This is a genomic window from Helicobacter sp. (genome assembly GCF_022770205.1).
Lineage (GTDB): Bacteria > Campylobacterota > Campylobacteria > Campylobacterales > Helicobacteraceae > Helicobacter_D.
The window spans coordinates 57,672-114,137 of the sequence record NZ_JALEIK010000038.1; the positions used below are offsets into that span (position 1 = coordinate 57,672).

Below are 56,466 nucleotides of genomic sequence, written 5' to 3' on the forward strand. Positions count from 1 at the left end.
GTTTTTGGGATTCCTGCTTTGATTGCATTATTTTGGTTATATAAAAGAATCTTTAAGGGAAATGTTTTGAGTGTGTAATGTGTTATTTAAACCTGCGCTTGCCATTGTCATTTTCTATGTCTTCAAAGTGATTAAGATAGTCTAAATAAGCAATGAGATATTTGCGGCTTAGATTTAAATGGGATTTCAAATTATTTAAATCTAAATAGCCTTCTTTTTTGATGATTGTACGCATAAGCTCTAAAAGCTTGGTTAAATGCTCTGTGCAAACAAAAAGCTTATGGCTTAGGCGTAGAATCTTTTTTTCATTTGTTAAGCGTTTAAAGATTGCATCACCACTTTTTCTATCAATATCTAGGCTATCATAGAGATTATAGGGTGCAAGGGGTGCGTAGCCTTGATGATGCAATGCGTTGTAAAGGGTTGTATAAAGATAGTCTTCAACGCTTTTTGTGTCTTGTAAGGAATTTTTAGGCGATACAAAAAAGGATTCCAACTTCCGTAGCATTTTTTGCGCTAAAAGTTCATTGAGAACATCAAAGGCAAATTCTTCTGCAATAAAGTTTTGTTTTTGATGGAGAAGGGTTGCGCTTAAGAGTGCATTGGGGTTTTTAGCTAAAATCTTTGCAATCATTTCTTTTACAAGTGCTCTAGTATGCTTTGGATATGCGATGAGTGCTTTTTCACACACGAAGCAATGCGGAATCTCTTTTGCAATTGCTAGGGCTTTGCTTTGTGGAATTCTAAAGCGTTGCATTGTGCCAATTAAACCCACTCCTTTTTTATGTGCTTGGAGTAAAATGCTAAATGCGCCTTTAAAATCACCATTGCTTAGAAATTTTAGATATTCTAGTTTTTGGGATTTTTTCATAGGATCTATAATGGGGCTTAAAACCTTTCCACCGCCTAGTGTTTGAGTATCATCGCGCAAAATAAAGCGTTCATTAAAAATGCTAAAGAGTGGAATTTTAGTTTTTAGTGTGGCAAATTTTTTATTGGAATCCAAAAATAACACGCGACAAGTTGTGCGTAATGCTCCTAAATAAAGCATTGTTTCACTATTGTGTTGCACATCACTAAAGCTTTCTAGTTCCACTTCAATTCTATCAAATCCGCGCAAATAGCCCTTTTTGGTGAGCAAATAGCCCCGTTTAAGCTGATGGTGAGAGATTCCTTGGAGATTGATTGCCACGCGCACACCATTATAGGCAATTTTTGTGTTTTTATTATGGCTTTGGATGTCTTTGATATTAAGATTACACTCTAAATTACAACACCATATTTTATCTTGTGTGCTTAAATCCCCATCCATTAGCGTGCCACTTACCACGCATCCTAAACCTTTAATGCTAAAGGAGCGATCTATGTAATAGCGGAAAAACCCTAAGTTTTCACGCTTAAGTTTTGGGAGTGAAAAAAGCGTGCTTTTAAGTGTTTCAATGCTAGTTTTATCATAAATAGAAGCATTTAAAAGGCGATATTTTAAGCCTTGAAAATTAGAAAAAAGCATTGCAATTTCTGCTTCGCGCTTTTTTAATGTAGTATTTTTTACCAAATCGCATTTGCTTAACACGACAATAAAATCCCTAATCCCAAGCAAATACGCAATTCTTAAATGCTCTAAAGTCTGGGGCATTACCCCTTCATTTGCGGCAATAACAAGCAAGGCATAATCTATCCCAAACGCTCCTGCAATCATATTTTTCACTAATTTTTCGTGTCCGGGAGCATCAATAAAAGCGATGTTTTTATCCCTTTGTGTGAGATTTGAAAAGCTTAAATCAAGTGTGATTCCACGCTCTTTTTCACTTGGTGTGCCATCACCCCAAAATCCATTAAGTGCGGCAATTAAGCTTGTCTTTCCGTGGTCAATATGCCCCATTGTGCCAAGGATTAAATGTGTTTGCATTGTAGTTCTTTGTGTAATGCGCAAAAGGATTCCACAATTTGCACTAAATCTCCTTCTAAAAGTGTGCGCACATCTAAAATCAAAGCGGAATTTTCTAAGCGAGCAATGATTCTATGGTTGCGTAAATGTTGTTCTAATTTTGTTGCATCAAGCTTTAAGAAATTTAAGTCTTTTGCATAAAATGCCACACCAAAGGATTCTAAAGAATGGTTTGGCATTGCTCCACCACCGCTATAACTTTTAGTTGGAATCACTTTAGGCTTAAAGCAAGGCGGAATCCCTTTTGCTAATTCTTGTGCTAAAGTGTGTAAGAAATCCTTATCCCTTAAGAGCATTTGTAGAGTTGGAATCGCTTTAACATTGCCTTGTAAATACGCATTGAGTGTCGCTTCAAGGGCTGCAATGGTGAATTTATCTGCGCGCAACATTCTTAAAAGTTGGTTTTGCTTAAGCTTATTGATGTGTGCTTTTTTGCCAAGGATAATCCCTGCTTGCGCTGTGCCTAAAAGTTTATCTCCACTAAAGCTTATAAGACTTGGATTAAGCGTGCAAATGCTTTGCAATGAAGGCTCAAATCCTTTAAATATGGAATCTAAAATGTCAAAATATCCGCTTCCTAAATCATAATAATCTATCAAATCACACTCTTTTGCAAGGGCTATAAGCTCTTTAAGCTCCACCTCCTTGCTAAAACCTGTAATGGTATAGTTAGACTTGTGCACCTTAAAGAGCATCGCACTATCTGTGTTAATGGCGTCTTTGTAATCTTTTAAATGGGTTTTATTTGTTGTGCCAACTTCGCGCAAAATTGCCCCAGAATCCTCCATAACGCACGGAATCCTAAAGCCTCCACCAATTTCTATTAGCTCCCCGCGTGAGATAATCACTTCCTTGCCTTTTGCAAAAGTGTTTAGGATTAAAAACACAGCAGCGGCATTGTTATTCACAACTAGCACATCTTCAGCATTTAAAAGCGTTTTAAAAAGCCTTTGTAGATGCAGATAACGCTCACTTCTTTTGCCGGTTTGTAAGTGATATTCTAAGTTGTTGTATTGCGTTAAAAGAGGCTTGATTTCTTCTAGGATTTCTTCTGAAAAGACACTTCGCCCTAAGTTTGTATGCACCACAATCCCCGTAGCGTTAATGAGTGGCTTTAGGGATTTTTGTGTAGCGTTTTGATACAGCATTATAATGCGCTTTATACAACTCTCAAAGTCTAGTAATTCCCCGCCCTTTAATAATTCTTGGCGATAGCTGTCTAAAAACTCTAAAGTTAGCCTTTTTAAAAGGTTTTGGTTTGGTGTTTGTAATTTTGCATTGAGTGCATTTAGGAGTTTATCTGTTTTTGGAATCTGTTGTAAAAGTGTTTGCATTTTTAGAGTTTTGTAATTTTCTTCGCTATCACACTCCCAATACGCTCGCAATTGCACACTTCTTTTGCGCCATAATCTGCAATGTCTTTTGTGCGGAATCCTTCTTGTAGCACTTCTTCAATTGCCTTTTCAATCGCTTCTGCTGCTTGCATTTGTCCTAAAGAGTAGCGTAGCATCATAGCGGCACTTGCAATAGCTGCAATTGGATTTGCAATGCCTGTTCCTGCAATATCTGGCGCACTTCCGTGGATGGGTTCATAAATTGCTGCTTTTGCGCCAATAGACGCACTAGGGAGCAAGCCAATAGAGCCACTTAGCATACTTGCTTCATCGCTTAAAATATCTCCAAAAAGATTGCCTGTTACAATCACATCAAATTGCTTAGGATTCTTAATTAATTGCATTGCTGCATTATCCACATACATATGGCTTAACTCTATATCTTGGTATTCCTTTGCCACTTCGCTGACAACTTCACGCCACAGCTGACTAACATCTAGCACATTTGCTTTATCCACGGAGCACACTTTTTTCTTGCGTTTTCTTGCCGCAACAAAGGCTGTGTGGGCAATGCGCCTAACTTCATCAACACTATACACCATTGTATTAAAGCCCCTATCCCTATCACGCCCCTTTGGTGTGCCAAAATAGATTCCACCAATTAGCTCACGCACCACTAGAATATCTACGCCTTCAATCACTTCAGCCTTTAGCGTGCTAGCATCAATGAGAGCATCATAAACCTTAGCAGGGCGGAAGTTTGCAAAGACTTCTAAGCTTTTTCTTAAATCTAATAATCCACTCTCTGGGCGTAACTCGCGCGGCAAATTATCCCATTTCTCACCACCAATTGCACCAAAGAGTGTAGCATCTGCTTTTAAGCAACCTTCAATGGTTTCTTTAGGCAAGGGAGTGCCTGTTAAATCATACGCAATTCCGCCCATTAAATAATCTTCAAATTCTAAGTTAAAGCAAAACTTCTCTGCAACAACCTTTAATACCTTTAAGGCTTCATTAATCACTTCAGGTCCGATTCCATCGCCTTTAATCACAGCAATTTTATAGCATTGCATTAGAATTTCCTAGCTTGTTTTTCGCATATGGGATTAATCCGCCGCTCTCTAAAAGCTCTAGCATAAAAGGCGGAATCGCATTGAAAACATAATCACAATTTTGCGTGTGGTTTTTAATCACACCGCCTTTTAAATCAATCTCTAAAACATCGCCTTCCTTAATGGAATCTGCTTCTTTAATCTCTAAAATGGGTAAGCCTGTGTTAAAGGCATTGCGATAAAAAATACGCGCATAACTCTTTGCAATCACAGCACTAATCCCAGCAGCTTTAATTGCCACAGGTGCGTGTTCTCTACTAGAGCCGCAACCAAAGTTTTCGCCTGCTACAATAATATCGCCCTTAGTAATGGAATCCACAAAGCCATTTCTAGCATCTTCCATTAAATGCGAGGCTAGGATTGCAGAATCTGTTGTGTTTAAATAGCGTGCAGCAATGATTAAATCTGTGTCTATATTGTCCCCAAACTTCCACGCCTTTGCGTTTTTGATTGCTTGCATTTTAGTCCTCATAGACTTCAAGCTTTGTGCCATTCCAATACCAATCTTTGCTAAAAAGCATTTTTTTACAAGATTCTGGCACTTTTAGGAAAAATACTCTTTGTGCATCTATATCATTTGAGATTAGAGCGTGTTCAATCCCTAAGATTAAGTTTTCTTTTGAAACTTTGACATTCTCTACTAAGACATTGCGTGTTTGTTGATTAATAATTGTCATTTTCTCTCCTTAGCATAAGGGATTATTATAACAAAAGAATTAATGAAATAATTTAAATAAAACTTATGCGCATTCAAAATATAATGCTAATGTAAATAAAATTGGTGATGAAAGGAGGGAAAATGTTAAGCAGAATCAAAAAGGCGATTGTTGTTGGGATTTTGGGAGTGGTTTTTAGTGTTAATGCACAAGCAGAAGAGATTAAAGTGCTAGCAGCAGCTTCATTAAAATATGTGCTAGAAGAAATTAAGAGTGATTTTTTAGTCAATAAAAAAGACGATAAAATTGAGATTTCTTATATTTCAAGTGGCAAAGCTTATGCGCAAATTAAAAATGGTTTTTCCGCACATTTATTTGTTTCAGCAGATGTGAGCTATCCTGCAAAACTCTATGAAGAAAAGCTAGCCCCAAGCAAAGAGGAGATTTATGCGAAGGGAAAATTAGTGCTTTGGAGCAATGATGAGAACTTTAAAATTAAAGAATTTAGCGACATTTTAAATCCTAAAATCACGCATATTGCGATTCCAAACTCTAAACTTGCTCCTTATGGCAGGGCTTCAGTGGAGGCACTAGAGGCTACAAAAATGCTAGAAAAAGTGCAAGCGAAGTTTGTAATAGGGGAGAGCATAGGGGCGGCAACAACTTATGTGGAATCTAAAAATGCGCAAGTGGGATTTACCGCTTTATCCGTGCTAGGAGAGGGTGGGATTAACACGCCTACAATGAGTTTTATTGTGATTGATGAAAAGCTTTATAAGCCCATTTTACAAGCACTTGTGATTACAAATTATGGCAAAGACTCTAAGCTTGCTAAGGATTTTAAAGACTATATTCTAAGCAAAAAGGCAAAACAAACATTTATCAAATTTGGATATAGTGTTGAATAGACTTAAAGGCATCTTAACGCATTTTGACGCACAAGAAGGGATTTTGCGCCTTTGTGTGCGCTTGTGTGATGATGCTAAAAAGTTGGAATCGCAAATGCTAAATGTGCTTTTGTTAGAGGATTCCACATTTTTAGAGCCATTTTTACAAAAAACCTTAAAATTGTGCTTTAAAGAAAGCAGCGTAATTGTAGGCTTAGAGCTAAAGGGCTTGCACAATACCTTTAAATCCAAAATTTTAGACATACAAACAGACACACTCTTTGCAAGGCTAGTGTTAGAAGTGCAAAATAGCGCAATTGCCGCCTTGTGTCCGCTTGATTTTATTAAACAAAATGCTTTAAAAAAGGGGGATTGCGTGAAGTGGCACATCCCTGAAAATGCTGTGATGCTCTATGCTTGAGGGCTTTTTTCTCACAATGCTTTTAACGCTTAAAGTAGCGTTAATAACGACCTTTGTACTTTTTATCCTTGCAATTCCGCTAGCATATTTTCTAGCCTTTAATAAAAGCAAACTGACACCAATTTTAGAAGCCATTGTCTCAATGCCCTTAGTGCTTCCACCTAGTGTTTTGGGCTTTTATTTACTCATTGCCTTTAGTCCGCAAAGCTTTTTGGGCAAGTTTTTGCTAGAAACTTTTAACCTTAAGCTTGTCTTTAGCTTTGAAGGGCTGATTGTAGGCTCTGTGATTTTCTCGCTTCCCTTTATGGTAAATCCCATTCAAGCAGGATTTTCTGCACTTCCTAAATCGCTTTTTGAAGCAGCTTTAACACTTGGAAAAAATCGCCTTAGCATTCTTTATGCTGTGTTATTACCCAATATTTCACGCTCACTGCTTGTTGGAATTGTGGTAACTTTTGCACACACCATCGGTGAGTTTGGCGTGGTGATGATGATTGGAGGAAATATACAAGGCGTTACACGCGTAGCAAGCATTGCGATTTATGATGAGGTAGAATCGCTAAATTACGCCCTAGCGCATCAATATGCTTTGACTTTGTTTGTGGTTACATTTTTGATTTTACTTTTGACTTTTTATTTGAATAAAAGAGGGGCAAAGTGATTGTTTTAGACTTTGAAAAACGCCTTTTAAGTGCGCAAGGTGAGATTGTCTTAAAAGTGGATTGCACCCTTAAAGAGCAGGATTTAATCACGCTTTTTGGAAAAAGTGGGGCGGGTAAAACAACGATTTTAAGGATTCTAGCAGGATTAGTTGAGCCAGATTTTGGGCGTGTGCAAGTGGGGGATAAAGTTTGGTTTGAGAAGGCAAAAGAAGCAAGAGGGGCTAGTGTAAATCTCCCGCCACAAAAACGCTCCATAGGCTTTGTCTTCCAAGACTACGCACTTTTTCCTAATATGAGTGTGGAGGAGAATTTACGCTTTGCCTTGCCCAAAGGGGCTGATAAAAAAAGGGTTGTAGATTTGCTAGAAATCACAGAGTTACAAGCCCTTGCTAAACAGAAGCCAAACGCGCTAAGTGGAGGACAGCAACAAAGAGTGGCTTTAGCTAGAGCATTGGTTAGAAACCCTGAGATTTTGCTCTTAGATGAGCCATTTTCGGCTTTGGATTCCGTGATGGCGCATAAACTTCAAAAGGAACTCTTAAAAATCCATCGCCATTTTAATCTCACCACATTTCTAGTCAGCCATAATTTTAACGAAGTGTTTTTTCTCTCAAACTTCGTGCTATTTATTGAAAAAGGAAGCATACACAAGCAAGGAAGCCCGCATTCTGTGTTTTTACAAGATTTGCCTAGTGGGAAATTCCGTCATAGCGGTGTGGTGCTAGAGATTAAGAAAAGTGGGCTAGTGTATGTTTTAAGCGTGCTAATTGGTAATGAAATCGCACAAATTGTTGCACAAGAAGAGGAGGTAGCGGGCTTAAAAAGTGGCAATTGTGTAATGCTCTCTTCAAAAGCGTGGAATCCTGTTGTAACTAAAATTAATCTATAACGTCTTAAAACTTAAAATCGCATTTGGATTCCGTGTTTTGGCGTTTAGTTTCTTAGTTGTTTGAATTTCTTGCTTGTTAATTTCTTATTTTTTGAATTTATTGGCTTAGGTTTTTGACTTGTGAATCCTTTGCTTTTTAGATTTCATACGCAATAAGGAAGAAATCGCTTGTCGATTTCAGGTTCTCCTTTTCTTGTGTATGAAATTTAAAAAGTAAGGGATTTTTAACTTTAACTTAAATTGTGTTTGCGTAACCCTTTGGAATTTTAAATTTTAGATTCCATATTAGCCTTGAATTTGTGCTACAATTGCGGCTTTGATTGAAGCGTTAAGGAGAATTTATGGCAGTTTGGAGTGAAGGCTATTTTACAGATGTGGAATACACAAATTTTTATTACAGAGAATTAAGCCCTTTGGTTTTAAATCTTCATTTAACAATGGCGGGATTTGCTATACCCTGCGGGGGGGGGGGGATATTTGCCCAAAGGATGGTTTTAGCTATTTAGAGCTTGCTTTTGGTTGTGGAGGGAGTATTAATATCCACGCTGCAACAACAAATGGAGAGTATGTCGGCACAGATTTTAATCCTAGTCAAGTTGCCATTGCAAAAAGTTATGTGCAATCTGCAAATATCATACTCTATGAGGATAGCTTTAAGCAGCTTTTGGAGTGTTTTGAAAAAGAGCAACCACAATTTGACTATATTGTTTTTCACGGAATCTTTTCTTGGATTAGCCAAGAAAATCGCAACATTATTTTAGAGATTATCAGAAGGTTTTTAAAAGTTGGTGGTGTGGTGTATAATAGCTATAATTGTATGCCCGGGTGGTCGCCAAAATCCCCTACAAGAGAGCTTTTAGGGCTGTATAAAGAGTTAAATCACTCCGCAGAAATAGACACACAAGGGCTTGTGAAAAATACTCTAGCCTTTTTTGAAAGCTTTTTAGAGACTAAGCCCTTTTATGCAGAGCATTCCCCACAAAACAAGCAAATGCTAGAACATTTGAAAAGCCGTGATTTTACTTATGTTTCACACGAGTATTTTAATCAAAACTGGGATTGTTTTTATTTCTATCAAGTAGCAAAGATGATGGAAGAGGCTAAATGTTCCTTTGCGACTGAAGGAAAGTTCCTTCATTATTTTGATGGTTATAATTTTAATGCGGATGCTATTGCATTTTTAAGCAAGATTCAAAACAGAATTTTTAAAGAACAACTAAAAGATTATTATCTCAATCAGCAATTTAGACGCGACATTTATATTAAAGGTGCAAGAAGAATTAGTCAAAGGGAGGCTAAAGAGAGATTATCTAAGACATATTTTACACTGCTTATGCCAATAACGCATTTTCAAGAAAAAATGCAATTTCCTTTAGGGGAAGCAAATTTGCAAAAAGATTTATACCAAGGAGTGTTAAAGTTTTTAGAAAAAGACAATTATAAGGCAAAGAGCTTAGAAGAGATTATGGAAGCTTGTAAGATAGATTTTTTGCTTGCAAGTCAAGTGATATTTATCCTAGCAGAACAAGCAATGGTGCTTCCTGTGCAACCTGTTTCAAAAGAATTACAAGAGAGGGCTAGGGCGTATAATCTAGGTGTGTTAAAGAAACAAGGATTTAGTGCGGAATCCTCTTTGTTTATTGCAGCTCCTAGAATTGCTTCAGGGATTCTTGTTTCAAATGTGGAGCAAATTGTGATGCGCGCTTATTTACAAGGCAGTAAGAAAGAAACGGAATTTGTGAATTATGTAATGCGTGCCTTTAAAGAGAATAATCAAGGTTTTATGAAAGATGGAAAGGTGCTAGAATCAGAAGCGGAAAACAAGGCGGCGATTAAAGAAGTGGTTAAAGAGTTTTTAGAAAAAGTGCCAATTTATAAAGTGCTTGGAATCTTAGAATAGTATTGTTTGAAATATTATCTTTTTAGGGTGGCTTTATTAAAAAATGCTACAATTTTGGAATTTTAATCTGAAAATGAATTTAGAGGTGAAATGCTACATTATCAGAATTTACGCCCTTTTCTCTTTAAACTTAATGCAGAAGTAGCGCATAGCATTGTAGAGTATGTTTGTAAGATTGCTCCAAAGATTCCCTGTGCATTGCCTTATGTTGCAAAGCAGTCTTTTGTCTGCGATGCAATTTTAGAACAAGAAATTGATGGAATGCACTTTTATAATCCTGTGGGACTTGCAGCGGGATTTGATAAAAATGCTACAATGATAGAATCCCTTTGTGCATTGGGGTTTTCGCATTTAGAGGTTGGAGCTGTAACGCCTTTGGCGCAAAGTGGGAATGAGAAGCCTAGACTCTGGCGGCATAGTAATGAAGAATCTCTCCAAAATGCAATGGGCTTTAATAATGATGGTGCAAATGCAGTGAGTATGCGTTTAGATGAGTGTTACCCCTTTGTTTTGCCGCTTGGTGTTAATATTGGCAAGAACAAATCTACAAGCCAAGAAGATGCAATAAAGGATTACACAGCACTAGCTAGGATTTTTAAGACAAACACAGATTATTTGAGTATTAATATCTCATCGCCCAATACGCCAAATTTGCGCAATTTGCAAAACGCAACTTTTATCAAAGAGTTATTCGGTGCATTGCGTGAGATTTATAAAAAGTCCATTTATTTAAAAATCTCCCCTGATTTAAGGGTTGATGACGCATTGAGTTTAGTGGAATGCGCTATTGATAATGGAGCAAAAGGGATTATTGCCACAAACACAACGCTAGATTATTCCCTTGTAACAAATTCTAAAGAAAAGGGTGGAATCTCAGGCAGAGTTTTAGCACCAAAAAGCCGTGAGATGTTAGAGCAAATCGCTAAATCTCTAAAGACAAAAAAGCGCAAAACAACGCTCATTAGTGTAGGTGGAATCGCAAATGCGCAAGAAGCGTATGAAAGAATTCGTTTAGGGGCAAATCTCGTGCAAGTCTTTAGCGCGATGGTTTTTGAAGGACCAAGTCTAGTTAAAAACATTAATATGGGCTTAAAAGAGTTTTTAGAACGCGATGGGTTTAATCATATTAGCGAAGCAGTGGGTGTGGATTTATGAAAATGTTGCGTATAATTTTTGCATTTTTTTGCGTGGAAATATTTTTTGTAGGAGTTTTAATGGCAGAGAATGGAGCAGTAAAATCTGTGCTTCCTAAGCATTACAGAAGCGTGTTAAAGAATGGTTTAGAAGTGGTGATTATTCCTTTAAAAAACCAAAGTGGAGTGATTACAACAGATGTGTTTTATAAGGTAGGCAGTCGCAATGAAGTGATGGGAAAAAGCGGAATTGCGCATATGTTAGAGCATTTAAATTTTAAATCCACAAAAAATTTAGAGGCTGGTGAGTTTGATAAGGTGGTTAAGGGTTATGGTGGGGCTACAAATGCTTACACAGGTTTTGATTACACGCATTATTACATTAAATCTAGTGCGCAAAATTTAGACAAATCCCTAGAGCTTTTTGCGGAGCTTATGCAAAATTTAAGTCTTAAGGATTCTGAGTTTCAACCTGAACGCAATGTTGTAGCAGAGGAGCGTTTGTGGAGAACAGATAATAATCCTATGGGATATTTGTATTTTAGACTTTTTAATACCGCTTTTGTGTATCACCCTTACCATTGGACGCCTATTGGTTTTATGGACGACATTAGAAATTGGAGCATTGAGGATATAAAGGCGTTTCATAGCATTTATTATCAGCCAAAAAATGCTGCAATTGTGATTGCTGGCGATGTGGATGAAAAAGAAGCATTAAAGGCGGTTAAAAAGCATTTTGAAGGGATTAAAAATACAAAAGAGATTCCACAATCTGTGTATATGCAAGAGCCAAAGCAAGATGGGCAAAGGCGTGTGCAAGTCCATCGCCAAAGTGAGATTGAAGTGCTAGCACTTGGCTATAAGATTCCACCTTTTAATCACAAAGATCAAATTGCTCTAAGTGCTCTAAGTGAGATTTTAAGCGGGGGTGAAAGTAGTCAGCTTGTGCGTGAAATTGTGGATAAAAAGCGACTAGCAGCTGAGGTGTATGCGTATAATATGGATTTAGTGGATGAGGGATTATTTATTTTTATGGCGATTGCAAATTCTGGAATAAAGTTAGAAAACATAGAAAAGGCGGTTTTGCAAGAGATTGAGAAAATCAAGCAAGGTAAGATTAAAGAAGCCGATTTGCAAAAGGTTAAGACAAATATGCGTGCAAATTTTTTATACGACTTAGAATCTAGCACTGGTGTGGCAAATCTTTTTGGTAGCTATCTTGCGCGTGGGGATTTGGAGAGTTTATTGCATTTTGAAGAAGCCTTTGAAAACCTTTCTTTAAAAGATGTGATTGCAGTGGCACAAAAATATTTTACATCAGAGAATGCGACAATTCTAACCCTAACGAAATAAGGAAATGTATGCAAGTAAAAAATCCAATTGAAGGTGCAATGACAGCATTAGTAACGCCTTTTAAAAATGGGGTTCTTGATTTAGAAACTTATGCAAGTTTAATAAAGCGACAGATTTGCAATGGAATTGATGCCCTTATTCCTGTTGGCACAACAGGAGAGAGTGCAACACTAAGCCATAAAGAGCATAAAGAGTGCATTGAAGTGGCAGTGAGTGTGTGTAGGGATTCTAATATTAAAGTTCTAGCAGGGGCGGGGAGTAATTCCACGCAAGAAGCCATTGAGTTAGCAAAATTTGCGCAAAGTTGTGGAGCAGATGCGATTTTATGCGTTACGCCTTATTATAATAAACCCACACAAGAGGGATTGTTTCAGCACTACAAAGCCGTTGCAAATGCAGTGGAAATCCCTTTAATGCTTTATAATGTCCCAAGTCGCACAGGGGTGAGTTTAGAGAGTGCTACGATTTTGCGCTTATTTGAGGAAGTGTCAAATGTTTATGGTATCAAAGAAGCAAGTGGGAGCATTGAAAAAGTGATTGATTTAAACGCACAAGCGGAGGATTTGTGTATTGTTAGTGGTGAAGATGTGATTAATTATCCTATTCTTAGTTGCGGAGGAAGGGGTGTGATTTCTGTAACTTCAAATCTTTTACCCAATAAAATTGCAGAGCTTACACACGCTCTTTTAAAAGAGCAAAACTACACTTTAGCAAAGCAAATTAATAATGGGCTGTATGCAATCAATAAGGCACTTTTTATAGAGAGCAATCCCATTCCCATTAAAGCAGCAATGTATTTAAGCGGACTTTTAAAAACTTTAGAATACCGCTTGCCATTAGTAGAGCCAAATCTAAAGAATATGCAGTTTTTAGAAGAAATTTTAAAACAATACGAGGTGGTTTAATGATGGAAAATTTTAAAGCAAAGACATTAGTGATTAGTGGCGCGACGCGTGGAATTGGCAGGGCGATTTTATACCGCTTTGCGCAAAAGGGTGTGAATATCGCATTTACCTATAATAAAAATGCAGAGGAAGCCCAAAATATCATCAAAGATGTGGAATCCAAATATGGAATTAAGGCTAAGGCGTATGCACTCAATGTTCTTGAGCCTGAAACTTATAAGGATTTATTTTTGCAAATTGATGCAGATTTTGAGCGCGTGGATTTTTTTATTAGTAATGCAATTATTTATGGTAAAAGCGTTGTAGGGGGCTTTGCGCCATTTATGCGCCTTAAGCCTAAAGGCTTAAATAATATCTATACAGCAACGGTGCTTGCCTTTGTCGTAGGAGCACAAGAAGCAGCAAAAAGAATGCAAAAAGTAGGCGGTGGAAGCATTATTTCTTTAAGTTCAACAGGGAATTTAGTGTATATGCCAAATTATGCAGGACACGGAAATTCTAAAAATGCAGTGGAAACGATGGTAAAATATGCAGCAATGGAGCTAGGAGAGTTTAATATCCGTGTGAATGCTGTAAGTGGCGGTCCTATTGATACAGATGCGCTAAAAGCCTTCCCAGATTATGCTGAGATTAAAGCAGCAGTGGAATCCCAAAGCCCGCTTAATCGTATGGGGCAGCCAAGCGATATTGCAGGGGCTTGTTTATTTTTGTGTGATGGTGATGCTAGTGCGTGGCTAACAGGGCAGACAATTGTCATTGATGGGGGAACAAGCTTTAAATAGGCAATGGTATGTTAAAGTTAGAATCCTTACCAAATTTTTTAACAATTCTGCGTATTGCTTTCTCTTTTTTGCTTTTGGTAATTATTCTTTATGGGAATTGGATTTTGCCACCTCCCATTCATCCAAGTTGGATTAACTATTTTGCGTGTTTGGTGTTTTGTGTTGCAAGCATTACGGATTTTTTTGACGGATTTATTGCGCGCACCTTTAAGGCAGAAAGTGTTTTTGGTGAGATTTTTGATCCCTTAGCAGATAAACTTTTAATGCTAGCAGCTTTGCTTGGATTGCTAGTTTTAGGCAGGGCTGATGTGTGGGCGGTGTTTTTGATTTTAAGCAGAGAGTTTTTTATTACCGGTTTGCGCGTTGTTGCAGCAAGCAAGGGAATCAAAGTTGCTGCGTCAAATTTAGGCAAATACAAAACAGGATTGCAAATTACAGCCATTGCATTTTTGCTAATGGATTATTCCTTTGGCAATGCTACGCTTTGGCTTGCAGTGCTTTTAACGCTGTATTCAGGCTATGGTTATGTAAAAATGTATGTAAAGGCTAGGTAATGGGATTAATTGGTGCAGTTTTAGTGCTTTCTTTTTTGATATTTTTTCACGAGCTAGGGCATTTTTTAGCCGCAAAGTTTTTTGGCGTGAAAGTAGAAGCCTTTAGCATTGGTTTTGGGAAGCAACGCTTGTGGAAAAAGAAAATTGGCGATACAGAATATTCCTTGCGTCCAATTCCTTTAGGTGGCTTTGTGCAGCTTAAGGGACAGAGTGATATTGACCCAAGATTGCGCAATAGCGACTCTGATAGCTTATATGGAATCGCACATTGGAAGCGTTTGGTGATTTTAGCAGCAGGTTCGTCTTTTAATCTGCTTTTAGCCTTTTTGCTTTTTGTTGCGATTGGATTAATGGGTAAAAATGAGCTAGCCCCAATTGTTGGGAAGGTGGAATCTAATATGCCAGCAAGTTTAGCAGGGCTAAAAAGTGGTGATGAGATTGTGGCAATTAATGGAGAAAAAATTCGCACTTGGGGGGCTTTAAATAGCGCAATAGCAGAATCTAAAGGTGCGCTTGAAATTGTCTTTTTGCGTGCAAATAAAGAATATGAAACAACAATCACGCCACAATTTGGCACTTCTAAAAATCTCTTTGGAGAGAGTATTGAGCGCCCTTTACTTGGGATTGGTGCAAGTGGTGAAGTGCGTGTGGTGTCTTATGGTATTTTGGATTCTATCTTTTATGGCTTGAGAGAAACAAAAGAGTCTAGCAAGCTTATTTTGCAAAGCATTGAAAAAATGTTAGTGGGTGTTGTGCCTTTAAGTGAAGTGGGGGGCGTGGTTTCCATTGTTAGCATCACAAAGAAGGCAACAGAGCTTGGAATCGTAACGCTCTTTGCTTTTAGTGCGCTCATTTCTGTGAATCTTGGAATCTTAAATTTGCTCCCAATTCCTGCATTAGATGGCGGACACATTCTTTTTACGCTTTATGAGATGATTAGTAAAAAAATCCCTACCCAAGAAACACTTTATCGCTTGAGTATGGCAGGGTGGATAGTGCTTTTAGGACTGATGGGGCTTGGCTTGTATAATGATGTTTTAAGAATCATTAATGGCACAATGCCCTTTTAAAGGAACGCAATGCAAGAGCGGTTAAATCAAAATTTATTAGAAGCAATTGAGAGAATTGAAAAGGCAAGGATTGCTGTGGATAGAAGGCGTATTGTGCAATTAGTTGCTGTGAGTAAATACTCCACACAAGAAGAGATTGCCGCTTTGTATGCTTGCGGACAAAGGGCGTTTGGAGAAAATAAAGTGCAGGATTTGCAGCAAAAAGCAAGCGCATTAGAAGCATTGCCGCTAGAGTGGCATTTTATCGGCTCTTTGCAGAGTAATAAAATCAACGCCCTTTTGCAACTTAAGCCTTATTTGTTGCAAAGTTTGCATTCTTTAGAGTTAGCGCAAGCCTTGCAATCACGCTTAGAGCGAGAAAACCAACATTTAAATGCGCTTTTGCAAATCAATAGTGCAAAGGAGATTAGCAAAAGTGGATTTATGCCTGAAGTTGCTTTAGAGATGTATGCAAGGATTCAAGAAGAGTGTAGGAATATTAAGCTGTGTGGGCTTATGAGTATTGGAGCGCATACGGACGATAAAGCAGTGGTGCAAAAAAGTTTTGAGAGAATACAGAATCTTTTTTCACAAATCAAAGGTGCAGAAGTGCTTAGTATGGGAATGAGTGGGGACTTTGAAGTCGCTATTGCGTGTGGGAGCAATTGTGTGCGTCTTGGAAGCACGCTATTTAAATGATGTGGTTGAAACTCTGTAATTGATTACAAGGAAACTTTAAATCCCTAAAAGATGTCGCGTGAAAGAATATAAGGAATCCTTAAGGGCTGTGGAATCTTCTGTGCTTTGGCAAAGCTCTGCGATGTGGCGCACAAAGGCAGTGCCAACAACAGCGATTGGCACAATGCCGCGTAAATTTTGGATTTGCTCTTTGTTTTGGATTCCAAATCCTAATGCAATTAATTGATTGCAATTCTCTTTCACTAGGGCAATATAATCTAATAAGTTTTGGTTAATTGTGGTTGTATCGCCTGTGATTCCATTGCGTGCAATGGCATAAATAATCTCTCCGCTAGCTTTGCTTAAGGTGCGCATACGCTTTGGAGTTGTAAAGGGTGCAATTAGAGCAATATTTTCAAGCCCTACTCTTTTGCTATATCTAAAAAGATTCTCATCATTTTGTAGGGATAAATCAGGAATAATTAGCCCATAAATACCTATTTCTTTAGCTTTTTGTAAAAACTTCTTAATCCCATAGCAAAATAAAATATTCCCATAAGTCATAATAAGAAGTTTTGTGTGGCAATTGTGTGTTTTTAGCTTTCCTTGTAGTTCTTTGATGAAATGGAATCCTAAATCTGTGTTAAAGCCATTTTGTAGTGCTATTTTGCAGGCATTGGTAATTACGATTCCATCAGCATTAGGATCAGAGAAGGGAAATTGTATCTCCAAATACTTCGCTCCTCCTAATGCAATTCCAACTGCTGCATCTAGGCTTTGCTTAAAGTTTGGAAAGCCTGCTACAATATGTCCCATTAATGCAATGTTTTCCATAGTTATCCTTGCGCTTCTTGGTTTAAAAATGCACTCCAACGCTCCTTTTGCAGGGCTTTTGCGGTGATGAAAATGTCCTTATCGCCACGCCCAGAAACATTCACAATGATGTTTTTATTTTTAACTTCCTTTGTGATTTTTAAAGCTCCAGCTAGTGCGTGGCTAGATTCTAGTGCTGCGATAATTCCTTCGTTTTTAGCAAAAAACTGCAAAGCTTCAAGGGCTTCTTTATCGTTTGCGCTTAAAAATTTAATGCGTCCAATCTCTTTTAAATGCGCAAGTTGCGGACCAATGCCAGCATAATCAAGCCCAGCAGATAGAGAATAGGTTTCTAATAAATTACCATAGGTATCGCTTAGAAAATAACTTTTATAGCCTTGTGCGATTCCAATGCGTGCGTTCTTATTATCCATTCTAATGGCATTATGCTGACTATCTAGCCCTCCAGCTTCCACTCCAATTAGCTCTACTTTGCTTTTTAGATAATGGTTAAAAAACCCTATGGCATTGCTTCCTCCCCCCACACAAGCAATCATAATATCAGGATAACCTTTAAAAAAATGCTGTGTCTGCTTCTTTAACTCTTTGCTAATAATGCTTTGTAATGTGCGCACAATATCAGGATAAGGATAAGGACCAAGTGCGCTTCCTAGCACATAAAAAGTATTTTTAGGATCTTTGCTCCATTCTCTTAAGGCTTCATTGACTGCATCTTTTAGTGTTTGTGTGCCGCTTTCTACGCTTACAACTTTTGCGCCAAGCAATTCCATATTAAAGACATTTGGAAATTGGCGTTTGATATCACGCGCTCCCATAAAAATTGTGCATTCAATATTAAGTTTAGCACACGCTGCTGCTGTGGCAAGCCCGTGTTGCCCAGCACCGGTTTCTGCAATGATGCGTGTTTTACCCATTTTTTTGGCAAGTAGCACTTGCCCAATAGCGTTATTTATCTTGTGAGCACCGGTATTTGCAAGCCCTTCAAATTTCAAATAAATAGAATTTTGTAAAATTGCGCTTGCGTTTTTAGCGTAAATTAGCGGAGTTGGGCGTCCGATAAATGTGTGATAAAGTTCTTTTAACTCTGCTTTGAAGGATTTTGTGTTGAAAAGATTTGTATAGGAGTATTCTAATGCTTTTAAAGCGGGGTATAAAATTTCAGGAACATATTGCCCCCCAAATGCGTGTGTGCTGTCTATATCCCTGCCAAAGAAACCTTTTTTAGATTTGAGAAATATTTTGTCCATTATGAGTCTTTATCCTAGAAATAATGCGGATTGTAGCAAAAAATTAATAAGATTCATTTTTAAATTTAAACTCTGTATAATTTTAAGTAAAATCTCTACTTTAATAAAGATAAATCTATGTTTGAATTTCTAATACAATCTAAAAATCAGGGCGCAAAGGCTCAAATGCAAATGCAAAAAATTTCTGCTTCTAAGTTAACACCCTTAATGGTGTGTGAAGCTCTAAAAGCTCCCGTGTTGTTAGAATCTGCATTTTTAACAACAGGCAAGGGTAGATTTTCTCTCTTAATCACACAGGAGGCTTTTAGAATTATCAAAGAGGATTCTAAATATTTTCTACAAAAAGATTCCAATAAATATTTACTCAATCATTTAGATAAAATCCATCATTATATTCTACCTAAAAATCCAAAATTTCTTGATTTTTTAGAATCTTTTGCAAGTCTTGCACCAGAGATTAGTGCTGAAGTTTTTAGAGAGGATTTAAGCTTTTTGCCTTTACCATTGGGAGGAGTTGGCTATTTGGGTTATGAGTTTTTTAGTGAGATTGAGGAAGTCCAATTTTGTAATGCACCTTTGTATCAAGCTAGTGAAAATGCTTTTATTTTTGGGAGAGAGTTTGTGATTTTTGATCACTTTTATGAAATGCTTTATGCGATTAATGTTGTGTATGAAAATGAGACGCAAAACCTTGATTTAGAAAAATGTAGCAAAGCGTTATTAGAAAAACTAGCAGATATTAAAGTGCCAAAAAAAGAGAGCAGAATTTATAAGGCAGCCATTACTTCAGAGGATAAGGAATCCTATTACACAAAGATGGTAAGCACACTAAAAGAGGAGATTTATAAGGGGAATTTGCTCCAGTGTGTGCCAAGCCAGAGCCTTAAAATTGCTAGCGATTTATCTCCTTTGCAAGCCTATGTTAATCTAAGAACACATAATCCTAGTCCTTATATGTATTACTTTGATTTTGGGGAATATCAGATTATTGGAAGTTCTCCAGAAGCACTCATTAAGGTGCAAAGTGATGGCAAGAAAGATGTTGCATTGCTCACAACGCGTCCCATTGCTGGAACACGCCCAAGAGGAAAAAATGCGCTTGAGGATTCTAAACTTGAAGCAGAGCTAAAAGAAAATGCCAAAGAAAATGCCGAGCATTTAATGTTGCTTGATTTGGGGCGCAATGACATTGGTAAAGTTGCGTTGCCAAATAGCGTGTGCGTTACACAAGAGAAAATTATAGAAAAATATGCGCGTGTTATGCACTTAGTTTCTGAAGTGCAAGGTGCAATGGATTTGAAATTACACAAAAAGACAGATGCTTTGCTTGCAACATTTCCAGCAGGCACAATCAGTGGCGCACCAAAGATACAAGCAATAAAAACCATAGAATCTTTAGAAACCCATAGGCGTGGAATCTATGCAGGAGCGATTGGATATTTTTGTAAAAACGGAGATATGGATTTTGCAATCACAATCCGCACAGCTGTTTATCAAAAGGGAGTGTATTATTTGCAAGCAGGTGCGGGTGTGGTGTATGATTCTATCCCAAAAGAGGAATACAAGGAAACTCAAAATAAAATGCTTTCTTTGCTAGAAGCAATTATGGGAAACATTAACAAGGAAGAATGCAATGATACTTTTAATTGATAATTACGATTCCTTTACTTTTAATATTTACCAAGCTTTTAGTGCGCTTGGTTATCCTATAAAAGTCTTACGCAATGATAAAACAAGCCTTGAAGAAATTCAAGCGTTAAATCCTAGCTATATCATCTTAGGTCCTGGTCCTAAAGCACCAAAAGATTCTAAACTCAACATTGCAATTGTGCAAAATTTCAAAGGGATTTATCCGATTTTAGGGATTTGTTTGGGGCATCAAGCAATTTTGGCTGCTTTTGGAGTGGAGATTGTCAATGCTAAAAATATCATTCACGGAAAAGTTGAACCTTTAATCCACAATGAAAAAGGAGTCTTTCGCCATATTTCACAGAAAACACCTATTGTGCGTTACCATTCTCTTGTGGGTAAAAAAGATGCGATTCCAGAGTGTTTTATGGTTAGTGCAGTCAGTGAAGATGGGGAAGTGATGGCAGTAGAGCATAAGCAATACCATTTAGTGGGATTGCAATTTCATCCAGAATCCATTGGCACAAAAGAGGGCATAAAAATGCTCCAAAACTTTTTGCACTATGCAAGAGAATTAATCCCTGTAAAAGAATATTTAAAAAAGACTTTAAAGCAAGAATCGCTAAATTTTCAAGAAAGTTATAATTTAATGGACGAGCTAACAGAAGGAAATCTAAGCGATGCGCAAATTGGAAGTGTCTTAACAAGTTTAGAAATTAAAGGTGTGAATGCGTATGAGCTAGCTGGGTTTGCTTCTGTGTTAAAGCAAAAGGCGGTGCGTTTTACTCCTAAAAGAAAGTTTGCAAAAAATTTTGATATGGTTGGGACTGGGGGTAGCAATGCAAAAACCTTTAATGTTTCAACCACTTGCGCACTTTTATTAGCTTCTATGGCAAGAGCAGAGAATTTTGGAATCATTAAACACGGGAATGGTGCAATTACTTCTAAAAGCGGTGCAGCAGATTTGTTAAATGCGCTTGGGATTCCTGCAGATATGAAGTTGCAAAATGCGCTAAAAGCCTATGAAGAATTGCATATAACTTTTCTTTTCGCGCAAAGATTCCACGCTGCAATGCGTTTTGCAGCTCCAGCCCGCAAAACATTAGGTTTTAAGACAGCTTTCAATCTGATTGGTCCTTTAAGCAATCCTGCATCTATTTCCCATCAACTTATTGGTGTGTTTGATAAAGGCTACACAGAGATTATGGCACAGGCATTGCAAATTTTAGGCATTAAGCGTGCAATGGTTGTTAGCGGATTAGAAGGGTACGATGAGATTTCACTCTGTGCGCCTACACAAATTACAGAACTTAAAGAAGGGAGCATTAAAACTTATATTTTTAATCCTATTGAAGTGGGACTATCTTTCGTGCCTTATGCAATGCTAAAAGGGGGCGATGTGCGTGAAAATCTAGCAATCACGCAAGATATTTTTAATGCCCTTGAGTCGCCAAAGCTTAATTTGGTTGCGTTGAATATGGGAGCAGCATTGTATGTGTGTGATTTAGCAGATTCTATTAAAGAAGGCTTTTTTAGGGCAAAAGAGATCATTAAAAGTGGTGCAGTTTTTGGAGTATTAGAATCTTTTCAAAAGATTAGCAATGCGCATTTAGAGGAATTTTAATGGTTTTAGAAACCACGCAAGTGCCTACCATTTTACAAGAAATTTTAAATAAGAAAAAAACACATAAAATCCGCTCTTGCAAGCGACTTGTTCCCTTAAATGCACCTAATTTGGAGCAGATTTTTGTGATTGCAGAAATTAAAAGGGCAAGTCCTAGTGCAGGAGAGATTGGAAAAATTTTAAATCCCAATGCGTTAGCAGAATTGTATTTGCAAGGGGGAGCGGGGGCTATTTCTGTGTTGTGTGAGAGGGATTATTTCTGTGGAGATTTGGAGGATTTAAAGGCAGTAAAATCTGCGCATAGCAGTGCTTGTGTGCTAAGAAAAGATTTTATAACAGAAGTGGCACAGATTAAAGAAGCCTATGATTTTGGCGCAGATATGGTGCTATTAATTGCCGCAGTATTTTTAGATGAGAGCAATGGCGGTTTTGCTCGTCTTTTGGAGCTGTATAATGCGTGTAAAATGTGGAATCTAACACCTTTAATTGAAGTGCATAATGCCTTTGAAGTGGAGTTTATTGCGCCTTTAAACGCTTCTTTGATAGGTATAAACTCACGCAATTTGCACACCTTTAGCATTGATAAAATCAAAGCCTATAATCTTTTGGAATTAATTAAGCATAATAATCCTAATAGCAAGGTGATTTTTGAATCCGCATTAAATTGTAGTTTTGATGGCTTTGTGGTGGGGAATTTGGGTTTTGATGGAATCTTATGTGGGAGTTATTTGGTTAGGAGTCAAAAACCAAAAGAAGCATTAATTGCTTTGAAAAAAGCCGTGCAAAAAGGCAAAGTAAGTGGCGGATTGTTTTATAAAAATGCTTTTAAGCTTTTGGATTCTGCATTGGGGCTAATTAAAATTTGTGGAATCACAAACGCAAAAGACGCACAAATGTGCGCTAAAGCTTTATGCGCATTAAAGCAAAAAGGGATAGAGCAAGTTGGTGCGCTTGGATTTATTTTAGAGCCAAAGTCTCCGCGTTTTGTGGAGGATTTAGAGGGAATCTTAAATGCGTTAAAAGAGTATCCTAATGTGCTAAAAATTGCCGTGCTAAAAGATGATGTGGCACAAATGCAAAGAGCATTGGAGCTGTATCAAATGGGCAGTATTGATGCGTTGCAATTGCACGGGGTAAAATCGCAATCTTTTGGTGGTGTGGATTTAAGAGAGGCAGATTTTGCTTATTATGCAGTGGTGAATGTGGAATCCAAAAAGGATTTAGAGGATGTTAATTTAGAGAATTTGCCAAGTCCTTTTGTGCTGCTAGATTCTAAAAGTGCATTAGGTGGGGGTAGTGGGGAGAGAATTGATAGCAAAGTGCTAGAGTCTTTAAAGCTGCAATATTTATGTGTTGCTGGTGGGGTTGGGATAGAAAATCTTAATGCTTTAAAACAAATGGGGGCTAAGATGCTAGATATTAATTCTAGCATTGAAGAGTGTGCAGGCAAAAAGGATTCCAATAAATTGCAAGCATTGATGAGTCAGTTGAAGAATTATCTTTAATCACGCTCTAGCAAGTAATCTACCTTGTAAATGAAATCTTCTTCACTCTTTAAGCCTTGCGCTAGGATGAGATATTTACCATTGATAATAAAACTTGGCACGCCTTGTATGTTTGCATACCGCGCAGAATCTTTCCATTCCTTTAGAAGCATTTGTGTGTAAGGTTCTTTAAGTGTGGAATCAAAAACCTCTTTAGAAATATTAAGAACGCTTAATCCGTGTGCGATAAAGGATTCTGCGTTATTAAAGCGTTTTCTTTGTTGGAAGTTTGCATCAAAATAGGAATCCAAAACGCGTTTAAAATGGGAGTTAGAGCTTTTTGGTGATAGATTTTGTGCTTTATCTAAACTTAGACTAACAGCTAAAACTTCTGAAGCTTGCGTGCTAAAAGGCGCACTAGTGATAATGTGATAGGGCATAAAAACAACTTCATTAGGAAGCAAGGAAAAGAGATTGGGTAGAATTTTATTAATGCTTGCACAATACGGACAGCCAACATTAAAAAGTTCAACAATGGTATTTTTTGGCACATTGAGCGGTTTATTTAGAGTAATAAAATCACGCCCTTCTTTTAAGTCATCAGCCAAATTATTAGCATACAGAAACGCCGCGCTTAATGTAAGGGAGAAAAGAAAAGTAAATGCGTATTTTAAGAGTGTTTGCATAGAAATCCTTCTGTGAAAATTTGGCGCATTATAGCAAAAGTAAAGCAATGCTTTATTAAGATTTTTTATGTATAATCTAGTTCTAAAATTTTTGTAAGGATTTAAGATGAAAAAGTTTTTCTTGACTTCTAGCTTGCTTGCTGCGCTATCGCTTCCTGTGTTAGCAGCTCCCTATCAGCTTGATACGACAAACTCAAAAGTGGGATTTACCATTAAGAAAAAGGGTGGTTTAGTTACGGTAAATGGTGAGTTTAAGACATTTGCTGGGGAGATAGATTATGATGGCGCAAAACTCAATGTTTTTAGCGGTGAAATTGATGTGGCTTCTGTGGATACAAAGGAACAAAAGCGCGATAATGAGCTAAGATCATCGGATGTTTTTGATGCACAAAAGTTTCCTAAAATGACTTTTAAGATGGCAAAATACGAAGCCGGTAAAATTCACGGGGATTTGACAATTAAAGATGTTACAAAGCAAGTAACTTTAAATGCTGAAGAAAAATTAAATGGTAATGTGTTAGAAATCTCTGCAAATGGGATGATTAAACGCTCTGATTTTGACTTAGAATGGGGTGTTTTTCAGAATGTTCTTGTGAGTGATGATGTTGTGATTAATCTAAACTTAAAAGCAAACGCAAAATAATACTTCTAAAAGTTGGAATCCAAAAATGCGATTCCAACTTTTTCCTTTGATAATTTTTACGAATCTTTCATAAATTTTAATTTTTATTTCTATTTAAAGTTATTTTAAAGTCTTAATTTTCTATAATCGTAGGATTTTTACATTTTTTGTTAGGAGTTTTAAGAATGAAAAAAGCAATGTTGGCAATGTCTTTGGCGTGTGGAATGCTAGCAAGCACTTTGAGTGCGGAAACAATTAAGATTGGAGTTGTATTGCCTATTAGCGGTGCAGTGGGCGGTTTTGGGGAGTTAGGCAAGCGTGGGATTGATTTGGCTTACAAAGCGCAAAATACAACAAAAAATGGTGATTCTATTGAATTAATTTTAATTGACAATAAAAGCGATAAGATTGAATCGGCAAATGCTATGCAAAAGCTTGTTTCAAGCGATAAAGTGAGTGTTGTAATTGGTCCTATGACTTCAACAAATGCGCTTGCAATGACAAAAATCGCTGATGATTCTAAGACGCCTTTGATTGCGCCTGTGGCGACAAATGATAGGGTTACAAAGGGTAAAGACTTTGTTTCGCGCGTAAGCTTTGCAGATAGCTTCCAAGGGGTTATTGCGGCAAATCTAGCTTATAAAGATTTGGGGCTTAAAAAGGCTGCGATTTTGTTTGATAATAGTAGCGATTATTCCATTGGTCTTGCGCGCTCTTTTAGGGATCAGTTTAAAAAGCTAGGCGGTGAGATTGTGATTGAAACAAATGCGCAAGCTGGCACAAAAGATTTTAAAGCACAAATTTCAAGCATTAAAGCAAAAAATCCTGATGTCTTATATCTGCCAATTTATTATAACGAAGGTGCATTAATTGCTTTGCAAGCAAAGCAGCTTGGGCTAAGCGTCCCAACAATTGGTGGTGATGGGCTTGCTTCTAATCAAATTTTCTTTGATGTTGCAAAAGATGCGGGCAATGGTTATATGGTAACAGATTATTATTCTACAAGCGCAAAGCAAACGCCAAAGGGTGAGCAGTTTATGCAAGAGTATGAAGCGACTTATAAAGAGCCTGTGAGTTCATTTAGTGTGATGTTAGCGGATGCGTATGGAATCGCTTTGCAAGCAATTGAAGCGTGTGGGGCAAAAGATAAAGCCTGTATCAATGATAAAATCCGTAATGTCAAGGATTATGATGGAATTAGCGGCAAATTTTCTTTAGAAAAGGGCGAGTCTGTGCGAAGTGCTGTGATTAATGAAGTGCAAGATGGTAAATTGATTTATAAAACAACGGTGAATCCTTGAAGTTATTGGCTTAAATTTGGAGAGTTTAACCTTTTTTCAGCAGTGCATTAATGGCTTAAGTTTAGGCAGTATGTATGCGCTTATTGCCATTGGTTACACAATGGTGTATGGTTGCTTGCGTTTGATTAATTTTGCGCACGCTAATATTATGATGGTGGGTGCGTTTTTAGTCTTTTTTGCGGTGAGTGTGTTTGGGATTCCTTTTTATGCTTCGGCAATTCTTGCGATTGTGTTATGTGGAGTTTTGGGAGTTTTGATTGATAAAATTGCTTACGCTCCCTTAAGAAGCGCACCTAGAATCTCAATGCTAATTACTGCAATTGGCGTGAGCTTCTTTTTGGAAAATGTGTTCAATGTTTTCTTTGGCTCAACCCCTAGATTTTTTGATGCGCCTGAGTTTTTTATCCAGCCTATCGCAATTTTTGGTGTCAGTTTGACGGCAATCACTCTTATCGTGCCTGTGGTAACATTATTGCTTTTAGTAATCCTTTTGCGTTTTTTATACCACACAAAGCAAGGGATGGCGATTCGTGCAAGCGCATTTGACATTAACACCGTGCGTTTAATGGGAATAAATGTCAATAATATCATAGCCCTTGTGTTTGCTATTGGAAGTATGCTTGCTGGAATTGGTGGAATCTTTTATGCAATTTCTTATCCAACCATTGATCCTTTAATGGGTGTGTTAATAGGGCTTAAAGCCTTTGCGGCAGCTGTGCTTGGAGGGATTGGAAGTGTTGGTGGTGCGGTGCTTGGAGGATTTATCTTAGGCTTTACGGAAGTTATGGCTGTTGCGTTGTTCCCGGAGCTTGGTGGCTATAAAGATGCCTTTGCGTTTTTATTTTTGATTTTGGTGTTGTTGTTTCGTCCTATTGGAATTATGGGCGATTGGCGTTTAGAGAAAAGTCGTTTTTAGGGGTTTATGATGGTTAAAACTTTATATGCAAAAGCTCCTACAATTACGACTTTTGGATTCCATATTTTCCTATATTTTTGCGCAATTTGTGTGATTTTTGCCGCGCAAATTCTGCTTGGGGATTACGCACTTAGGATTTTTAATAATATTTTAATTTTTGTAATTTTAGCGGTGAGTTATAATCTCATTAATGGCGTTACAGGGCAGCTCTCTTTAGAGCCAAATGGATTTGTCGCCATTGGTGCGTATATCACGGCGTTGATGCTTTTAGATGAAGATTTAAAGTGGAGTATGTTTCAGCTTGAAGACCCCCATCCTTTCGTGCTAAGTCTGTATAGTGAGCTACTTCCTGCGCTGTTTTGTAGTGGTGTTGTAGCGGCGGTGATTGCGGTTTTGCTCTCTTTTCCTGTGTTTCGTGTGCGTGGGGATTATTTAGCCATTGTAACGCTTGGGTTTGGGTTTATCATTAAGATTTTAGCAATCAATAATCCACAATGGACAAATGGGGCAATTGGCTTAAATGAGATTCCAAACAATCAAGACTCTGTTGTGTGCTATATTGAGCAAACTTTGCTTGCACTAAGTAGTGAGGATTCCGCATTGAGTGGGTTTTTTAATCTCCTTCATACGCACGCATTTATGGGTGGTTCAAATATCACGGCGTTTTTTTGGAGTGGGATTTTTGCTACGGCTTCTGTGATTTTAATCTTACAAATTGTGTATTCTAAATATGGACGCGCGATGAAGGCAGTGCGTGATGATGAAGACGCTGCCATTGCAATGGGAATTAATACCTTTAAAATCAAAACTTTTGCTTTTAGCACGAGTGCGTTTTTAGAAGGCGTGGGCGGTGGGCTTATGGCGGTATGGCTTACAACAATTGATCCAAGAATTTTTGGTTTTGAGCTTACTTTTCAGCTTTTAATCATTATTGTGCTTGGAGGCTTAGGAAGCACGACGGGAGCGATTTTAGGAGCGATTTTAGTCATTGGTGGGGGAGAGTGGCTAAGATTTTTAGATCAGCCTTTAATCTTTTTTGGTGCGGATTTTGGCTCATATCCGGGGCTTAGAATGGTGTTTTTCTCTGTGATTTTGCTTGTTATAATGCTATTTGCAAGAGAAGGAATTATGGGGAAAAAGGAGCTTTGGGATTTAAATCCTACCAAGATAATAGGGTTTAAGAAGGTGCGGTGATGGCAATTTTAGAGCTTGAAAATGTTAGCATTGCCTTTGGTGGCTTAAAGGCGATTGATGATGTAAGCTTTAAGGTGGAATCCAAACAGATTTTTGGGCTGATTGGTCCAAATGGTGCGGGTAAAACTACAATGTTTAATATCATCACTGCAAATTATAAGCCAAATTCTGGCAAGGTAACCTTCCTTGGTAAAAATATTTCGCGCTATAAGCCAAATACGATTGTAAATTTAGGGATTGCTAGGACTTTTCAAAATATCCGCCTTTTTAGTTCAATGAGTGTGCTTGATAATGTGCTAATTGGCTTGCACAATGATGCAAGATATAGCTTTTTTGAAGCGGCATTTCGTGTTGGGCGATATTTCAAAGAGGAAAGGCGCATTAAAGAGCGTGCTAAGTGGCTTTTGGATTATATGGGATTGGGCGATAAAATGCACTTAAATGCCAGTGGATTAAGTTATGGGAATTGCCGTAAAGTAGAAATTGCAAGGGCGTTAGCAACAAATCCAAAGCTCTTATTGCTTGATGAACCAGCAGCGGGAATGAATCCAAAGGAAACGCAAGAATTAAGCGAGCTAATTTTTAAAATGCAAAAGGATTTTGATTTAAGTGTGCTATTGATTGAACACGATATGCCTTTTGTCAATGCCTTGTGTGAGCAGGTTTTGGTGCTTGATTATGGGAAAAAACTCTTTTGTGGAACGCCACAAGAAGCGATTAACAACGCAGAAGTGATTGCTGCGTATTTGGGGGATTTTTGTGCTACAAGTTGAAAATTTAGAAGTGCATTATGGCTTGATTGCTGGACTAAAAGGTGTTAGTTTTCATATTGAGGAACACGAGATTATCACGCTAATTGGGAGCAATGGGGCGGGTAAGACTTCAAGTTTAAAGGGAATCGTGCATAGTGTCAAAACTAAGGGTAGCGTGCGGTTTTTTGGGGCAGATATTTCAAAAGTGCCTACACATAAGATTATCCAGCGCGGAATCGCACTTGTGCCAGAAGGGAGGTGCGTTTTTTTGGGGCTTAGTGTGGATGAGAATCTAAGAATGGGGGCGTATAATAATGATGAGAATTTTTCCGTTATGCGTGAGAAAATGTATGCACTTTTCCCGCACTTAAAGGAGCGTTACAAGCAAATTGCTAGCACAATGAGTGGGGGGGAGCAGCAAATGCTTGCGATTGCTAGGGCGTTAATGAGTGAGCCAAAGCTTTTAATGCTTGATGAACCTAGTCTTGGGCTTGCGCCAAAGGTTGTGGGTGAACTCTTTGAAATTCTTTTAAATTTAAGAGAAAATGGAATCACAATTTTATTAGTGGAGCAAAATGCCTTTGCTGCGCTTAAGGTTGCAAATCGTGCGTATGTGCTAGAAAATGGAAAGATTGCAATGGAAGATTTGGCAAAAAATATGCTAGAAGATAAGGAGATTAAAAAGCGTTATTTGGGGGGCTAGATTTAGGTTTTTTACGATTTTGTTTGGCTTATAGATTTTGTAGTTTATATTTCTTTAGTATGTATTCTTTAGATTTTTTCTTTTTCAATTTTTTGAGATTCTTTAGAATATTTGCTTTTGTAAGCCCAAATTTCAATGTCTTTTTTCTTGCTTTTCTCTAAAATTTCTGTTGTAAGTTCTAAAATTGTATCGTCAAATTTTCCATTTTCTATGTCTTGATTCCATATAGAATTTGAAGAAAATCTTTTGCCTAAAGTGATTTTTGTTATTTCAATAGGCAGTTTGTTGCATCTTTTACAAATTGCTCTGTATTCGTGTTCATAGTAAAAATGGGATGTTTTGTTGTCATAATTGTTAGTAGATTGTCCTTTATTGCGTCAACTTCATAGGTTGGAAGTTTTCCATATTGAATTTTATAGATTTCCCCTTGATAGCTAGAATCAATTTTAAAATCAATTCTCACATCATAGTGAGAATTTGTATAATGTGTCCACATTAATCCACATTCTTGCTCGTTTGGAATATATGAGAAAGAGCAAATTAGCTTTGCCATTTTTATATCCTTAATTTTATTGATAATATGTTCGCTGTTGTCATCTGTGAAATAGGAATGCCTACATTCATCAATATCATTAAACTTTTCAAAACTAGAACATTGCAATTTGCTGTTTTTTAGAATCTGACAAAGTCTTTTTGGTATTTTTTAGAGAAAATTAATTTTTCCACTTCTTTTGACTTAGTCGCTTATTTGGTTTATATTCATTTTCTTGCATACATACTTCCTTAAATTGTTTTGTATAAATTTACATTAATTCTAAGTAAAATACACTTAAATAAAACTTTTTTATAATAAAATTACTATAAATTTACAAAAAATATCAAATAAATGCTTAGAAAAGAAATTGTTCAACAAGGCGAGTTTTTGCCCAAAAGGGCTTAATGGATTTTTGCAAGGATTGCATTAAAGGTTGCACTTGGGCGCATAATTGCCTCACAAGCCTTATCATCAAGCTTGTAATAGCCACCTAGATTAACTTTAATGCCCTGTGCGTTGATAAATTCTTGATGGATTTTATCAGCATTTGCGCTAAGTTCTTCAAAGATTCCTTTAAAGAAGTTTTGAAGTGCGGGATCTTTAGGGTTGCTTGCTAGGGCTTTTGCGAAGTAGAGTGCTAGGTAGAAGTGGCTTGTGCGGTTATCATCTTCTTTTGCTTTGCGTGAAGGAGCTTTGTTGTTATTTAGCCACTCACCGATTGCTACATCAAGGGAGTCTGCAAGGATTTGCGCTTCTTTTTTGCCTGTTTTTTGTGCGTAAAATTCTAGGCTTGCTTGTAAGGCTAAAAATTCACCTAAACTATCCCAGCGCAAGTGGTTTTCTTCTACAAGTTGCTCGACTTGCTTTGGCGCACTTCCCCCAGCCCCTGTTTCAAACATTGCTCCACCATTTAGCATAGGCACGACTGAGAGCATTTTTGCACTTGTGCCAAGCTCTAAAATGGGGAATAAATCTGTTAAATAATCCCTTAAAACATTGCCTGTAATAGAGATTGCATCCTTGCCATCACGGATTAGCTTTAAGGATTCCAAACACGCTTCTTTTGGAGCTAAAATTGCAAGGTCTTTGCCTTTTTCTTTGAGTCTTGTTTGCACTAAATCTGCTAAAATTTTATTGCTTGGGCGGTTTAAATCTAGCCAAAAAATCGCCTTACTTCCTGTTAAATCTGCGCGCTCAATCCCTAAATCAATCCAATTTTGCACCGCATCAAATTTTGCACTATTTGCGCGATAAATATCGCCCTTTTCTACGCTGTGTTCAAGGAGCGTGTTGCCCTCTGCGTCTGTGACTTTAAAGATTCCATCTTCTTTTGCGATGAAGGTTTTATCGTGTGAGCCGTATTCTTGCGCCTTTTTTGCCATCAAGCCCACATTTGAAACGCTTCCTAGCTTGCTTGGATCTAGCGTGCCATTTGCGCGTAAATCTTCTAGCACAGCTTCATAAATGGTGGCGTAAGTTTTATCAGGGATGAGTGCGTTTGTGTCGCATTCCTTGCCGTCTTTATCCCATAATTTTGCGCCATTTTTTAGCATTGCTGGCATTGAAGCATCTACAATCACATCGCTTGGGATATGTAAATTTGTGATTCCTTTATTAGAATTTACCATTGAAAGTTTTGCGCTTTTTGTTAAAATTTCATTGTATTTTTCTAAGATTTCAGCTTTTTTGGGACTATTTTCAATCTTTGTTAAAAGCTCACTTATGCCATTGTTGGGATTGACGCCAAGATGATGAAGTTCTTCTTCAAAGGTGTCAAACAACTCTTTAAAATACACACTTACCGCGTGTCCAAAGATGACAGGGTCGCTAACCTTCATCATTGTAGCTTTCAAGTGTAAAGAGAGTAGGATATTCTCATTTTTACACACTTTAATTTGCTCTTCATAAAGCGCACGCAAGGCTTTTACGCTCATAAAAGTTGCATCTAAAATCTCATTTTTATCTAACTTTAGATTTTCTTTTAGCATTTGCGTGCCACTTTTGCCAATAAAGCTAATGCTAGCTGTTGTAGCATCTTTAATCAAAACGGCTTTTTCATTGTCAAAAAAATCGCCTTTTTGAATGTAGGATACGCGCGTTTTGGATTCCTTATTAAAAGGTGTGATTTTATAGGGATTTTTTCTAGCATAGTCTTTAACTGCCTTCGTGCAACGCCTATCGGAGTTTCCCTGTCTTAGCACAGGATTTACTGCAGAGCCTAGCACTTTTTGGTATTTTTCTTTGATTGCTTTTTCGCTAGCATTTTTGGGCTCATCAGGGAAATTTGGAATCGCAAAACCTTTATCTTGCAATTCTTTAATCGTTGCCTTAAGTTGTGGGATAGAAGCGGAGATATTTGGCGTTTTAATGAGGTTTGCACTAGGGGTATTGACAAGCTCGCCTAGCTCTTTTAGAGAGTCTTTAACCTTTTTTGATTCTGGTAGATTCTCTGTAAATTGCGCTAAAACGCGTGCGGCAAGTGAGATGTCAGAGGTTTCAACAGGGATTCCAACTTTGCCTAAAAACGCTTGCACAATAGGCAAAAAAGAGTAGGTCGCAAGGGCTGGGGATTCATCAGTTAGGGTGTAGGTAATTTTCATTTTGGATTCCTTTAAAATAGGGTTTTAGCTAGAGTATAGCAAAGAATCTTGCAAAACTTGATTATTTTAGGGAAGATTTATGTTGTATTCCATAAAGGTAGTTACACAATTATGTAGAGTTGGTTGGAGATTTTTGATTTTCATTTGGGATTATTATACAATGCGTTTTAGATATTTTAAAGTTTTTAAGGAAGATAAATGAAAAAAATTGCATTTGGATTATTGTGTGTGCTAGGATTTGCTAGTTTTGCATTTGGAAATTTTGAGGCAAATTTCAAAAAAAGCATTAGAGATTTAACAAATATTGATGTAGAAATTCAGGTTAAAAAGGAGTTAAAAAGCTTTAATGGTGAGTATTTTGTCATTGGTCGCACAAAGGGGGGTGATATTTTTCCTGTGATTGTCAGCAAAGATGGCAAGCATTTTATCGGGCTTAGTAGTGTGATGAATTTTAGCAAGGAAGATTCTAAGATGATTACAGAAGAGATTAATAAAGCAGGTGCTGCTAAGATGCAAGCTGATAAACAGGCTTTAGGTAAACTTTTTGCCTCTTTTAAAGAGAGTGATTTTGTAATGCTGCAAGGGGAGGGTAAGGATTTACCAACAAAGATTGTTGTAAGCGATCCGGATTGTCCTTACTGCCGTAAGCATTTAGAGAATGTGGAATCTGAACTGAAAGAAGCAAATCTTAAATTTATTTTTGCACCTGTGCACGATGAAAATGCTTTTATTAAAGCGCAATTGATTTTAAATCAAAGCGTAAAAGCAAAGGATAATGCTAGAAAAATTGCGATTTTACGCAAATATTACACTGATATTAAATTGAGCGAAAAAGAGAAAAAAACAGACATTAAGCAAGTCAAATTTACAACAGAGAAAATTTTTGGAAGCGGATTGGTTAGTGGTGTTCCCTTTATTTTTGAAATTGACAATGAATAATGTTAGCAAGTGTAGAGTTTGAAAAGTATCCATCGCATTTAGCCATTACATTTTTCGGTGCGTGGGATAGGAGTATTCCAAAATCTGCACTCATTGCTTTAGAGAAATGTCAATTTGAATGCTTAAAGTTTCTTAAAAATACGCAAAACATCCCCGTTAAAATTTTTTTGGATTCTAGTTTTGATTTGGATTTTTGTGGGGGAGAAGTGCTATTAAATTGGTTAGAAGCCTTTGAAGAAAAATCTGGATTACATTTAGAAAATAATGGATTTTTAAGTCAGGATAAAATAGCAAAGATTTTTGGAATTTTACAGGATAAACCAAAGCAGAGTAAAATAGAATTTACTCAAGAAGTTTTGCAAGCCCATAAAGACACTTTTAAGATTCTAAAATTTTTTTGGAAGCGTATGCTCCTTGTGCTGAGTTTTTTAGGTGAAATGATTTATATGTTTTGGGATAGCATTTTAAGACCTAAAAATTTTCGCATTAGAGCGTTGTTTTTTCAAATCCAAGAAGCGGTGATTAAGGCAGTTCCTATTATCTCGCTTGCTTGTTTTTTAATCGGAATTGTGATTGCTTATCAAGGAAGCTTGCAGTTGCAACAATTTGGGGCGAACCTATTAATCGTTGAGATGAGTGCAACATTAACTTTGCGTGAGATGGCACCTATTATTGTTGCAATTATTGTTGCAGGACGCAGTGCTTCAGCATTTAGTGCAGAGATTGGAATGATGCGTGCTACCCAAGAGATTGATGCAATGCGTGTGATGGGGTTTAATCCTGTAACTTTTCTTATTTTTCCGCGTATTTTTGCGCTGTTATTTGCCTTGCCTTTAGCTGTGTTTGTGGCGGATATGTTTGGATTGATTGGGGGAATGCTCATTGCAAAACTTGAGCTTGGAATTAGTAGTGAGTATTTTATAGAACGCTTTTTGGAGAGGGTTGAAATGCGCCATTTTTGGATTGGAATGCTAAAAGCTCCATTTTTTGGGCTAATTATTGCATTAATTGGCTGTTATCACGGGTTTGTAACACAAAAAGACACAAGAAGCATTGGAATCCATACAACAAAAAGTGTGGTGCAATCTATCTTTTGTGTCATAGCTTTTGATGCGCTTTGTTCTGTGCTTTTTACGCAAATGGGCTTGTGAATATGGAATCTAAAAGTTGTTTTTGCCCTGCTTGTTCTATTGCGTTTTCCCTTGCTTTTTAAATTTGGCACGCAATAAGGAAAAAATCGCTTGCGATTTAAGGTTCTCCTTTTCTTGTGTACCGAGTTTAAAAAGCAAGGGAATTATAGATAAAATTTAAGGTAGATTTTCAAGTAAAAATATAGGCGCATTTTAAGGTAAAATTATAGGCAAATTTCAAGCAAAATTTAAGGTAAAAGATGGAATCCAAAATGCAAGAATCTGTTGTGGAAGTGTGTCATTTAACCACAGGCTATGGAGAGCGGATTATCCACGATAATATTTCTTTTAAGGTTTACAAAAAAGAGATTTTTGCGCTGCTTGGAGGAAGTGGAAGTGGGAAAAGCACACTGCTTAACACAATGATTTTTTTAAAAGCTCCAAGTGGCGGAGAAGTTAGGATTTTAGGCAAAGATATATGGAATCTAAATTCTAAAGATTCTTTGGATATGAAGTTGAATTTAGGGGTTTTGTTTCAATTTGGTGCGCTTTTTAGCTCTCTTAATGTGCTAGAAAATATTATGCTTCCTTTAAGGGAATACACGGAGTTTAGTCAAAAAGATATGCAAGAGCTTGCTTTGATGTGGCTAATGCGCGTAGGGCTCAAAAAAGAAGTGGCAAACTTGTATCCCAATGAGCTAAGTGGGGGAATGGTTAAGCGCGTCGGGCTTGCAAGGGCTTTGGCATTAAGTCCAAAAATACTCTTTTTAGATGAGCCAACAAGTGGGTTAGACCCTAGAAGTGCAAGGCATTTTGACGCTCTAATTGCAGAGCTTAAGGATTTGCTAGGCATTAGTGTGGTGATGGTAACGCACGATATGGAATCTGTTAAGGGAGTGGTTGATAGAATGGTTGTGCTAAAGGATAAGAAGATATTTTTTGAGGGGAGTTTGGCGGATTTAAAAGCACAGGTGGGAGCATTAGGCGCATTTTTAGAGGAGGTATAGGAGGAGAGTATGGAAGCGCGGTTAAATTATATTTTGCTTGGCGTGTTTCTAATGGTTTCATTGGTAGCACTGGCGGGATTTGTGTTTTGGATGGGGAAGTATGATAGGAATTTAGGAGTCTATGCAGAATATTATTTATACAATAAAGAGTTGCCAAAAGGGATTCGCATAGAAACACCTGTGCGCTATTTAGGGCTTCCTGTGGGGTTTGTGAAACATTATGGTTTAAGTGAGGCGCAAGATGGGGTGGAAATTGTGCTTTGGGTGAAAAAAGAGATTGTTTTGCACCAAGGGGCACTTGCTATTGTAGAATCACAAGGTTTAACAGGAGGGAATTATATCGCACTTACACAAGGAAAGGGAGAGCCTTTTGCTAAAGGTGGTAAAGCAATTATTGAGTTTCAAGAAAATTGGATTGAAAAGTTAGAGAGTAAAACAGAAGTTGTTTTTGATAGGCTTGAAGTGAGTCTTGATCGTTTAAATCTGCTTTTAAATGAGAAAAATCTTATAAATATAGAAGTTGCGCTAGAGAATATTAAAGGTGCTTCTTTAGAGTTTAAAGGGGTTTTAAATGGGCTTAATAGCGCATTTATTGGCGCGAAAGATGCGATGGATGGAATCCAAAGAAGTAGTGTGCTATTTAATGCGTCTTTAGAGCGTGGGGATTATAATTTGCGCTCCATTTTAACGCCGCTTTTATTGCAGTTAGAGCAAAATTCTCTGCGACTAGATGGAATCTTACAAAATGCAGAGAGTGTTTTAGAGAAGTTTTCAAGTTCTCCTAGTGGATTTTTGTTTGGCGAAGAAAGAGAGATTTTAGGACCAAGGGAGTAAAAATGGGTTGGATAAAAATTGCGTGGATTGCTAGTTTTATTGTGGTTTTTAGTGGCTGTTTTGCAAAGATACCACAGGTGCAATATTATGAGATTGAAGCCTTAAATGGCGTCAAGTTGGAATCTAAAAAAGAGCTTTTTTGGGAGATTAGCGTTGCGCCAAAAATTGCTAGCAAGAAAATTGCTTATAAAACTAATGCAAATAGTATTGCGTATTTTTCCAAAAATGCGTGGATTGAGCCTTTTTCTGTAATGGTTGATTCGCTTGCGCTAAAGATTGCTGGCAACTATGGAATCCTAAATGCACAAAATGGGGGCGTTTGGGGCAGTCAAGATGCTAAAACTCAGGTGGGGCGTGTGAAAATTAATGTGCTTGATTGCTACTTTGATGCGCAAAGAGAGAGTGTATTTGTGCGCTTTTTTGTGGAGATTATTGGGGGGAGTGAGTTTGGGGGAAGTGTTTTTGAAGGAAGCGTTGTTAGGGGGAGTGAGCTTGAAAAAAGTGTTGTTATAGAAAAGGTGGAGCAAGTTGAGAGTGGGGAGTTTATTCAAATTGTTAAAGCCTTTGAGCGTGCGTTAAATGCGGGGTTTGTGGAGATTTTTACAAAATTTTAGGGGGCAAGCGTTATGAAAAATGGCGTTATGTGGAAAATAGAGTTAGAGGATTTGGAGTTAGAATGTATTATTGGAATCTTGCCTTTTGAGAGAGAAAGGAAACAAAAGATTTGCGTAAATGCGGAATTTTTGGTAGAAAGTGAGTATTTAGTAGGAAGCAAGCCTTTAACAGAAGGTGATTTTTTAGACTATCGCTTGCTAAGGGAGCATATTGTAAGTGCGTTTGCAAGGGAGTTTGGGTTATTAGAAGAAGCACACAATTATTTTTTAGAAACAATTCCAAAGAGTTTTCCGCAAATCAAGGAATTTTGGATTAAAATCACAAAACTTGAAATTTTTAGTGATTGTAAAGTTTCAATTACAAGTTATTATAAGGAGTAAGGATGGAATTGCAATTAAACCAAGAGGCACCGCTTTTTAGCCTTCCAAACCAAGACAATGCAGAGATTTCTTTGCGCGATTTTCGTGGAAGCTTCGTTGTGCTGTATTTTTATCCCAAGGATAAAACACCCGGTTGCACGACAGAAGCCTGTGATTTTAGGGATTCTATGGAATCTTTAAATGCGCTTAATGCAGTTGTGTTAGGGATTAGCCCAGATAGTGTAAAGTCGCATCAAAGTTTTATTCAAAAAGAAGGATTAAATTTTACTTTGCTTAGTGATAGTGAAAAAGCGGTGCTAAAAAGTTATGGTGCTTGGGGGCTTAAAAAACTCTATGGCAAGGAATATGAGGGGGTGATTCGTTCCACTTTTATCATTAATCCTGAAGGTAGAATTGCATTTTTTTGGAAAAATGTGAAAGTTAATGGACACATTGAAGCAATCAAAGAGAAGTTAAAGGAGCTGGGGGCTTAAAAAGCCTTTGCGCCTTTTTTCACAATTATTTTGCCACAATGCTAAAAACTCTTCCGCCACGATTTAGAAGCATTCTTTTTGTTTGTCCTTTGTAGCGTTGCATTGCTTGGTTGAACTCTTTAAGATTTGTGATGCGATAGCTTTCAATTTGTATAATAATATCGCCTGCGTTAAATCCTAGTTCATCAGCTCTTGAACCCTGCATAACACGACTTACAAACACGCCTTCAATGTTGTCAGGAATCCTAAATTGATTCCTGACATTTTGATTTAAGGGAGCAATTTCAAGCCCTTGGATTCCACTTTTTGTGCCATCGCCTATTTTTGCATTAGTGTCATCTTTAGCTTTTGCGAGCGTTAAAGTTAGCGTTTTTTCGCTCTTATTGCGCACAATGTTTAGCGTAACTTCGGAGTTTGGATTCAATGTGCCAATGATATTTTTGAGTTCTGCGGCACTTTTTACTGAGATTCCATTCACTTTAGTGATTAAGTCCCAAATTTGCAATCCACCTTTTTGCGCAGGAGAGTTTTCTTCAATAGAAATCACAACTGCACCCTTTTGATTCTTATACACATCTTTTAAATCTTCATTAACATCTTGAATGCTAACGCCCAAATATCCACGCTCAATCACTCCATCTTGAATCAGTGCTTTTGCGATTTTTTTTACCATTTCAGAAGGAATTGCAAATCCGATTCCGTGATTTCCGCCAGTGCGTGAGAGGATGGCGGTGTTAATTCCAATTAGCCCACCGCGACTATCCACAAGTGCACCACCGCTATTTCCGGGATTTATGGAAGCATCTGTTTGAATAAAGTTTTCATAATCATTAATGCCCATCCCGCTCTTATTGAGTGCAGAGATGATTCCTTGTGTTACGCTCTCACCTACGCCAAAGGGATTGCCTATAGCAAAGACAACATCACCCACTTGCAAATCATTGCTAGATGCAAATTTTAAAAACGGCAAGTCTTTTGCGTTAATTTTAATGATAGCCAAATCGCTTTTTGCGTCTTTGCCAATGACTTTTGCTTCAAATTCTTTATTGGATTCTGGGAGTGCTACAAGGATTTTGTCTGCTCCGTCAATGACGTGATTATTGGTTACAATATAGCCATCTTTAGAGATGATAACGCCACTTCCTAAGCTGCGTTCTACCCTATCTCTTGGTAGCATCATTCCAAAGGAATCCCCAAAAAACTGCCTAAAGAAAGGATCACTAAAAATAGGATGATTTTGCAAATTTGGTGCTTTAACTTTTTTTTGTGTAGAAATATTTACAACTGCATTTTTTGCTTCTTTAATGGAGTTGTAAAAAGAGTAGATTTTAGTCTGTGAAACATCAGGAGTTTCACGATTTGTTACATTTGGTAACTCGCTCACTTCAAAAGCAAAAACATTGCTAACAACTAGTGCGCTAAGTAGTAAGTTTTTGATTTTCATAACAATTCTCCTTAAATTTTTAGCGTATTATTTCAAAAAAATGTAAATCAATAAATAATCAAATTTATAACAGAGTTTTCGTATAATTTCTCACTTCCAAATCTAAAGCCTTAATGCCATCTATGTCGCTAAAATTAGGATTCTTAAATTTTTCTAATGCGCTTTGGATAATCTCTGCAATCTTACCAAAAACAATGCAATCCTGTAAAAACGCTTCCACTGCCACTTCATTTGCTGCATTTAACACAAGCCCTAGTTTTGGATTTTCTAGCAATGTGTTTTTGAGATTCCATAGCGGATAGCGTTTTGCGTCAATGTCTTGGAGTGTATAATGAATGTTTTGAAAATTTAAGCGAGCAATAATGGAATCGTTTTTGAATTTTTGTAAAAAGGCTTCCTCTAAGCCTAATCCAAAACAAATCGCATAAGCAATTGGGAGTTGCATATCTGCATTTGCAAAATGTGCCACAACACTTCCATCCCAAAACTCTACAAGTGCGTGGATATGAGAGTTTCTTTCAATAAAAGCATCAAGGTTTTTTGAACCAAAGAGCCAGTAGGCTTCTAGGATTTCAAAGAGTTTATTGACCATTGTGGCAGAATCAATGGTGATTTTTCTCCCCATTTTCCAGTTTGGGTGTTTTAATGCGTTTGTGGAGTTTTGCTGTGAAATTTCTTTTAGAGGCGTGTCGCGGAATGCACCGCCACTTGCGGTAATGTAGAGATTTTTAAAAGGGCGGTGAGATTTGTTGAAATTTAATAAGTAGCTTAAACTAAAATGCTCACTATCAATAGGGATGATTTGCTCTTTGTCTATGCAATCTCCGCCAATAACAAGACTTTCTTTATTTGCAAGGGCTACCTTTTTTTGACAAGAGATTGCGTGGAGTGTTGGTGCAAGTCCGATAAACCCTACAAGCGCATTGATCACGAGCTTGGATTTTGCTTCTGTGATTGATTGTAAGATTCCTTCTTTGCCACTATAAATTTTACCTTTAAACTCTGGCGTGATAAGGCTTTTATCCTTTGGATTTGTGATAATCACTGCTTTGGGTTGGAATTGTAAAATTTGTGCGTTAAGTAGCGCAATATTTTTGCCAACGCCTAGCACTTCAACTGGGAGTTTATAGCGCGCGGCAATGGCAAGGGCATTGATACCAATAGAGCCACTAGAGCCTAGAATTATCATTATTTAATCAGCCCTAAAAGTGCATAAAGAATAATCACTCCAAAGAAATATCCATCTAAGCGATCTAAGATTCCGCCGTGTCCAGGGAAGAGTGTTCCGCTGTCTTTCACGCCTGCTTGGCGTTTTAAAAAGCTCTCATACAAGTCGCCAAACACGCTAGCAAAGCTTGTAAGAAGCGTTAGGATAAATGCGCTAAAAAAGCCACAAACCCCTAGTCCTACAAGCGTGCCAATAATGGTTGCAACGCTTATGCCAACAAGCACGCCTTCTTTAGTTTTGTTAGGGGAAGTGGGGCAAAACGCGCTGTTTGCAAAGAGTTTCCCTCCTATCATTTTCCCCCCTACATAGGCAAAGCTATCCGTTAAGCCGATGGTAAAAAGTAGCCAGATTATAGCATTTATGGAATATTCAAGGTATAAAAGATAAAGAAAAATAAAAGGAATCGTAGGGTAGATAAAAACCATTGCTTGCTCTAGTTTTCCCTGTTGCTTGTAGCTTTGGTATGCGGCTAAAATCACAAGGGCTACAAATGCACCAATGGGGGATTCATAGAGATAAACACTTGCCCAAACTAAAATTGCTAATGCCCAAAAGATGAGTTTTGGAGTGTTTGATTGTGTGGAATCTTTGGGAGTGTTGTAGAGCTTGTAGCTTTCATAAAATCCAATTAAAAATGCAATTCCAAGCACGCTCCAAAGTAGAAATGGGCTGTGAAAAATCACAATGAGCACAATGGCAACAAGCATAACAAGCGCTGTGTAAATGCGCTTAGATTCTAAAGCTTTGATAATGTTTAGCATAGGTTTCCTACATTATGATTATGTTTTAATTATAACCAAGAATTGCTTTAATTTTTACTTCTAAATAAGCACTTTTTGGCTAGAATCGTGGCAAACTTTGTGTTTAAAGAAGGGATAAAATGTATCGTTCAGAATTAAGAAGTGGTTTTGTAAAGATTCTAAGTTTAGCTTTAATTATTCTATTCATTGGTGGTGGGATTTTTGTTTTAACCGCTGATTCTTTTGAGAAAGAAGCACCAAAGATTGCAGTCAAAGAGAAAGCAGTATGGAATCTTAAGGAGTTTTTTCCCATTAAGATTAGTGATAATGCCGGGATTAAAAGTTATAGCGTTGCGTTAATTGATGATGGAAAAAGGATTCCGCTTGTTGCTGAACAAATCCACACACAAGATGCAATGTGTGTAGAAAACAATGCTACTGCTCCGTTTTCTGCAGATAGCTTTTGTATTGGCATCCAAAAACCAGCAGAGATAACTCATAATGCAAAATCTCTTCTGCTAGAAGTGAGCGTTACAGATACGAGCAATTGGAATCTTTTTAGCGGAAACACAACAACGCAGCAATTTAGCATTACAATTGATTCTAAAAAGCCTCAACTTGCTGTCATTGCAAATTCTTATAAAATCACACAAGGGGGCAGTGCGCTTGTGATTTTTCGTGCAATAGATGAGCATTTAGAGCAACTTGTAATCACGAATGGAAATTTAGAGTTTAAAGCACAGCCTTTTTACAAAGAAGGCTTTTATATTGCGCTTATTGCTTGGTCTAAGTTTCACGATAACTTTTCTCCAAAAATTATTGCGCAAGATAGTGCAGGCAATGTCAGTAGCACATCCATCGCTTATTTTCAGCAAAAAAAACGCTATAAGGATTCCACGATTTCTATAACAGATTCCTTTATAGATGGTAAAATTTCAATGCTTGTAGAAGAGATTGGCGAGAAAAGTTTAGATGAGTTTGAAAATAAAGTAGAGATTTTTCGCTACATTAATGAAGGTGTGCGCCAGCAAAGCTTTGATAGGATTTTTGCAGTGGCATCAACTTTGGATACAAAATCATTTGTGCAGGACTTTAACATTAAACCCTTTGCGCCTTTGAAAAATAGTGCTGTAACGGCAAGTTTTGGAGATCATCGTCGTTTCTCTTATGCAGGCGAGATTGTTAGTGAGTCTGATCATATGGGATTGGATCTTGCAAGCATTAAGGAAGCTCCTGTTATTTTGAATAATCCCGGTGTTGTAACGCTCAATGAGTTTGTTGGCATTGATGGGAATGTGCTTGTTGTGGATCACGGGCTTGGGTTATCTACTTTATATGCGCATTTGACGACTTCTGGTGTTAATGTAGGGGATGTCTTAGAGTCCAATAGTGTGATTGCAAATACTGGAAAAACAGGGCTTGCTTTTGGGGATCATTTGCATTTTGGTGTGTTGGTGCAAGGCTATGAAGTGTGGAATGCAGAGTGGATGGATGCAAATTGGATTAAACTCAATATCACAGATGTTATCAATGACGCAAAAGCCATTATTGACCAAATTTAAGGCTTTAAAATGGTAAAAACAAGACAGAAGAATTTTCGTGCTTTTATTTTTGTGGAGGGTGAGGTGCAAGAAACCATCGCTTATATTGACAAAAATTTAGGCTTTTTGCAGAATCTTTTGCTAGTTTTTGCCTATCCGTTAAATAATGCTGCTTCACTTTTAGAGTATTTAAAGAGCAAGCAATTGAAATTTGTGCAATCAAGCGGCATAGAGAGCTTGGGGTTGGATGTTAAAGTTCAAGAAGTGGAAAAGCTAGAATCTAAAAATGTGGAATCGCACAAGTTAGAATCTGAAAAGTTGGAATCTGAAATGCAACACGCAACTACTCTTGTGCTACACCGCACAATTCGCAGTGGAGAGGAGATTATCACAAAGGGTGATTTGACGATTTTTGGGAGGATTAATAGCGGAGCATTTGTTCAAAGTGGTGGAAATGTGCAGATTTTTGGCGTCATTAGTGGGAATGTGTTTTGTGGGGGCGATTATATGATTTTAGGAAGAGTAAATGAAGGCAATGTGCTTTTTTGTGGAGAAATTGTGGATAGGGCGTTGCTAAAATATCCGCACAATAAAATTTATAGAAATAAAGATTCTATTGTAGTAGAGGAATTGTAATGAAACAGCAAACCATAGCAAAAAAAGTTGAATTAGTTGGGATTGGATTGCATAAGGGTGTGCCTGTAAAAATGGTGCTTGAACCCTTAGATGAAAATTGTGGAATCCATTTTTATCGTAGTGATGTGGGTGTTAGTATTCCGCTAAAGCCTGAGAGTGTTGTGGATACAACAATGGCAACGGTGATTGCAAGAGAGGGGCAGAAGGTTTCTACGATTGAGCATTTATTATCTGCTGTTTATGCGTATGGGATTGATAATCTTAAAATTACGCTTGATAATGAAGAAGTGCCAATTATGGATGGAAGCAGTATTGGGTATTGTATGCTTTTAGAAGAAGCAGGAATTATCAAGCAAGGGGCGTCAAAAAAGATTTTAAAAATCAAAGCTCCTATTGAAGTTAAAGATGGTGATAAATTTGTGCGTTTTGAGCCTAGTGATGTTTGTGTGTTTGATTTTTCCATCCATTTTCCCCATCCAGTCATTGGTACACAGCAGTATAAATTTAATTTTTCTACCAAAAATTATAAAGAAGAAATTGCGCGCGCTAGGACTTTTGGATTCTTAAGTGAGGTGCAGTATTTGCGTTCTATTGGACTTGCACTTGGTGGTTGCTTAGAAAATGCGATTGTGCTTGATGCATCTGGCATTTTAAACCAAGAAGGTTTGCGCTACAAAGAGGAATTTGTGCGCCATAAAATTTTAGATGCCATTGGCGATATGGCGTTGCTTGGGATTCCTCTTCTTGGGGCGTATGTGTCTTATGCAGGAAGCCATAAGCTCAATCATTTGCTGACTAAAAAACTCTTTGAAAATAGCAATGCCTATGAGATTTTAGAGAGCGAGAAATCCCAAAGCGTTTATGAATACGCCTTGCAAAATGCATAAAGTTTTGATTGTGCCAAATGTTTCTAGGGAGCCTGTTTTAGTGGGTGTTTATGATGCAAATTTTAAGCTGTATAAAGATTTTGTTTTAACCGCCCCTTTAAGTGATGCTCTAGTGCCTAAGTTTATGGAGTTAGAAAAACAAGGTATAGAGTTTGATGCGTTATATTTTGTAAGGGGACCTGGGAGTTTTATGGCATTAAAATTACTCTATCTTTTTGCTAAAACCTTAGAGATTGCAAAAGGGGTGAAGCTCTTTGCCACACACGCATTTTATTTTAATGCAAATTCTCCGATTAAGGCTTATGGGAATTGTTATTTTGTGCGTGAAAATACAGAAAATAATGCAGAGGATGGAATCTGTGTGAAAAATTTTGCTACGATTCCACATATTGCACCCTTTTCTTTGCCAAAGGTTTTAGACATAACTATTTTTGATACAAATCTAAAACCGCTTTATCTATTGCCTCCGGTTTAGGATGTGATGAAAAGGTTCAAGTGTGCAGTATTTGATTGATTTTCTACAAGCAAGCAGTATTAATAAGGCAAAAATTTATCCTTTTTTGAAATGCAGTAAAGAAGAAGCACTCATTTTACGCTATTTATGCACAGAGTTTTTAAAAGGTGATCACGAGGTTGTTTGTTTAGATGTTATCAATGCGCTTTTTATGCCAAAAGATGAAATAGAAGTTTTGCAATATCTACCTTATTTTAAAAATTTATTAGATACAGGTTGGATTGCGCAACACATTTTTTTAAAAACACTCAACCAAGAAGAGTTGCTCTTAGAACTCTTAAATATGACAATCTCTTTAAGTGCAAGCTTTTTAAAGTTAGTTGAGGAAGGTGGAATCCATTTAAAGCTTCCAAAAATTATTCCCTATAATGATCATTTAGAGTATTTAAAGGATCAATTTGCTTGTATTGAGCTATTACATAGCTTAAGTCCGCATAAAAAAGACAGCTACGCTTCACCCCTTTTAAAGAAGGGGATGCAAAAATACAAACTCTTACAAGATAGGATTCAAGAGCGTTTGGAGCTAACGCGTGAGAAATTAAGTTTAGAGAGTTTGTTTAAGGAATTTAATCTAAATGCGCAAGAGAAAATCATTTTTTTAGCACTTGTTAGAGAGGAGTATTTGGGTAAGGAGAGTGAAGGCAGGGAGCTTGGTGCGCTTATAAATTTAGTTAGCACAAATGATTATGAGAGAATGAAAAATCGCGCGCTTTTAGATGATAGAAGCCACTTAGTAGAAAAGGGGCTTGTGGATTATGATGAAATTTTAAATCCCTTTGGTGGTGTAAGTCGCACATTTTTTATTCCCGATAGTGTTTTAAAGAAAATCACACATCCGCAAACACAAGGTAAAAAAGAGCGCATTAGCTTAGAAGCACTTGTGCAAGAGCAAGAGATTTTTGAGTTTTTGCGCCCAAAAGTAACGCTTAATGATGTGGTGTTAAATCCTAGCACAAAGGCAACGCTTGAAGTGTTGCTTAAGCAGATGGATTCTAAAGTTTTACAACGCCTAAAAGATTGGGGGATTAAGGATAAAAGGCGTGGGATTGATGCAAAAATCATTTTCTATGGAGCGGCAGGCACGGGTAAAACAATGACTGCCCTTGCGCTTGCAAAATCGCTTAAAAAGCCTGTGTTAAGCTTTGATTGCTCTAAGATTTTATCAATGTATGTGGGTGAGAGTGAAAAAAATGTGCGTAAGATTTTTGAATCCTATAAAGAGCTTTGCGCAACTTCTAAACAAAGCCCGATTTTGCTACTAGATGAAGCGGATCAATTCTTAAGCACACGCACGACAAGTGGGAGTGGAGCGGATAAAATGCACAATCAAATGCAAAACATTTTCCTAGAACAAATTGAAAAATTTGATGGAATCTTAATTGCCACAACAAATTTACTTGAAACGCTTGATACGGCGTTTTCTAGGCGATTTAATTATAAGATTGAATTTAAGCGTCCAAATTTTGATGAGAGAATGCGCCTGTGGGAGAAGTTACTCCCTAAAAATGCCCCTTTTGCCAAGGATTTTAATCTTAGAAAACTTGCAGAGTTTAATCTAAGTGGTGGGCAAATCGCACTTGTTGTTAAAAATACTGCTTATAGGATTGCTAGTTTTAAAAATCCTGAGTTTAGCACACAAGATTTTTTAGAGGAAATCAAGCGTGAATTAAAGTCTAATTTTGATAGTGCGCGTGAAATGGGATTCCATATTTAGATGCGTTTTAAGGAGAGAAAATGGCTAGAGTAATAGCAAAACAAAATAAAGTTGGAATCGTAATTCCTGTGTATAACACGCCTTTAGAGTATTTTAGGGAATGTCTTGAAGGGGCGTTAAATCAAGATTATAGAGATTTAGAGATTTTAATTGTTCACGATGGGGATTATACGCCTTGTGTGGAAGTTTCACTAGAATATGCTAGTAGAGATCCACGCATTACTGTGATTGTAAAGCCTATTAATGAAGGTGTGTCTATTGCTAGAAATATAGGGATTGATTATTTTAGCGGGGCGTTAGAATACAGAGAAAATAAGGAAATGCAAGTGGAGTTTGGGGGGGGGGCGTTTATTGCCTTTAGTGTGAAAAACGCAAATCCTTATGCTATTGGAGTCATTTATAAGAGCAAAGCAGCATTGATTAAAGCAAAAAAGCTCACTCCTTTAAAAATTGATTACATTTATTTTTTAGATTCTGATGATGTGTGCCATAAGGATTTAGTCAGTAGCTGTTTAAAGCACGCTAAGGGGGCAAGCCTTGTGTGGTTTAGTTTTGATAAAATCACTGAGAGTGGGGCGGAGCATTTAGGGGAGCATATTAATGATTTGGATATTTTAAGCACCTCTAGAATGATTACCCCGCAAGATTGGCTCTCTCACGGGAAGGAAGTGGGCTATGGTAGTGCAATTTTTGTGTGGCAAGTGTTTATTGATTTTAAGTTTTTAAAGGAATCTAAATTGCGCTTTTTAAACCAAGTGATGCGAGAGGATAATCTTTTTGGAGTTTGCTTATTGTTAGAGTGCAAGAAAATGTATGCCCTTTCAGAAAAGCTTATTGATTATCGTGTGCGCACAAATGGTGAAACAAATTTTGCAATTGATACAGATAAGGTGTTTTTGCCCGGATTTTTGCGCCCGCTTTTTGAAGCCTTTGGTGGAGATTTGCTTTTAACAAAGCATTTTTATGTGGCACTTAGTTGGTTTATCCAAAAGCTTTATTTCTTAGACTTTATCCAAAAACACACCGATAAGCAAAATCTTAATGTGATTGCTGGGGGTATGCTCAATAGATTCCAAAATGAGAGTATGAAATTTATCCATTTACGATTCCAACTTGACACGGATTATTATTTTAATATTTGTTTTAATATTTTTTTAAGCTATATCGCAGCGTTGCCAAACTATGATCCCTATTATCGCCCTTTTGATAAGCTAGCAGAATACATTATGCCAAATACAAACTCACAACAAGAAACAATCCGTCTTATGAAAGAAGTGTTAATGTGTGAGAATACAATTATTGTGGATAAAAATAAAATGATTGAAGATCTTACAGAGCGTGTTAGGGAGTTGGAATCTCAAAACACAGAATTAAAAGCGAAGCTAAAAAAGTAAAATAAAGGAGAAAAATGGCACAGATCGGACATAATTTTGGACTTGTAGCAAATTGGATAATACAAAGTGATTTTGTTAGAGAAATGTTAGAGGATTCTAAATATTTAGAAAAGCTTGTGATTCTAACACAGGGTTTAGACAAAGAGAGTATTACGACAATTTATAGGGTGCTATCGCGCTTAAAACAAGCAGTGTGTAATGGGCAAAATATCACGCAACTTAATGCTGAGGAAATTACTATGTTAAATCGCATTCACACCGAGTTTTATCCCAATATTTTTGAAATTGCACCTAATGCATTGTATTATTATGATGGGTATTATCTTCCTATCCCCGCATTTCACGAATCTGTATTTTGGTATCGTTTAGGTTTAAGTGAGCGGGGGGGGGGGGCAATTTTTGATTTAAAAGCTTTGCAAGATAAAGACATCATTGATGTTGGGGCATACATTGGTGATAGTGCGCTTATTTTGCAAGAATATACGAGGAAAAAAGTGTATGCCTTTGAGGCGGTAAAGTCAAATTATCAAACAATGCTACAAACAATAAAGTTGAATGCTTGCAAACGCATTGTTCCGATTAATAAAGGCTTAGGTGCTAAAAATAGTGTGGAGAAAATCTCCACACAAGGTGCTGGCTCTAGCATTGTGCTACCTAATAATAATCTTTTTGAGGAAGTGGAGATTATTCCGCTAGATTCCTATGTGAAAGAAAAAAAGTTAAAAATTGGGTTTATCAAAGTGGATATTGAAGGCTTTGAGCAGGAGTTTTTAAAAGGCGCAAAAGAAACCATTATGAAGCAAAAACCCGCAATGTTAATTAGTCTATACCATAAATACAGCGATTTTTTTGATATAAAACCTATGATTGACTCGTGGAATCTAGGCTATAAATTTAAGGTGGTAAAACCGATTGATCATAATGTAAGCGGTGAGACGGCATTGTATTGTGAAGTGCGTTAAAATAGCTAAAAATTTTGTCAATTTTTATAGGATTTACCATAAAATGCGGTAGAATCTTAATTTATTTTTAAAATAGGCGGTGCGATGACAAGATTTTCTAAAGTGGGATTTATATTATCTATTGCTGGAAGTGCGATAGGACTTGGTGGAATTTGGGGATTTCCCTATTTAGTTGGACAAAATGGTGGCTTTGCCTTTGTGCTTGTGTTTGTGCTAGCATTCTTAGTCTTTGGTGTGAGTGTGTTCATTGTAGAAATGCTTTTTGGTAGAGCAAGCGGGCAAAATACATTAAGCACTTTTGAGTCCTTTGCGCCAAAGCGATTGGGATTCCTAAAATACGGCGGATTTATGATGATTTCTGGCGTGTTGATTTTTGCGTTCTATGCAGTGGTTTTAGGCTGGCTTGTGCATTATATGTTTTTAAGTCTTTTTGGAATGCCAACAACGCTAGAAGACGCAAAAAGCCTGTGGGGCAACTTCGCATCAAGTCAAATTCTGTGGCAGATGTTGTGGCATTTTGTCATTGTAGTGTGCTTTGTGCATACATTCTAAATCGTGGTGTAAAAGCTGGAATTGAGAAGTTAAATTTAATTTTGATGCCCTTGCTATTGCTGATTTTTCTAGGGCTTTTAGTGTATTCTGTGATGCAAGAAGCATTTTGGGATTCCTTTAAATTTTTATTCCAACCTGATTTTAGTAAAATCACTTCTGATGTGATTATAAAAGCAATTGGGCAAGCATTTTTTATGCTTTCTTTAGGTTGTGGAGTGATTTTAACTTATTCTAATTCTATGCCAAAACAAGGCAACTTTGTGGGTTTTGCAGTCATTGTTGCATTGCTTAACTTTTTTTGTTTGATTGCTGGGCTTGTGGTTTTTACCTTTATTTTTGGTTATGGAGCAGAGCCAACAGAAGGTCCAGGGCTTGTGTTTGTGTCCTTGCCGCTAGTTTTTGCAAATCTAGGTGTTAGCGGACAAGTGATTGCCTTTTTGTTTTTTGTGGCATTGATTTTTGCTGGGATTACTTCAGCAGTTTCTATGCTAGAGCCTTTAAATAGTTGTTTGATAGAACGCTTTAAGTTAAAAAGGCGTAATGCAAATCTTATTAGCGTGTTTTGTGCGTATTTTTTAGGTGTGATTGTGCTACTTAGCAATACAGCGATATTTTCAGCGGATTTAACCTTTTTTGGCAGGAATCTTTTTGACTGGTTTGTGTATATCACAAGTTCTTTTATGCTTCCACTTGCTGGTGTGTTTATGTGCATTTATATGGGTTGGATTTTACCAAAAGAGCGTGTGTATGCGATGAGTGAAAGGCATTTAAAAGGAATCTATTTTGAAGTTTGGTATTTTGTGATTCGCTTTGTTGCGCCTATTGGAATCTTGGTGGCAATGGTTAGCTTGATTTAGTCTTACTATGGATTTTTTGGGCACTTTAGGATTATTGGGATTATTTTTAGTTTGTTTTTTGGCAAGCAGTCTTTATCCGCTAGGTTCTGAAGTTTTTGTGCTTGGGTTTTTGGCTTTAGATTATGCTTGGGTTTTGGTGTGGATTGTCGCAACGCTTGGAAATACATTGGGGGCATTAACCACTTATGGGATTGGATATTTAGGTGATTCCTATTGTTTAAGGCATTTTAAGCAGATGCACGCAAAAGTGTATCGCTATAAGAGCGGAATCCAAAACTATGGATTCCTTTATGCGTTTTTCACTTTTTTGCCGATTTTGGGAGATATATTTGCCCTAGCTTTAGGGGTGTATCGCTATTCTTTTGTGAAAGCCTTTGTTTTTATCGCCCTAGGGAAGGGCGTGCGGTATTTAGTGTTAATTGCGTTTTTTAGCTACCGATGATTCCACCATCTTTTTTTGTGATTTGCACAATTGTGCTTCTAGGTGTGGAGTTTCCACCATTTGGATAGTGACTTGGTGCTAGTCTTTCGCCGGGATGCTGAATACCAACAAACATTGTTTTATAGTCTGGTGAAAAGGCAAGTCCTGTAACTTCTGAAGCAATAGGACCAGTTAAGAAGCGTTTGATTTCTCCTGTAACTGGGTTTGCACAAAGCATTTGATTATTTCCCATCCCTTCATAATCCCCTTTGTTAGAATAACTGCCATCTGTTTGAATCCAAAGGCGTCCAAACTTATCAAATTTCAATCCATCAGGAGAGTTAAACATATTGTCTTTTGTAATGTTGCTTGTGCCTTTGCGTAAGTCATTAGGGTATTGCGCAGGGTTTCCAGCAAGCAAGAAAATGTCCCACTTAAAATCTGCATTGGAATGATTGTTCTTGCTAGGATTCCAACGGATAATATGCCCATACACATTTTTTTCTCTAGGGTTTGCAACACTTGATTCTTCGCGCTTTTTGTTGTTTGTTAGCGTTGCATAAATAAACTCTCCCTTAGGGTCAGCAGCAATCCACTCTGGGCGATCCATTGGTGTTGCACCAACAATGCTACCTGCAAGTCTTGCATTAATTAAGATGTCTGCTTGAGAGTGGAATCCATTTTTAGAATCTAATCCATTTTTGCCATAGCTTAATTCAATCCATTTCCCACTACCGCTTAAATCATTGCCTTGAAGTTTTGCAACATAAAGCGTTCCTTCTTCTAAAAGATTCCTATTGTTTCTAGGATTATTTTTATCAAATTTTCCTTTTGAAACAAATTTATATAAAAACTCATTTGCTTCATCATCGCCCATATAGGCAACAACATTGCCTTCTTTGCTAATCACAATCTCTACATTTTCGTGCTTGAAGCGTCCAAGTGCTGTGCGTTTAATTGGTGTGGAGTTTGCATCGTAAGGATCAATTTCAACAACCCAGCCAAAGCGGTTTGGTTCATTAGGATTTTTAGCAATATCAAATCTAGGATCTAGTTCCCAGCCATAATTGCTTTTTGTGCTTAGTCCGTAGCGTTTTTCGCTTGGATTAAAGTTATAGTTAGGGTTGCTACTGCCAAAATAGCTATCAAAATTTTCTTCACAGGTGAGATAAGTTCCCCAAGGAGTTTGTCCATTTGCGCAGTTATTGATTGTGCCAAGTGCAAGTTCACCTTTTTTGTCTGCTTGTGTTTGCATACTTTTGTGCCCTTTTGCAGGACCGCTAATTTGCATAGGAGTGTGTGCTGTGATTCTGCGGTTGTAGGGAGAATCTAAAACAACTTTAAAGCCATCTCCATCCCTTTTGATTTCAAAAACACTTACGCCCATAGCGTTTTGCTCATAAGCAACTTTTTGAGAGTCTATATTTTTGCCATTATCATTAAAGATTAACTCTGGATTAATGTATTCGTTATTAACCGCTAAAATTGCACGATTTTCGTCAATAGGAAATAAAGACATTCCATCAGTGTTATCTCCAAAAACCTTTGCAGCATTTAAAACAGAGTTTTGGTTAATGGTTTTGCTCTCATCAAAAGGCGTTGCATTGCTAAAAAGCGGATCTCCAAAGCTAATAAGAGGTTTCACTTCATAGCCTTCTGGAACGATAACTGAATCTTCAGTGCTGATTGGAATTGCCTTAAAGCCTAGCAAATTTTGCTCTTTTGCATTCAAAGGGGATAGCCCAAAAAAGCCAACATAAGAGAGTGCAAGAGAACTTGCCTTTAAAAAACTGCGTCTTTGCATACGGAATCCTTTTTAGTGATTTTTATTAAGGTGTAGAAATTTTAAAATAGCAATGTAAAAAGAGGGAATAAAATGTGTAAAATTTTTGTAAAGTTTAGTTGGAATTAGCATTGTTGGATTCCGTATTTTAAGAGAGTTTGCGAAGTTTTAAAAGGTTATGGCTAATTTTGTGTTTGCTTTATAACACTTGGAATCGGAAATGAAAGGTTAATTTACGCACCATAAAGGGCGCATAAATTACGCTTCTAGTGCTGCTTTGATAGCGTTTTCAATCAGTGGTTTAGAGTTTGGTTCAACTAAGCGTTCGCCTACTTCTGTGCCATTTTTGTAAAAAATTAGCGTTGGGATTCTGCGCACATTTAATTCCTCTTTGAGTGCCTCTTCTTCATCTGCCATTACGGCAAAGAATTTGACCTTTCCTTCATATTCTTGCATAAGCATTCCAATAATTGGCTCAATCTTACGACAATCAGGGCACCAAGGCGCACCCACTGCTACCATACACACGCTTTCTTTGACTGCATTTTGGTAAGAATCTTTTGTTAATTTTTCTAACATAATCATTCCTTGATTTTAAATTTTACATTTACATTGTGTAATAAGTTTGCTTAAAAGATAGCAAGGTGTTTTAAGATTTTGTGATAGCGTTATGCGATATTTGTAAAAACGGCTTGCACATCATCATCCTCTTCAATTCTATCTAGCAATTTTTCAATGTCTATAAGCTGCTCTTCGCTAAACTCCACAGGATTTGTTGCGATTCTTTCTAAAGCTGCTTTTTTAACTTCTGCTTGTGTTGCTTCTAGTGCATTTGCTAGAGTGCCAAAACTTGTGTAATCTCCATAAATATGGATAATATCCTCCTCTACCTCCATAGAATCCAACCCTGCATCAATGAGATTTAGTTCTAGTTCTTCTAAATCTGTAATCCCTTCTTTGCTAATTTCAAAATGCGCCTTGCGTGCAAACATAAATTCTAAAGAATTATTTGTTAGCATTTGCCCACCAAGTTTATTGGCATAACTCTTTAGATTTGCCACTGTTCTTGTGGTGTTATCTGTGGCGCATTCTACAAAAAATAGTGCGCCGTGTGGAGCTTTAATCTCATAATTGACTTCTGTAATTTGGATTCCATCTTTTCCTAATGCACGCTTTATCGCCGCTTCAATATTATCCTTTGGCATATTCTGTGCTTTTGCGGCAAGGATTGCGGTTCTAAGTTTAGAATTCATCTCAGGGTTCCCACTGCCTCCTTCTTTAACTGCAATGCTAATTGCCTTGCCCAATTTTGGAAAAAGTTTAGACATCTTATCCCATCGTTTCTCTTTGCTTGCCCTGCGGTATTCAAACGCTCGTCCCATAAATAGCCTTTAGTGTGGATTAAAGGTAAAATTGTAGTCTTTTAAAGTTTAAAAATCCTAAACATCTGCTAAATTTCATAAAATCCCTTGACAATACAATGGGCATTGTTATATAATCACAGCTCATTTTTTAACGAGCTTTCATTGTTCCGGATTAGCTCAGCGGTAGAGTAGGCGGCTGTTAACCGCTTGGTCGTAGGTTCGAATCCTACATCCGGAGCCACATAATCCTATCAAATAAATCTTCTGCTTCTAATACATTTTCCTTTAGAGATAAAAAGCAACTGAAAGAGTTTTATTATATTTTCTTTATCCCCCTTCCCCCTTCTGTTAATGAGAAGAGGAGCTATATAGAGATCCGCTGTATTTAAAATCATAAGAAACACTAAAATTATCGCACCAAGCATTAACTCCTGTTTGATGGTCTGTATGCCTTCTTAAGCCTTGTTGTTCTGGCGATTGAATGTGAAAAGTTAATTTGTAATTTCCCGGATTAAACTTCTTGCTTCTATCCTTCTCCATTGGGATATTAAGTCCATAATGCGGACCATCTTTTGCAACCATAGGCACTAGAGTTCCTTTTTTAGACGCTCCATTGTCTAAATTTTTTAATTCATAATTAATTCCTAAATAAGGAATCCAATCTCCCTCTTCAAAGCCATTGACATTTTCTTTTAATGCGTGGATATCTGCTTCAATGTGAATGTCCGCATCCTTTGCTTGCAAATCTTTTTTTGGGGACATATCCATAGGTTTTAAATACACAGCAGCTAGTTCCATTCCGCATTGCTCAACTTTTCCAATTTCAATTTCTTCTACTTCGCTAGAAATTGCTAAACTAGCAATTATGCTGAATCCTAAAAATATTTTTTTCATTATCCAATCCTTGAAATTAAATATTAAAGTAATAATTAATTTTATTATTAAAATTAATTTACTATTGTATATTAAACAATCTATGTTTTAACTTAAGGCTTGCAATTTTTAGTTAAAGACTGAAGTGATTAAATAATATCTTGCAAGAGTATTAAGAGCCATTGTTGGAATCTTTGCTGGGTTTAATATTTATTTTGTTAGAATATCGCCTTGTTTTGTAAAAATTTTAGGAGTTAGAATGATGAGAAGCCATTATTGCGCAGATTTAAGCGAGCAAAATATTGGGGAAGTGGTAAGTTTGTGTGGTTGGTGCAATACTTATCGCGATCACGGGGGGGTTGTGTTTATTGATTTGCGTGATAGAAGTGGTTTAATTCAGCTTGTTTTTGATCCAAGAGATTATGAAGGAGCGCATAAAATTGCAAGCGAAGTGCGTGACGAATATGTCTTAATCGCTAAAGGAAAGGTGCGCAAAAGAGGTGAGGGGCTAGAGAATCCAAAGCTAAAAACAGGCAAAATTGAAGTGCTTGTGGAGTCTTTAGTGGTGGAAAATAAGAGTTTAACACCACCTATTGCTGTGGGTGATGAGAGTGTGGGTGAAGATGTGCGTTTAAAATACCGCTATTTAGATTTAAGAAATCCTAGATTGCAAGAGATTTTTATCACGCGCTCTAAAGTGGCGCAAGTAGTGCGCAATACATTGAGTCATTTAGGATTTTTAGAAGTGGAAACTCCAATTTTAACAAAAGCCACACCAGAGGGGGCAAGGGATTATCTAGTGCCTAGCCGTGTGCATCACGGGGAATTTTATGCGTTACCACAAAGCCCGCAACTTTTTAAGCAACTTTTAATGGTTAGTGGATTTGAGAGATATTTTCAAATCGCAAAATGCTTTAGAGATGAGGATTTACGCTTAGATAGACAGCCAGAATTTACACAAATTGACTTAGAGATGAGTTTTTGTAATGCGGATGATGTAATGGGTGTGGCAGAAGAGGTGTTAAAATCTATTTTTAATGCGTGTGGAATTGCGATTGTTACGCCTTTTAAGCGTTATTCTTATAAGGAAGTGATGGAATCTTATGGGAGTGATAAGCCAGATTTACGCTTTGATTTGCCCCTTGTTGAGGTGGGGGATTTGTTTGTGGATTCTAGTAATGCAATCTTTTCTTCTATTGCAAAAGATTCTAAAAAGAATCGCTTTAAGGCACTTTGTGTTAAAGGTGGCGATAAATTCTTTAGCCGTAAAACTTTAGCTGAAGCAGAGGAGTTTGTGCGAAAATTTGGCGCAAAAGGCTTGGCTTATCTTCAAATTAAAGAGGAAAGCGCAAAGGGTCCGCTTGTGAAATTTATAAGTGAGGCAAATTTAAAAATTTTGCTTGAGCGTGTGGGGGCAAGTGTTGGGGATATTATTTTCTTTGGAGCGGGTGAGAAAAAGATTGTGTGGGACTATATGGGGCGTTTGCGTCAAAAAATCGCACAGGATATGGATTTGATTGACAAAAATGCATATAAATTCCTATGGGTTGTGGATTTTCCGATGTTTGAGCGCAATGAAGATGGAATCTCAGCGCTCCATCACCCTTTTACAATGCCTAGTAATTTAGATGCAGAGGATTTAGAGGAGATTAATTCTGTGGCGTATGATGTGGTGCTAAATGGCTTTGAAATTGGCGGAGGAAGCATTAGAATCCATAAGCAAGAAATACAAGCGCGCGTGTTTGATTTGCTTGGAATTTCAAAAGAAGAAGCGCAGGATAAATTTAG

Annotated in this window: 58 protein-coding genes and 1 tRNA gene (2 of these 59 running past the window's edge); 42 read left to right on the plus strand and 17 right to left on the minus strand. The window is 37.3% G+C overall.

All coding sequences use genetic code 11. The annotated features are described in order from the left end of the window. Positions 1–78: the 3' end of a Na+/H+ antiporter NhaC family protein gene (locus MRZ19_RS07215; protein WP_291031626.1), read on the plus strand. It extends 1,431 nt beyond the left edge of the window; 78 of the gene's 1,509 nt are visible here — the last part of the coding sequence; its start codon lies beyond the left edge, outside the window; it ends in the stop codon at positions 76–78. A gap of 4 nt (positions 79–82) precedes the next feature. Here MRZ19_RS07215 and selB read toward each other — a convergent pair whose 3' ends face one another. From selB to MRZ19_RS07240, 5 genes are read right to left on the minus strand one after another with little or no spacing between them, the layout of a single operon-like run. Beyond that, on the minus strand, positions 83–1,909 hold the full coding sequence (gene selB / locus MRZ19_RS07220) for a selenocysteine-specific translation elongation factor (RefSeq protein WP_291031627.1): 1,827 nt from the start codon (positions 1,907–1,909) through the stop codon (positions 83–85). Then, positions 1,894–3,333 carry an L-seryl-tRNA(Sec) selenium transferase gene (gene selA / locus MRZ19_RS07225; RefSeq protein WP_291031628.1) on the minus strand — a complete coding sequence of 480 codons (1,440 nt, stop codon included), beginning with the start codon at positions 3,331–3,333 and terminating at the stop codon, positions 1,894–1,896. Before selA ends, selB begins: the two co-directional genes overlap by 16 nt. Continuing rightward, positions 3,285–4,355 carry a 3-isopropylmalate dehydrogenase gene (gene leuB / locus MRZ19_RS07230; RefSeq protein WP_291031629.1) on the minus strand — a complete coding sequence of 357 codons (1,071 nt, stop codon included), beginning with the start codon at positions 4,353–4,355 and terminating at the stop codon, positions 3,285–3,287. Before leuB ends, selA begins: the two co-directional genes overlap by 49 nt. Next, positions 4,342–4,854: a 3-isopropylmalate dehydratase small subunit gene (locus tag MRZ19_RS07235; RefSeq protein ID WP_291031630.1), complete on the minus strand. Its 513-nt coding sequence runs from the start codon at positions 4,852–4,854 to the stop codon at positions 4,342–4,344. Before MRZ19_RS07235 ends, leuB begins: the two co-directional genes overlap by 14 nt. Before the next feature lies 1 nt (position 4,855). Beyond that, the gene (locus MRZ19_RS07240; protein ID WP_291031631.1) at positions 4,856–5,071 is read right to left on the minus strand and encodes a hypothetical protein; all 216 of its coding nucleotides are present in this window, start codon (positions 5,069–5,071) and stop codon (positions 4,856–4,858) included. A gap of 122 nt (positions 5,072–5,193) precedes the next feature. Between MRZ19_RS07240 and modA the strand changes: the two genes are divergently transcribed. From modA to MRZ19_RS07305, 13 genes are all read left to right on the plus strand, one after another. Further along, positions 5,194–5,958: a molybdate ABC transporter substrate-binding protein gene (modA, locus tag MRZ19_RS07245; RefSeq protein ID WP_291031632.1), complete on the plus strand. Its 765-nt coding sequence runs from the start codon at positions 5,194–5,196 to the stop codon at positions 5,956–5,958. Beyond that, positions 5,951–6,358, plus strand: coding sequence for a molybdate ABC transporter (locus MRZ19_RS07250; RefSeq protein WP_291031633.1), 408 nt, complete (start codon positions 5,951–5,953; stop codon positions 6,356–6,358). Before modA ends, MRZ19_RS07250 begins: the two co-directional genes overlap by 8 nt. Next, a complete protein-coding gene (gene modB / locus MRZ19_RS07255) occupies positions 6,351–7,019 on the plus strand; it encodes a molybdate ABC transporter permease subunit (RefSeq protein ID WP_291031634.1) in 669 nt (222 codons plus the stop codon). Before MRZ19_RS07250 ends, modB begins: the two co-directional genes overlap by 8 nt. Next, positions 7,016–7,909, plus strand: a complete 894-nt coding sequence (locus MRZ19_RS07260) for an ATP-binding cassette domain-containing protein (RefSeq protein WP_291031635.1) — start codon at positions 7,016–7,018, stop codon at positions 7,907–7,909. The genes modB and MRZ19_RS07260 overlap by 4 nt, the downstream gene beginning before the upstream one ends. A 341-nt stretch (positions 7,910–8,250) precedes the next feature. Continuing rightward, positions 8,251–8,415 carry a hypothetical protein gene (locus MRZ19_RS07265; protein WP_291031636.1) on the plus strand — a complete coding sequence of 55 codons (165 nt, stop codon included), beginning with the start codon at positions 8,251–8,253 and terminating at the stop codon, positions 8,413–8,415. After that, positions 8,385–9,809 (plus strand): class I SAM-dependent methyltransferase, encoded by a 1,425-nt coding sequence (locus tag MRZ19_RS07270; protein ID WP_291031865.1) that lies wholly within the window; start codon positions 8,385–8,387, stop codon positions 9,807–9,809. Before MRZ19_RS07265 ends, MRZ19_RS07270 begins: the two co-directional genes overlap by 31 nt. Before the next feature lie 90 nt (positions 9,810–9,899). Continuing rightward, a complete protein-coding gene (pyrD, locus tag MRZ19_RS07275; RefSeq protein ID WP_291031637.1) occupies positions 9,900–10,964 on the plus strand; it encodes a dihydroorotate dehydrogenase (quinone) in 1,065 nt (354 codons plus the stop codon). A 59-nt stretch (positions 10,965–11,023) separates the two neighbouring features. Beyond that, complete coding sequence (locus MRZ19_RS07280) at positions 11,024–12,295, plus strand: pitrilysin family protein (RefSeq protein ID WP_291031638.1); 1,272 nt, start codon at positions 11,024–11,026, stop codon at positions 12,293–12,295. Between the two features lie 8 nt (positions 12,296–12,303). Beyond that, complete coding sequence (gene dapA, locus MRZ19_RS07285) at positions 12,304–13,200, plus strand: 4-hydroxy-tetrahydrodipicolinate synthase (protein ID WP_291031639.1); 897 nt, start codon at positions 12,304–12,306, stop codon at positions 13,198–13,200. Next, positions 13,200–13,982 (plus strand): enoyl-ACP reductase, encoded by a 783-nt coding sequence (locus MRZ19_RS07290; RefSeq protein ID WP_291031640.1) that lies wholly within the window; start codon positions 13,200–13,202, stop codon positions 13,980–13,982. Before dapA ends, MRZ19_RS07290 begins: the two co-directional genes overlap by 1 nt. Positions 13,983–13,990: 8 nt before the next feature. Next, a complete protein-coding gene (gene pgsA, locus MRZ19_RS07295; protein WP_291031641.1) occupies positions 13,991–14,536 on the plus strand; it encodes a CDP-diacylglycerol--glycerol-3-phosphate 3-phosphatidyltransferase in 546 nt (181 codons plus the stop codon). Beyond that, entirely contained in the window at positions 14,536–15,606 is a 1,071-nt protein-coding gene (gene rseP, locus MRZ19_RS07300; protein ID WP_291031642.1) for an RIP metalloprotease RseP, read from the plus strand. Before pgsA ends, rseP begins: the two co-directional genes overlap by 1 nt. A gap of 9 nt (positions 15,607–15,615) precedes the next feature. Then, positions 15,616–16,284 carry a YggS family pyridoxal phosphate-dependent enzyme gene (locus MRZ19_RS07305; protein ID WP_291031643.1) on the plus strand — a complete coding sequence of 223 codons (669 nt, stop codon included), beginning with the start codon at positions 15,616–15,618 and terminating at the stop codon, positions 16,282–16,284. A 36-nt stretch (positions 16,285–16,320) separates the two neighbouring features. Here MRZ19_RS07305 and trpA read toward each other — a convergent pair whose 3' ends face one another. Together trpA and trpB are read right to left on the minus strand one after the other, a co-directional pair. Beyond that, positions 16,321–17,097 (minus strand): tryptophan synthase subunit alpha, encoded by a 777-nt coding sequence (gene trpA / locus MRZ19_RS07310; protein WP_291031644.1) that lies wholly within the window; start codon positions 17,095–17,097, stop codon positions 16,321–16,323. 2 nt (positions 17,098–17,099) lie between these two features. Continuing rightward, the gene (gene trpB, locus MRZ19_RS07315; RefSeq protein ID WP_291031645.1) at positions 17,100–18,344 is read right to left on the minus strand and encodes a tryptophan synthase subunit beta; all 1,245 of its coding nucleotides are present in this window, start codon (positions 18,342–18,344) and stop codon (positions 17,100–17,102) included. Positions 18,345–18,461: 117 nt separating this feature from the next. Between trpB and MRZ19_RS07320 the strand changes: the two genes are divergently transcribed. The 3 genes from MRZ19_RS07320 to MRZ19_RS07330 are packed head-to-tail and all read left to right on the plus strand — an operon-like array spanning position 18,462 to position 23,102. Then, on the plus strand, positions 18,462–19,994 hold the full coding sequence (locus MRZ19_RS07320) for a chorismate-binding protein (protein WP_291031646.1): 1,533 nt from the start codon (positions 18,462–18,464) through the stop codon (positions 19,992–19,994). After that, positions 19,978–21,597, plus strand: coding sequence for a bifunctional anthranilate synthase component II/anthranilate phosphoribosyltransferase (locus MRZ19_RS07325; RefSeq protein ID WP_291031647.1), 1,620 nt, complete (start codon positions 19,978–19,980; stop codon positions 21,595–21,597). The genes MRZ19_RS07320 and MRZ19_RS07325 overlap by 17 nt, the downstream gene beginning before the upstream one ends. After that, on the plus strand, positions 21,597–23,102 hold the full coding sequence (locus MRZ19_RS07330) for a bifunctional indole-3-glycerol phosphate synthase/phosphoribosylanthranilate isomerase (RefSeq protein ID WP_291031648.1): 1,506 nt from the start codon (positions 21,597–21,599) through the stop codon (positions 23,100–23,102). The genes MRZ19_RS07325 and MRZ19_RS07330 overlap by 1 nt, the downstream gene beginning before the upstream one ends. On the opposite strand, the gene MRZ19_RS07335 is transcribed toward MRZ19_RS07330, so the two are convergent. Beyond that, entirely contained in the window at positions 23,099–23,767 is a 669-nt protein-coding gene (locus tag MRZ19_RS07335; RefSeq protein ID WP_291031649.1) for a thiol:disulfide interchange protein DsbA/DsbL, read from the minus strand. The genes MRZ19_RS07330 and MRZ19_RS07335 overlap by 4 nt on opposite strands. Before the next feature lie 106 nt (positions 23,768–23,873). Between MRZ19_RS07335 and MRZ19_RS07340 the strand changes: the two genes are divergently transcribed. The 6 genes from MRZ19_RS07340 to MRZ19_RS07365 all read left to right on the plus strand — a co-directional run bounded on the left by MRZ19_RS07340 (position 23,874) and on the right by MRZ19_RS07365 (position 29,255). After that, a complete protein-coding gene (locus MRZ19_RS07340; protein ID WP_291031650.1) occupies positions 23,874–24,410 on the plus strand; it encodes a YceI family protein in 537 nt (178 codons plus the stop codon). 164 nt (positions 24,411–24,574) lie between these two features. Beyond that, on the plus strand, positions 24,575–25,690 hold the full coding sequence (locus MRZ19_RS07345; RefSeq protein ID WP_291031651.1) for an ABC transporter substrate-binding protein: 1,116 nt from the start codon (positions 24,575–24,577) through the stop codon (positions 25,688–25,690). A 16-nt stretch (positions 25,691–25,706) separates the two neighbouring features. After that, positions 25,707–26,606, plus strand: a complete 900-nt coding sequence (locus MRZ19_RS07350; protein WP_291031652.1) for a branched-chain amino acid ABC transporter permease — start codon at positions 25,707–25,709, stop codon at positions 26,604–26,606. Positions 26,607–26,612: 6 nt separating this feature from the next. After that, positions 26,613–27,800, plus strand: a complete 1,188-nt coding sequence (locus MRZ19_RS07355) for a branched-chain amino acid ABC transporter permease (protein WP_366936157.1) — start codon at positions 26,613–26,615, stop codon at positions 27,798–27,800. Further along, positions 27,800–28,573, plus strand: a complete 774-nt coding sequence (locus MRZ19_RS07360; RefSeq protein WP_291031653.1) for an ABC transporter ATP-binding protein — start codon at positions 27,800–27,802, stop codon at positions 28,571–28,573. Before MRZ19_RS07355 ends, MRZ19_RS07360 begins: the two co-directional genes overlap by 1 nt. After that, positions 28,560–29,255: an ABC transporter ATP-binding protein gene (locus MRZ19_RS07365; RefSeq protein ID WP_291031654.1), complete on the plus strand. Its 696-nt coding sequence runs from the start codon at positions 28,560–28,562 to the stop codon at positions 29,253–29,255. The genes MRZ19_RS07360 and MRZ19_RS07365 overlap by 14 nt, the downstream gene beginning before the upstream one ends. 265 nt (positions 29,256–29,520) lie before the next feature. On the opposite strand, the gene MRZ19_RS07370 is transcribed toward MRZ19_RS07365, so the two are convergent. Continuing rightward, positions 29,521–29,808, minus strand: coding sequence for a hypothetical protein (locus MRZ19_RS07370; protein WP_291031655.1), 288 nt, complete (start codon positions 29,806–29,808; stop codon positions 29,521–29,523). 383 nt (positions 29,809–30,191) lie between these two features. Then, positions 30,192–32,390 (minus strand): NADP-dependent isocitrate dehydrogenase, encoded by a 2,199-nt coding sequence (locus MRZ19_RS07375; protein ID WP_291031656.1) that lies wholly within the window; start codon positions 32,388–32,390, stop codon positions 30,192–30,194. Positions 32,391–32,588: 198 nt separating this feature from the next. Here MRZ19_RS07375 and MRZ19_RS07380 point away from each other — a divergent pair, with 198 nt between their 5' ends. The 7 genes from MRZ19_RS07380 (at position 32,589) to bcp (ending at position 37,768) form a co-directional block, all read left to right on the plus strand. Continuing rightward, the gene (locus tag MRZ19_RS07380; protein WP_291031657.1) at positions 32,589–33,329 is read left to right on the plus strand and encodes a thiol peroxidase; all 741 of its coding nucleotides are present in this window, start codon (positions 32,589–32,591) and stop codon (positions 33,327–33,329) included. Next, entirely contained in the window at positions 33,329–34,480 is a 1,152-nt protein-coding gene (locus MRZ19_RS07385; protein WP_291031658.1) for an ABC transporter permease, read from the plus strand. Before MRZ19_RS07380 ends, MRZ19_RS07385 begins: the two co-directional genes overlap by 1 nt. A gap of 239 nt (positions 34,481–34,719) precedes the next feature. After that, positions 34,720–35,466: an ATP-binding cassette domain-containing protein gene (locus MRZ19_RS07390; RefSeq protein WP_291031659.1), complete on the plus strand. Its 747-nt coding sequence runs from the start codon at positions 34,720–34,722 to the stop codon at positions 35,464–35,466. Between the two features lie 9 nt (positions 35,467–35,475). Continuing rightward, on the plus strand, positions 35,476–36,300 hold the full coding sequence (locus tag MRZ19_RS07395) for an MlaD family protein (RefSeq protein WP_291031660.1): 825 nt from the start codon (positions 35,476–35,478) through the stop codon (positions 36,298–36,300). Positions 36,301–36,302: 2 nt separating this feature from the next. After that, the gene (locus MRZ19_RS07400; protein ID WP_291031661.1) at positions 36,303–36,914 is read left to right on the plus strand and encodes a hypothetical protein; all 612 of its coding nucleotides are present in this window, start codon (positions 36,303–36,305) and stop codon (positions 36,912–36,914) included. A gap of 12 nt (positions 36,915–36,926) precedes the next feature. After that, positions 36,927–37,295, plus strand: a complete 369-nt coding sequence (locus MRZ19_RS07405) for a dihydroneopterin aldolase (RefSeq protein ID WP_291031662.1) — start codon at positions 36,927–36,929, stop codon at positions 37,293–37,295. Positions 37,296–37,297: 2 nt separating this feature from the next. Continuing rightward, positions 37,298–37,768, plus strand: coding sequence for a thioredoxin-dependent thiol peroxidase (bcp, locus tag MRZ19_RS07410; protein ID WP_291031663.1), 471 nt, complete (start codon positions 37,298–37,300; stop codon positions 37,766–37,768). Between the two features lie 25 nt (positions 37,769–37,793). Here the strand turns inward: bcp and MRZ19_RS07415 are convergent, their stop codons facing one another. The 3 genes from MRZ19_RS07415 to MRZ19_RS07425 form a co-directional block, all read right to left on the minus strand. Beyond that, positions 37,794–39,212: a Do family serine endopeptidase gene (locus MRZ19_RS07415; protein ID WP_291031664.1), complete on the minus strand. Its 1,419-nt coding sequence runs from the start codon at positions 39,210–39,212 to the stop codon at positions 37,794–37,796. Positions 39,213–39,276: 64 nt separating this feature from the next. Further along, positions 39,277–40,401 carry a 1-deoxy-D-xylulose-5-phosphate reductoisomerase gene (dxr, locus tag MRZ19_RS07420; protein ID WP_291031665.1) on the minus strand — a complete coding sequence of 375 codons (1,125 nt, stop codon included), beginning with the start codon at positions 40,399–40,401 and terminating at the stop codon, positions 39,277–39,279. Continuing rightward, positions 40,401–41,201, minus strand: coding sequence for a phosphatidate cytidylyltransferase (locus MRZ19_RS07425; protein ID WP_291031666.1), 801 nt, complete (start codon positions 41,199–41,201; stop codon positions 40,401–40,403). The genes dxr and MRZ19_RS07425 overlap by 1 nt, the downstream gene beginning before the upstream one ends. 119 nt (positions 41,202–41,320) lie before the next feature. On the opposite strand from MRZ19_RS07425, the gene MRZ19_RS07430 reads away from it, so the two are divergent. From MRZ19_RS07430 to MRZ19_RS07475, 10 genes are all read left to right on the plus strand, one after another. Further along, positions 41,321–42,742, plus strand: coding sequence for a M23 family metallopeptidase (locus MRZ19_RS07430; RefSeq protein WP_291031667.1), 1,422 nt, complete (start codon positions 41,321–41,323; stop codon positions 42,740–42,742). 9 nt (positions 42,743–42,751) lie between these two features. Further along, a complete protein-coding gene (locus MRZ19_RS07435) occupies positions 42,752–43,357 on the plus strand; it encodes a septum site-determining protein MinC (protein WP_291031668.1) in 606 nt (201 codons plus the stop codon). Continuing rightward, positions 43,357–44,244 carry a UDP-3-O-acyl-N-acetylglucosamine deacetylase gene (gene lpxC / locus MRZ19_RS07440; RefSeq protein ID WP_291031669.1) on the plus strand — a complete coding sequence of 296 codons (888 nt, stop codon included), beginning with the start codon at positions 43,357–43,359 and terminating at the stop codon, positions 44,242–44,244. Before MRZ19_RS07435 ends, lpxC begins: the two co-directional genes overlap by 1 nt. Next, a complete protein-coding gene (locus tag MRZ19_RS07445) occupies positions 44,237–44,719 on the plus strand; it encodes a hypothetical protein (protein ID WP_291031670.1) in 483 nt (160 codons plus the stop codon). The genes lpxC and MRZ19_RS07445 overlap by 8 nt, the downstream gene beginning before the upstream one ends. Before the next feature lie 22 nt (positions 44,720–44,741). Continuing rightward, positions 44,742–46,472, plus strand: coding sequence for an ATP-binding protein (locus MRZ19_RS07450; protein ID WP_291031671.1), 1,731 nt, complete (start codon positions 44,742–44,744; stop codon positions 46,470–46,472). A gap of 20 nt (positions 46,473–46,492) precedes the next feature. Further along, positions 46,493–47,866 (plus strand): glycosyltransferase, encoded by a 1,374-nt coding sequence (locus MRZ19_RS07455; RefSeq protein ID WP_291031672.1) that lies wholly within the window; start codon positions 46,493–46,495, stop codon positions 47,864–47,866. A 14-nt stretch (positions 47,867–47,880) separates the two neighbouring features. Beyond that, the gene (locus MRZ19_RS07460) at positions 47,881–48,828 is read left to right on the plus strand and encodes an FkbM family methyltransferase (protein ID WP_291031673.1); all 948 of its coding nucleotides are present in this window, start codon (positions 47,881–47,883) and stop codon (positions 48,826–48,828) included. Positions 48,829–48,912: 84 nt separating this feature from the next. Continuing rightward, complete coding sequence (locus MRZ19_RS07465) at positions 48,913–49,380, plus strand: hypothetical protein (RefSeq protein WP_291031674.1); 468 nt, start codon at positions 48,913–48,915, stop codon at positions 49,378–49,380. Then, complete coding sequence (locus MRZ19_RS07470) at positions 49,326–50,237, plus strand: sodium-dependent transporter (RefSeq protein ID WP_291031675.1); 912 nt, start codon at positions 49,326–49,328, stop codon at positions 50,235–50,237. Before MRZ19_RS07465 ends, MRZ19_RS07470 begins: the two co-directional genes overlap by 55 nt. A 7-nt stretch (positions 50,238–50,244) precedes the next feature. Next, positions 50,245–50,679, plus strand: a complete 435-nt coding sequence (locus MRZ19_RS07475) for a VTT domain-containing protein (RefSeq protein ID WP_291031676.1) — start codon at positions 50,245–50,247, stop codon at positions 50,677–50,679. Here MRZ19_RS07475 and MRZ19_RS07480 read toward each other — a convergent pair. The 3 genes from MRZ19_RS07480 to MRZ19_RS07490 form a co-directional block, all read right to left on the minus strand. Further along, the gene (locus MRZ19_RS07480; RefSeq protein WP_291031677.1) at positions 50,666–52,462 is read right to left on the minus strand and encodes a PhoX family phosphatase; all 1,797 of its coding nucleotides are present in this window, start codon (positions 52,460–52,462) and stop codon (positions 50,666–50,668) included. The genes MRZ19_RS07475 and MRZ19_RS07480 overlap by 14 nt on opposite strands. Before the next feature lie 237 nt (positions 52,463–52,699). After that, on the minus strand, positions 52,700–53,020 hold the full coding sequence (locus tag MRZ19_RS07485; protein WP_291031678.1) for a thioredoxin family protein: 321 nt from the start codon (positions 53,018–53,020) through the stop codon (positions 52,700–52,702). A gap of 89 nt (positions 53,021–53,109) precedes the next feature. After that, positions 53,110–53,823, minus strand: coding sequence for a YebC/PmpR family DNA-binding transcriptional regulator (locus MRZ19_RS07490; protein WP_291031679.1), 714 nt, complete (start codon positions 53,821–53,823; stop codon positions 53,110–53,112). Positions 53,824–53,971: 148 nt separating this feature from the next. Here MRZ19_RS07490 and MRZ19_RS07495 point away from each other — a divergent pair. Then, a tRNA-Asn gene (locus MRZ19_RS07495) sits at positions 53,972–54,046 on the plus strand. Between the two features lie 107 nt (positions 54,047–54,153). Here the strand turns inward: MRZ19_RS07495 and MRZ19_RS07500 are convergent. Then, a complete protein-coding gene (locus MRZ19_RS07500) occupies positions 54,154–54,702 on the minus strand; it encodes an iron transporter (RefSeq protein ID WP_291031867.1) in 549 nt (182 codons plus the stop codon). A 238-nt stretch (positions 54,703–54,940) separates the two neighbouring features. Between MRZ19_RS07500 and aspS the strand changes: the two genes are divergently transcribed. Continuing rightward, positions 54,941–56,466 carry the 5' portion of an aspartate--tRNA ligase gene (gene aspS / locus MRZ19_RS07505; protein ID WP_291031868.1) on the plus strand. The gene runs 223 nt beyond the window's last position, so only the first 1,526 of its 1,749 coding nucleotides appear in the window; it begins with the start codon at positions 54,941–54,943; its stop codon lies beyond the right edge, outside the window.

Excerpts from the sequence above, each read along its gene's own strand:
- trpB (WP_291031645.1), bottom strand. The coding sequence starts at position 18,344 with ATGGACAAAATATTTCTCAAATCTAAAAAAGGTTTCTTTGGCAGGGAT.
- rseP (WP_291031642.1), top strand. The coding sequence starts at position 14,536 with ATGGGATTAATTGGTGCAGTTTTAGTGCTTTCTTTTTTGATATTTTTT.
- modA (WP_291031632.1), top strand. The coding sequence starts at position 5,194 with ATGTTAAGCAGAATCAAAAAGGCGATTGTTGTTGGGATTTTGGGAGTG.
- MRZ19_RS07390 (WP_291031659.1), top strand. The coding sequence starts at position 34,720 with ATGGAATCCAAAATGCAAGAATCTGTTGTGGAAGTGTGTCATTTAACC.
- MRZ19_RS07290 (WP_291031640.1), top strand. The coding sequence starts at position 13,200 with ATGATGGAAAATTTTAAAGCAAAGACATTAGTGATTAGTGGCGCGACG.
- bcp (WP_291031663.1), top strand. The coding sequence starts at position 37,298 with ATGGAATTGCAATTAAACCAAGAGGCACCGCTTTTTAGCCTTCCAAAC.
- MRZ19_RS07385 (WP_291031658.1), top strand. The coding sequence starts at position 33,329 with ATGTTAGCAAGTGTAGAGTTTGAAAAGTATCCATCGCATTTAGCCATT.
- trpA (WP_291031644.1), bottom strand. The coding sequence starts at position 17,097 with ATGGAAAACATTGCATTAATGGGACATATTGTAGCAGGCTTTCCAAAC.
- MRZ19_RS07335 (WP_291031649.1), bottom strand. The coding sequence starts at position 23,767 with ATGCAAACACTCTTAAAATACGCATTTACTTTTCTTTTCTCCCTTACA.
- MRZ19_RS07490 (WP_291031679.1), bottom strand. The coding sequence starts at position 53,823 with ATGGGACGAGCGTTTGAATACCGCAGGGCAAGCAAAGAGAAACGATGG.
- MRZ19_RS07305 (WP_291031643.1), top strand. The coding sequence starts at position 15,616 with ATGCAAGAGCGGTTAAATCAAAATTTATTAGAAGCAATTGAGAGAATT.
- MRZ19_RS07240 (WP_291031631.1), bottom strand. The coding sequence starts at position 5,071 with ATGACAATTATTAATCAACAAACACGCAATGTCTTAGTAGAGAATGTC.
- MRZ19_RS07325 (WP_291031647.1), top strand. The coding sequence starts at position 19,978 with ATGATACTTTTAATTGATAATTACGATTCCTTTACTTTTAATATTTAC.
- MRZ19_RS07400 (WP_291031661.1), top strand. The coding sequence starts at position 36,303 with ATGGGTTGGATAAAAATTGCGTGGATTGCTAGTTTTATTGTGGTTTTT.
- leuB (WP_291031629.1), bottom strand. The coding sequence starts at position 4,355 with ATGCAATGCTATAAAATTGCTGTGATTAAAGGCGATGGAATCGGACCT.
- MRZ19_RS07480 (WP_291031677.1), bottom strand. The coding sequence starts at position 52,462 with ATGCAAAGACGCAGTTTTTTAAAGGCAAGTTCTCTTGCACTCTCTTAT.
- MRZ19_RS07430 (WP_291031667.1), top strand. The coding sequence starts at position 41,321 with ATGTATCGTTCAGAATTAAGAAGTGGTTTTGTAAAGATTCTAAGTTTA.
- MRZ19_RS07345 (WP_291031651.1), top strand. The coding sequence starts at position 24,575 with ATGAAAAAAGCAATGTTGGCAATGTCTTTGGCGTGTGGAATGCTAGCA.
- MRZ19_RS07330 (WP_291031648.1), top strand. The coding sequence starts at position 21,597 with ATGGTTTTAGAAACCACGCAAGTGCCTACCATTTTACAAGAAATTTTA.
- MRZ19_RS07475 (WP_291031676.1), top strand. The coding sequence starts at position 50,245 with ATGGATTTTTTGGGCACTTTAGGATTATTGGGATTATTTTTAGTTTGT.
- MRZ19_RS07405 (WP_291031662.1), top strand. The coding sequence starts at position 36,927 with ATGAAAAATGGCGTTATGTGGAAAATAGAGTTAGAGGATTTGGAGTTA.
- MRZ19_RS07360 (WP_291031653.1), top strand. The coding sequence starts at position 27,800 with ATGGCAATTTTAGAGCTTGAAAATGTTAGCATTGCCTTTGGTGGCTTA.
- dxr (WP_291031665.1), bottom strand. The coding sequence starts at position 40,401 with ATGATAATTCTAGGCTCTAGTGGCTCTATTGGTATCAATGCCCTTGCC.
- MRZ19_RS07380 (WP_291031657.1), top strand. The coding sequence starts at position 32,589 with ATGAAAAAAATTGCATTTGGATTATTGTGTGTGCTAGGATTTGCTAGT.
- MRZ19_RS07465 (WP_291031674.1), top strand. The coding sequence starts at position 48,913 with ATGACAAGATTTTCTAAAGTGGGATTTATATTATCTATTGCTGGAAGT.
- MRZ19_RS07320 (WP_291031646.1), top strand. The coding sequence starts at position 18,462 with ATGTTTGAATTTCTAATACAATCTAAAAATCAGGGCGCAAAGGCTCAA.
- MRZ19_RS07355 (WP_366936157.1), top strand. The coding sequence starts at position 26,613 with ATGATGGTTAAAACTTTATATGCAAAAGCTCCTACAATTACGACTTTT.
- MRZ19_RS07375 (WP_291031656.1), bottom strand. The coding sequence starts at position 32,390 with ATGAAAATTACCTACACCCTAACTGATGAATCCCCAGCCCTTGCGACC.
- modB (WP_291031634.1), top strand. The coding sequence starts at position 6,351 with ATGCTTGAGGGCTTTTTTCTCACAATGCTTTTAACGCTTAAAGTAGCG.
- MRZ19_RS07235 (WP_291031630.1), bottom strand. The coding sequence starts at position 4,854 with ATGCAAGCAATCAAAAACGCAAAGGCGTGGAAGTTTGGGGACAATATA.
- MRZ19_RS07485 (WP_291031678.1), bottom strand. The coding sequence starts at position 53,020 with ATGTTAGAAAAATTAACAAAAGATTCTTACCAAAATGCAGTCAAAGAA.
- selB (WP_291031627.1), bottom strand. The coding sequence starts at position 1,909 with ATGCAAACACATTTAATCCTTGGCACAATGGGGCATATTGACCACGGA.
- pgsA (WP_291031641.1), top strand. The coding sequence starts at position 13,991 with ATGTTAAAGTTAGAATCCTTACCAAATTTTTTAACAATTCTGCGTATT.
- MRZ19_RS07435 (WP_291031668.1), top strand. The coding sequence starts at position 42,752 with ATGGTAAAAACAAGACAGAAGAATTTTCGTGCTTTTATTTTTGTGGAG.
- MRZ19_RS07445 (WP_291031670.1), top strand. The coding sequence starts at position 44,237 with ATGCATAAAGTTTTGATTGTGCCAAATGTTTCTAGGGAGCCTGTTTTA.
- MRZ19_RS07370 (WP_291031655.1), bottom strand. The coding sequence starts at position 29,808 with ATGGCAAAGCTAATTTGCTCTTTCTCATATATTCCAAACGAGCAAGAA.
- MRZ19_RS07280 (WP_291031638.1), top strand. The coding sequence starts at position 11,024 with ATGGCAGAGAATGGAGCAGTAAAATCTGTGCTTCCTAAGCATTACAGA.
- pyrD (WP_291031637.1), top strand. The coding sequence starts at position 9,900 with ATGCTACATTATCAGAATTTACGCCCTTTTCTCTTTAAACTTAATGCA.
- MRZ19_RS07265 (WP_291031636.1), top strand. The coding sequence starts at position 8,251 with ATGGCAGTTTGGAGTGAAGGCTATTTTACAGATGTGGAATACACAAAT.
- lpxC (WP_291031669.1), top strand. The coding sequence starts at position 43,357 with ATGAAACAGCAAACCATAGCAAAAAAAGTTGAATTAGTTGGGATTGGA.
- MRZ19_RS07425 (WP_291031666.1), bottom strand. The coding sequence starts at position 41,201 with ATGCTAAACATTATCAAAGCTTTAGAATCTAAGCGCATTTACACAGCG.
- MRZ19_RS07460 (WP_291031673.1), top strand. The coding sequence starts at position 47,881 with ATGGCACAGATCGGACATAATTTTGGACTTGTAGCAAATTGGATAATA.
- dapA (WP_291031639.1), top strand. The coding sequence starts at position 12,304 with ATGCAAGTAAAAAATCCAATTGAAGGTGCAATGACAGCATTAGTAACG.
- MRZ19_RS07340 (WP_291031650.1), top strand. The coding sequence starts at position 23,874 with ATGAAAAAGTTTTTCTTGACTTCTAGCTTGCTTGCTGCGCTATCGCTT.
- MRZ19_RS07455 (WP_291031672.1), top strand. The coding sequence starts at position 46,493 with ATGGCTAGAGTAATAGCAAAACAAAATAAAGTTGGAATCGTAATTCCT.
- MRZ19_RS07415 (WP_291031664.1), bottom strand. The coding sequence starts at position 39,212 with ATGAAAATCAAAAACTTACTACTTAGCGCACTAGTTGTTAGCAATGTT.
- MRZ19_RS07395 (WP_291031660.1), top strand. The coding sequence starts at position 35,476 with ATGGAAGCGCGGTTAAATTATATTTTGCTTGGCGTGTTTCTAATGGTT.